Origin of the sequence: Arthrobacter sp. ISL-30 (assembly GCF_018613855.1) — a bacterium.
Taxonomy (GTDB): domain Bacteria; phylum Actinomycetota; class Actinomycetes; order Actinomycetales; family Micrococcaceae; genus Arthrobacter.
This window is the reverse complement of the sequence record NZ_JAGGPK010000022.1, coordinates 115,344-173,014: the sequence shown is the minus strand read 5'-3', so window position 1 is coordinate 173,014 and position 57,671 is coordinate 115,344. Positions and strand designations below refer to the sequence as shown.

Annotated in this window: 45 protein-coding genes and 1 pseudogene (2 of these 46 cut by a window edge); 18 read left to right on the top strand and 28 right to left on the bottom strand. The window is 62.7% G+C overall.

All coding sequences use genetic code 11. The features are described from left to right. Positions 1 to 1,088: the 5' portion of a fumarylacetoacetate hydrolase family protein gene (locus J7E82_RS09930; RefSeq protein ID WP_214862427.1), read on the bottom strand. The gene continues 400 nt to the left of window position 1, outside the view; 1,088 of the gene's 1,488 nt are visible here — the first part of the coding sequence; its start codon is at positions 1,086 to 1,088; its stop codon lies off the left edge, out of view. Between the two features lie 209 nt (positions 1,089 to 1,297). Between J7E82_RS09930 and J7E82_RS09925 the strand changes: the two genes are divergently transcribed. Beyond that, a complete protein-coding gene (locus tag J7E82_RS09925; RefSeq protein WP_214862426.1) occupies positions 1,298 to 2,002 on the top strand; it encodes an alpha/beta fold hydrolase in 705 nt (234 codons plus the stop codon). Positions 2,003 to 2,310: 308 nt separating this feature from the next. After that, complete coding sequence (locus J7E82_RS09920) at positions 2,311 to 3,246, top strand: SGNH/GDSL hydrolase family protein (protein WP_214862425.1); 936 nt, start codon at positions 2,311 to 2,313, stop codon at positions 3,244 to 3,246. Here the strand turns inward: J7E82_RS09920 and treS are convergent. From treS to J7E82_RS09900, 4 genes are all read right to left on the bottom strand, one after another. Next, positions 3,223 to 5,565 (bottom strand): maltose alpha-D-glucosyltransferase, encoded by a 2,343-nt coding sequence (gene treS / locus J7E82_RS09915; RefSeq protein ID WP_374223604.1) that lies wholly within the window; start codon positions 5,563 to 5,565, stop codon positions 3,223 to 3,225. The genes J7E82_RS09920 and treS overlap by 24 nt on opposite strands. A gap of 71 nt (positions 5,566 to 5,636) precedes the next feature. After that, positions 5,637 to 5,885, bottom strand: a complete 249-nt coding sequence (locus tag J7E82_RS09910) for a DUF6480 family protein (protein ID WP_214862424.1) — start codon at positions 5,883 to 5,885, stop codon at positions 5,637 to 5,639. 138 nt (positions 5,886 to 6,023) lie between these two features. Beyond that, on the bottom strand, positions 6,024 to 6,731 hold the full coding sequence (locus J7E82_RS09905; protein WP_308113738.1) for an alpha/beta hydrolase: 708 nt from the start codon (positions 6,729 to 6,731) through the stop codon (positions 6,024 to 6,026). A gap of 110 nt (positions 6,732 to 6,841) precedes the next feature. After that, positions 6,842 to 7,009, bottom strand: a complete 168-nt coding sequence (locus J7E82_RS09900) for a hypothetical protein (RefSeq protein WP_214862423.1) — start codon at positions 7,007 to 7,009, stop codon at positions 6,842 to 6,844. Between the two features lie 145 nt (positions 7,010 to 7,154). On the opposite strand from J7E82_RS09900, the gene J7E82_RS09895 reads away from it, so the two are divergent. Next, entirely contained in the window at positions 7,155 to 7,643 is a 489-nt protein-coding gene (locus J7E82_RS09895) for a hypothetical protein (protein ID WP_214862457.1), read from the top strand. 138 nt (positions 7,644 to 7,781) lie between these two features. Here the strand turns inward: J7E82_RS09895 and J7E82_RS09890 are convergent, their stop codons facing one another. Both J7E82_RS09890 and J7E82_RS09885 read right to left on the bottom strand, forming a co-directional pair. Beyond that, entirely contained in the window at positions 7,782 to 9,866 is a 2,085-nt protein-coding gene (locus J7E82_RS09890; protein ID WP_251041698.1) for a DUF2264 domain-containing protein, read from the bottom strand. Beyond that, a complete protein-coding gene (locus tag J7E82_RS09885) occupies positions 9,863 to 11,122 on the bottom strand; it encodes an ROK family protein (RefSeq protein WP_214862422.1) in 1,260 nt (419 codons plus the stop codon). The genes J7E82_RS09890 and J7E82_RS09885 overlap by 4 nt, the downstream gene beginning before the upstream one ends. Positions 11,123 to 11,369: 247 nt before the next feature. On the opposite strand from J7E82_RS09885, the gene J7E82_RS09880 reads away from it, so the two are divergent. Beyond that, complete coding sequence (locus J7E82_RS09880; RefSeq protein ID WP_214862421.1) at positions 11,370 to 11,606, top strand: hypothetical protein; 237 nt, start codon at positions 11,370 to 11,372, stop codon at positions 11,604 to 11,606. A 41-nt stretch (positions 11,607 to 11,647) separates the two neighbouring features. Here the strand turns inward: J7E82_RS09880 and J7E82_RS09875 are convergent, their stop codons facing one another. The 4 genes from J7E82_RS09875 to J7E82_RS09860 form a co-directional block, all read right to left on the bottom strand. Further along, positions 11,648 to 11,935: a MoaD/ThiS family protein gene (locus J7E82_RS09875; protein WP_214862452.1), complete on the bottom strand. Its 288-nt coding sequence runs from the start codon at positions 11,933 to 11,935 to the stop codon at positions 11,648 to 11,650. A 55-nt stretch (positions 11,936 to 11,990) separates the two neighbouring features. Beyond that, positions 11,991 to 13,109 (bottom strand): sialidase family protein, encoded by a 1,119-nt coding sequence (locus tag J7E82_RS09870; RefSeq protein ID WP_214862420.1) that lies wholly within the window; start codon positions 13,107 to 13,109, stop codon positions 11,991 to 11,993. A gap of 71 nt (positions 13,110 to 13,180) precedes the next feature. Beyond that, positions 13,181 to 13,921, bottom strand: coding sequence for a putative protein N(5)-glutamine methyltransferase (locus tag J7E82_RS09865; protein ID WP_308113737.1), 741 nt, complete (start codon positions 13,919 to 13,921; stop codon positions 13,181 to 13,183). 116 nt (positions 13,922 to 14,037) lie between these two features. After that, on the bottom strand, positions 14,038 to 14,238 hold the full coding sequence (locus J7E82_RS09860; protein WP_214862419.1) for a hypothetical protein: 201 nt from the start codon (positions 14,236 to 14,238) through the stop codon (positions 14,038 to 14,040). Positions 14,239 to 14,598: 360 nt separating this feature from the next. On the opposite strand from J7E82_RS09860, the gene J7E82_RS09855 reads away from it, so the two are divergent. From J7E82_RS09855 to J7E82_RS09830, 6 genes are all read left to right on the top strand, one after another. Next, entirely contained in the window at positions 14,599 to 16,818 is a 2,220-nt protein-coding gene (locus J7E82_RS09855; protein WP_251041722.1) for a glycoside hydrolase family 36 protein, read from the top strand. A 63-nt stretch (positions 16,819 to 16,881) separates the two neighbouring features. Continuing rightward, positions 16,882 to 20,361: a discoidin domain-containing protein gene (locus J7E82_RS09850; RefSeq protein WP_214862417.1), complete on the top strand. Its 3,480-nt coding sequence runs from the start codon at positions 16,882 to 16,884 to the stop codon at positions 20,359 to 20,361. A 248-nt stretch (positions 20,362 to 20,609) separates the two neighbouring features. Continuing rightward, positions 20,610 to 21,941 (top strand): ABC transporter substrate-binding protein, encoded by a 1,332-nt coding sequence (locus tag J7E82_RS09845; RefSeq protein ID WP_214862416.1) that lies wholly within the window; start codon positions 20,610 to 20,612, stop codon positions 21,939 to 21,941. Between the two features lie 31 nt (positions 21,942 to 21,972). After that, complete coding sequence (locus J7E82_RS09840; RefSeq protein ID WP_214862415.1) at positions 21,973 to 22,971, top strand: carbohydrate ABC transporter permease; 999 nt, start codon at positions 21,973 to 21,975, stop codon at positions 22,969 to 22,971. Further along, positions 22,968 to 23,933, top strand: coding sequence for a carbohydrate ABC transporter permease (locus tag J7E82_RS09835; RefSeq protein ID WP_214862414.1), 966 nt, complete (start codon positions 22,968 to 22,970; stop codon positions 23,931 to 23,933). Before J7E82_RS09840 ends, J7E82_RS09835 begins: the two co-directional genes overlap by 4 nt. 79 nt (positions 23,934 to 24,012) lie before the next feature. Beyond that, entirely contained in the window at positions 24,013 to 25,068 is a 1,056-nt protein-coding gene (locus tag J7E82_RS09830; RefSeq protein ID WP_214862413.1) for a LacI family DNA-binding transcriptional regulator, read from the top strand. Between the two features lie 3 nt (positions 25,069 to 25,071). Here J7E82_RS09830 and J7E82_RS09825 read toward each other — a convergent pair whose 3' ends face one another. The 6 genes from J7E82_RS09825 to J7E82_RS09800 form a co-directional block, all read right to left on the bottom strand. Beyond that, positions 25,072 to 26,616, bottom strand: a complete 1,545-nt coding sequence (locus J7E82_RS09825; protein ID WP_308113734.1) for an alpha-N-arabinofuranosidase — start codon at positions 26,614 to 26,616, stop codon at positions 25,072 to 25,074. A gap of 81 nt (positions 26,617 to 26,697) precedes the next feature. Then, positions 26,698 to 27,369, bottom strand: coding sequence for a YesL family protein (locus J7E82_RS09820; protein WP_214862412.1), 672 nt, complete (start codon positions 27,367 to 27,369; stop codon positions 26,698 to 26,700). A gap of 3 nt (positions 27,370 to 27,372) precedes the next feature. Continuing rightward, positions 27,373 to 28,650: a family 43 glycosylhydrolase gene (locus J7E82_RS09815; RefSeq protein ID WP_308113732.1), complete on the bottom strand. Its 1,278-nt coding sequence runs from the start codon at positions 28,648 to 28,650 to the stop codon at positions 27,373 to 27,375. A 3-nt stretch (positions 28,651 to 28,653) separates the two neighbouring features. Then, positions 28,654 to 29,604 carry a carbohydrate ABC transporter permease gene (locus J7E82_RS09810; RefSeq protein WP_214862411.1) on the bottom strand — a complete coding sequence of 317 codons (951 nt, stop codon included), beginning with the start codon at positions 29,602 to 29,604 and terminating at the stop codon, positions 28,654 to 28,656. Between the two features lie 12 nt (positions 29,605 to 29,616). Continuing rightward, positions 29,617 to 30,516, bottom strand: a complete 900-nt coding sequence (locus tag J7E82_RS09805) for a carbohydrate ABC transporter permease (RefSeq protein WP_214862410.1) — start codon at positions 30,514 to 30,516, stop codon at positions 29,617 to 29,619. Between the two features lie 128 nt (positions 30,517 to 30,644). Next, positions 30,645 to 31,976, bottom strand: coding sequence for a sugar ABC transporter substrate-binding protein (locus J7E82_RS09800; protein ID WP_214862409.1), 1,332 nt, complete (start codon positions 31,974 to 31,976; stop codon positions 30,645 to 30,647). Between the two features lie 305 nt (positions 31,977 to 32,281). On the opposite strand from J7E82_RS09800, the gene J7E82_RS09795 reads away from it, so the two are divergent. Next, positions 32,282 to 33,754 (top strand): glycoside hydrolase family 43 protein, encoded by a 1,473-nt coding sequence (locus J7E82_RS09795; RefSeq protein WP_251041697.1) that lies wholly within the window; start codon positions 32,282 to 32,284, stop codon positions 33,752 to 33,754. Positions 33,755 to 33,811: 57 nt separating this feature from the next. After that, positions 33,812 to 34,345: a universal stress protein gene (locus J7E82_RS09790; protein WP_214862408.1), complete on the top strand. Its 534-nt coding sequence runs from the start codon at positions 33,812 to 33,814 to the stop codon at positions 34,343 to 34,345. 219 nt (positions 34,346 to 34,564) lie between these two features. On the opposite strand, the gene J7E82_RS09785 is transcribed toward J7E82_RS09790, so the two are convergent. Together J7E82_RS09785 and J7E82_RS09780 are read right to left on the bottom strand one after the other, a co-directional pair. Next, complete coding sequence (locus J7E82_RS09785) at positions 34,565 to 35,917, bottom strand: MFS transporter (protein WP_214862407.1); 1,353 nt, start codon at positions 35,915 to 35,917, stop codon at positions 34,565 to 34,567. 173 nt (positions 35,918 to 36,090) lie between these two features. Beyond that, the gene (locus J7E82_RS09780; protein WP_214862406.1) at positions 36,091 to 38,331 is read right to left on the bottom strand and encodes an immunoglobulin-like domain-containing protein; all 2,241 of its coding nucleotides are present in this window, start codon (positions 38,329 to 38,331) and stop codon (positions 36,091 to 36,093) included. Positions 38,332 to 38,596: 265 nt separating this feature from the next. Between J7E82_RS09780 and J7E82_RS09775 the strand changes: the two genes are divergently transcribed. After that, entirely contained in the window at positions 38,597 to 39,664 is a 1,068-nt protein-coding gene (locus tag J7E82_RS09775; RefSeq protein WP_214862447.1) for a LacI family DNA-binding transcriptional regulator, read from the top strand. A 14-nt stretch (positions 39,665 to 39,678) separates the two neighbouring features. Here the strand turns inward: J7E82_RS09775 and J7E82_RS09770 are convergent, their stop codons facing one another. From J7E82_RS09770 to J7E82_RS09740, 7 genes and pseudogenes are all read right to left on the bottom strand, one after another. Then, the gene (locus J7E82_RS09770) at positions 39,679 to 40,659 is read right to left on the bottom strand and encodes a LacI family DNA-binding transcriptional regulator (RefSeq protein ID WP_214862446.1); all 981 of its coding nucleotides are present in this window, start codon (positions 40,657 to 40,659) and stop codon (positions 39,679 to 39,681) included. Between the two features lie 141 nt (positions 40,660 to 40,800). Continuing rightward, positions 40,801 to 41,817, bottom strand: a complete 1,017-nt coding sequence (yjfF, locus tag J7E82_RS09765) for a galactofuranose ABC transporter, permease protein YjfF (RefSeq protein ID WP_214862405.1) — start codon at positions 41,815 to 41,817, stop codon at positions 40,801 to 40,803. Further along, entirely contained in the window at positions 41,818 to 42,849 is a 1,032-nt protein-coding gene (locus J7E82_RS09760) for an ABC transporter permease (RefSeq protein ID WP_214862404.1), read from the bottom strand. Beyond that, entirely contained in the window at positions 42,846 to 44,372 is a 1,527-nt protein-coding gene (locus J7E82_RS09755; RefSeq protein ID WP_214862403.1) for a sugar ABC transporter ATP-binding protein, read from the bottom strand. Before J7E82_RS09755 ends, J7E82_RS09760 begins: the two co-directional genes overlap by 4 nt. 91 nt (positions 44,373 to 44,463) lie before the next feature. Further along, on the bottom strand, positions 44,464 to 45,444 hold the full coding sequence (locus tag J7E82_RS09750; protein WP_214862402.1) for an ABC transporter substrate-binding protein: 981 nt from the start codon (positions 45,442 to 45,444) through the stop codon (positions 44,464 to 44,466). A gap of 229 nt (positions 45,445 to 45,673) precedes the next feature. Further along, positions 45,674 to 47,131 carry a family 43 glycosylhydrolase gene (locus tag J7E82_RS09745; protein WP_214862401.1) on the bottom strand — a complete coding sequence of 486 codons (1,458 nt, stop codon included), beginning with the start codon at positions 47,129 to 47,131 and terminating at the stop codon, positions 45,674 to 45,676. An 80-nt stretch (positions 47,132 to 47,211) separates the two neighbouring features. Then, a pseudogene (locus J7E82_RS09740) lies at positions 47,212 to 48,599 on the bottom strand (IS3 family transposase). Between the two features lie 668 nt (positions 48,600 to 49,267). Between J7E82_RS09740 and J7E82_RS09735 the strand changes: the two are divergent. From J7E82_RS09735 to J7E82_RS09720, 4 genes are all read left to right on the top strand, one after another. Continuing rightward, positions 49,268 to 51,796, top strand: a complete 2,529-nt coding sequence (locus J7E82_RS09735; protein WP_214862400.1) for an alpha-L-arabinofuranosidase C-terminal domain-containing protein — start codon at positions 49,268 to 49,270, stop codon at positions 51,794 to 51,796. A 138-nt stretch (positions 51,797 to 51,934) separates the two neighbouring features. Beyond that, complete coding sequence (locus tag J7E82_RS09730) at positions 51,935 to 52,282, top strand: metal-sensitive transcriptional regulator (RefSeq protein WP_214862399.1); 348 nt, start codon at positions 51,935 to 51,937, stop codon at positions 52,280 to 52,282. A 49-nt stretch (positions 52,283 to 52,331) separates the two neighbouring features. Further along, positions 52,332 to 52,574 (top strand): heavy-metal-associated domain-containing protein, encoded by a 243-nt coding sequence (locus tag J7E82_RS09725; protein WP_251041696.1) that lies wholly within the window; start codon positions 52,332 to 52,334, stop codon positions 52,572 to 52,574. 9 nt (positions 52,575 to 52,583) lie between these two features. Then, entirely contained in the window at positions 52,584 to 54,983 is a 2,400-nt protein-coding gene (locus J7E82_RS09720) for a cation-translocating P-type ATPase (protein WP_214862397.1), read from the top strand. A 75-nt stretch (positions 54,984 to 55,058) separates the two neighbouring features. Here J7E82_RS09720 and J7E82_RS09715 read toward each other — a convergent pair whose 3' ends face one another. Further along, positions 55,059 to 55,331, bottom strand: a complete 273-nt coding sequence (locus tag J7E82_RS09715; RefSeq protein ID WP_214862396.1) for a DUF2277 domain-containing protein — start codon at positions 55,329 to 55,331, stop codon at positions 55,059 to 55,061. 324 nt (positions 55,332 to 55,655) lie between these two features. On the opposite strand from J7E82_RS09715, the gene J7E82_RS09710 reads away from it, so the two are divergent. Continuing rightward, positions 55,656 to 55,919 carry a WXG100 family type VII secretion target gene (locus tag J7E82_RS09710; RefSeq protein WP_214862395.1) on the top strand — a complete coding sequence of 88 codons (264 nt, stop codon included), beginning with the start codon at positions 55,656 to 55,658 and terminating at the stop codon, positions 55,917 to 55,919. A gap of 145 nt (positions 55,920 to 56,064) precedes the next feature. Here the strand turns inward: J7E82_RS09710 and J7E82_RS09705 are convergent, their stop codons facing one another. Continuing rightward, positions 56,065 to 57,671: the 3' portion of a chromosome segregation ATPase gene (locus J7E82_RS09705; RefSeq protein WP_214862394.1), read on the bottom strand. The gene runs 760 nt beyond the window's last position; the window shows 1,607 of its 2,367 coding nt (coding positions 761–2,367); its start codon lies beyond the right edge, outside the window; it ends in the stop codon at positions 56,065 to 56,067.

Genomic DNA, 57,671 nt, shown 5'->3' with positions numbered 1-57,671 from the left:
CGCAGGGCGAGGATGTCGCCGATAGTTCCGGTGCCCTTCTCACCACGAGCTTCCATGACCAGGACTTCGCCCTTGTTGACGGAGTCGATGGCCCGCTTCTGGGCGTTGTATCCGCCGCCGTGGGAGTTGAACAAATCTTCGCGATTGGGGACGTACCGCAGGGTGCGGGCCAGCCCGACGACGCGACGGTCCGGGCGGGTGGCCTGCAGGCCGTCGATGCTCACATTGTTGAGCCCGCGCCTGCGCAACTGGGAGGAGAGGGTGGCGGTGCAGACACTCTCGAGTTTGCGCTTAAGTTCATCGGACAGCACGGGGGCTGCGGGTCCCTCAGCAGGGGGCAGGCCGGCCGCTTCACGGGAGCCGTAGGCCTCCTCACGCTGGACGTCATCGGCCTTGGGCAGCGCGCCAAAGTCCGCGAACGGCGTCGAGCCTTGCTCAATCCGGATGACCAGGCGACCGGTGGACAGCTCACCATCGAGGGTTGCTACCTCAACCTCGACGACGTCGCCGGGCTGTGCAACGGAAGCCCCGGCCGGAGTGCCGGTGAGGATGATGTCGCCCTCTTCAAGGGTCAGCAGTTGCGAGAGGTCCGCGACGAGTCGCGCGAACGGGAAGAGCAGTCCCTCGGTGGTGTCTTCCTGGACGAGCTCACCGTTATGCCAGGTGCGGATTCGCAGCCCGGCGGGGTCCACGGCGTCGGCAGGAATAAGCGCTGGACCCACCGGTGTGAAGCCGTCGCCGCCCTTGGAGCGGAGGTTGGAGCCTTTGTCCGCGTACCGCAAGTCGTAGAGGCCGAGGTCATTACTGGCGGTGACCCATTCGACATGGCTCCAGGCATCCTCAAGGCCCACACGACGGGCCGGCTTTCCAATTACCAGCGCGATCTCACCCTCGTAGCCCAACAGTTCGCAGCCCACAGGGCGCTCTACCGCGGAACCGCTCATCGCCAGGGAGGATGCTGGCTTGAGGAAGTACGACGGCAGCTCCGGAGTCCGTCCACGCTGGGCAGCCCGGCTGGGGTAGTTCGTGTGGATCGCTATCACCTTGCGGGTGCGGGCCAGTCGGTCCTGGCTGAGCTGCTCCGTCACAGCGCCTCCTCTTATCTGGTATGTCGACAATCAAGTATGAAATCGTATACGAAAACTATGACCCGAGATGCTCCAAGCGTCAACCCCCCAACACGGGGTCAGATACGGCCCATCCTCAGAAACCAACACGGGCCAGGAGTGACCACGCCGTTGCTTTTCAGAGGAGTAGATGTGTGCCTGGCGGCGTCCCTGCGGCTAGGGTAACGGTCATGGACATCATCCTCGTGCCCGGATTCTGGTTGGACGCCTCCTCGTGGTCGGAGGTCACGCCTCCGCTTATCGAGGCAGGACATCGAGTCCACCCACTGACACTGCCCGGCCTCGGAGCTGTGGACGCCCCGCGGGCCGCGATCGGGCTGCGAGACCACATCGACGCTGTAGTGGCGACGATTGACGCCATCGATGATCCAGTGATCCTCGTAGGCCACTCCGGAGGTGGCGCAATCATCCACGGTGCGGTTGACGCACGTCCGGATCGCGTGGTCCGTGCCGTGTACGTGGACAGCGGTCCCTTGGGCGAGGGCGGCGCCATCAACGACGAACTGCCAAGCGAAGGCGATGACATTCCCCTCCCGGCATGGGACGACTTCGAGGCGGCCGACCTCGTGGACTTGGATGACGAACTCCGCGCCGCCTTCCGCGCGCGTGCCATCCCGGAGCCGCGAGGCGTAGCCCAGGACCGGCAGCATCTCCACGACCAGCGCCGCTACGAAGTCCCTGCCACAGTCATAGCGTGCGAGTTCCCATCTTCCCTGCTCACCGAATGGATCGATTCCGGTCACCCGTTCGTAGAGGAACTGGCGCGCATTCGCGACATAGAGTTCGTGGATCTTCCTACTGGGCACTGGCCCCAGTTCACCAAGCCGGCCGAGCTCGGCAAGGCCATTCTGGCCGCCGTCGACCACAAGTCCTGAGACCTCTAAGCCTGAACACCGAGCCTGAACACCGCGCGTTAGCCCGGCTATTCGATCAGGAATTTCGCGAGCGCGGAGGCCATCACCTGCGGTTCCCAAGTGTGGTTGGGCGCGGGAAGGACCTCTTTCCTGGCATTCGGCAGGTTGGCAACGACTGATCGGCAGCGCTGGGGCATATCGTCGGGGCTCCGACTTCACGAAAAGGCCTTGCAAACGATCTCCCCCGAGTGCTATAACTAATCTGTATCCACTGATACAGATCAGGTGCCAAACGCCTAACCTGTGCGTGCGGAAGGACTGGCTCAACGATGAGCGCCGAATTCGACTTGGCTACCGCCAGCTCGACCGGCAGGGGGAGCCTGGGGCAGCAGGCGCCTTGGGCTGCCCTTTTTGCCGTTTTAAGAAGGCTATGGACATGGCGCCACGCCCCACCCGTCCTGGCTCCGGGAAGCGGACCGCACCCCTGGAGGCGCTTCGTGGCGTTGGGAGATTCCTTCACAGAAGGCGTCGGGGACCCCGAATCGCGAAGCCCAGGAGGCCTTCGCGGATGGGCTGACCGCGTCGCCGAGGAGCTGAGTTCCAAGCAACCCGATTTTGCCTACGCCAACCTCGCCATTCGTGGAAGATTGCTGCAGCAGATTCTTGAGGAGCAGCTCGAACCCGCCCTTCAAATCAAACCCGACCTTGTCACCCTCTCCGCCGGAGGAAATGACCTAGTCTTCCGAAACGGTGATCCGGACCGCCTCGCTGAGAGGCTCGATCCCGCCGTGAGCCGCCTCCGTTCTGCAGGTGCCTCCGTCGTGCTGTTCACCGGTCCCGACTGGGGCGCTACGCCGGTGTTTGGGCTGATGCGGGGCAAAATTGCCATCTTCAATGAAAACCTGCGCGTGATCGCCGACCGCTACGGTTGTCTTGTCGCAGACTTGTGGGCACTGAGCGAGCTCCACGACCCCGCCATGTGGGACGCCGACCGCCTGCACTTTTCTCCGTTGGGGCACCACACCATCGCAGCGATGGTCCTGGAGACGTTGAGCGTGCCCCACACTCTGGAGCCCTATGACCCACGACCGCTCCCGCTCAGGAACTGGCGCGAAGCCAGACGCGATGACCTGGTCTGGGCGCGGGACTATTTTGCACCGTGGGTTATCAGGCGCCTACTGCACCAGTCCGAGGCCTACCAAGCAGCCAAGCGGCCTGCCGCCGGACCAGTTTTTGCGCCTTCACCCCTGTTGCGGAGAAGCTGACTCCTCGACCTCCAGAACCGGTTCGATGATTAGTGCGGCCCCCTCATAGGGCTGAAGCTGTATGAAGAAACTGTGAAGGTCATCCACCGTGCCGAGGCTTTCGTTGGTAAGCAGGTTCCGCACCGCGGCTCCACACTCCAGTTCCTCGGAATTGACGCTGCCGGCGATCTCCTGCCCGGAGAAGTTCAACACCGTGACCTGGACGGTGCCCGAGGCCAGCCGGTTGACCATCACCAGGAGTCCGCGGTTGGAGACTTCCGGGACGTCCAGGAGCATGCTCGTGGCGATCCCCCATTCTTCGCGGACTGCCAGGACTTTTTGAAGCCGGCGGGCGAAGGAGCCTTCGTCTACCAGCTGCTCCGGTAGCGAGCCGTAGAGGCTGCGGGCCCTGGGCATTCCCGACGACGAAGCGTCGGCTGTCGGGTCGCTGCCCGTAATGTCGTGGGCTCCCCGGTTAATCCACCGAGTGTCGCCTTTGGCTGTCAGCTCCTTCACCTGGGCCATTTCCAGTGTGGTCATCCCGCTGAGGTCCCACCCCGAGAGGGCGAAGACTCCGGGCTGCAGGGCGTTGTACATGGCCAGGAGCAGATGGACGTCCCGGACCTGCGCGATCTGCTCGGCTGTTATCACGGCCGTATCCTTGATGCCGAGGGCCGCCGTGATGAAGCTGACGGTGGTGCAGGCGATACCGTTGGTGGTAAAGACGGCGTTGTAGGGACCGTTCTCCCCCGTGATTTGCTCCCGCAGGGTCTGCTGGACGTGCTCGGCCAGTTCGGCGCCGGTGAGCTCCTCCCCGTTCAGTTCGAAGATGTCGTCCCTGTGTCGGGTGGCGAAGTGCACCAGTTCGTATGTCAGTTCGTCGTGGTTCTGCAGGGCGTGCACCAGAGAGGCCTGGTCCACACCGATCTCCATTGCCTCGCGCAAGGTGAGCCTCAGGAATTCAGTATCCGCCGTGACAAGTGCGTGATGGTACGCCGGTCGGGTCACGAAATCATAGGACAGGTCCGGACCGGTCTCGGAAGTTGCCTTGATGTCATCCATGCTGAGGTTCAACTCCTGGAAGGAGAACCCACCGACTTTCCGCACCATGCTGCCGATCAGCTGGTTGGCCGCCTCGGAGAGCGGGTGGCCTTCAGACCAGCCTGGCTGCTCTTCCGCACTCTTTTCGACGCCGAGGAAGCCATTCGCGTCAAGGCGCAGGGCCCCGGTACCAAGGTCAAGGAGCGAATGCAGCGCGTCCCCCGTCACCAGGCGCATTCCCGCATATGTTGGATCGAGCCAGTTGATGGAAGGCTGCCCCGCTTTGAAATAGTGCAGGTAGACCCAGCGGCGTGCCTCGCCATTGATGTCGATGACGGGGCGTGTGGCGCTCCAGTTGGTCTCCTTGACCCCTGGCTCATAGAAGATCACGCGCTGCAGCCGGCCGATAATGTAGCCCGCCTTCTGCAGCGCAAGCTCGGTGTCGGCGTCGATATTGACAGAATCCTCGCCGTTCGGGACGTCGGGCAGCAGGTGCCAGTCCGACTCCGGGATATCGATCATGTGGTAGATACCCGGGTAGTCCTTGTAGTTCATTTCCGCGAGCCGGAAGTCCGGCCCCTTCCCGGTGTGGCCGGGGACGATGTCATCGATAATGGTGCCGCCGTATTCGGCGGCCACCTCGCACATGTTGCGGAATTCATCCTCGGTGCCAAACAGGGGATCAATGGCCATCCCAATGCGGTCGAAATGTCCATCCACGCTGGGCGTCTGCGTCCAGCCATTCAGGCCTCCGGCCCGCTTGACCGGACCCGTGTGGATAGCTTTCACACCGATTTCCCGGAAGGACTTCCACAATTGGGGATCGCCCAAGGCGGACAGGAACGACTGTCCCGGCTTGGTGATGAAGGACAGCGGGTAGGCGGTGAACCAGACGGAGGCGCGTTCGACGGCGGCCCTCGCGTTGGGATGGGCGTAGGAGTTTTGCCACATGCTTGCCTGACCGGAAAGCTGGCGTGCAAGGACGTCGGCGTCGCCCAGCATGGACTGGTTGCGCAGCCATTCAACGTAGGCTTTGTTGCGCCCGTCGAGCTCGAAGGACGGGGCATGCGCCACATATTGGCGACGGCGGGCTACCGGCCTGAGGGACTTGGGGCGCGCGGGATAGAACTGTTCGTCATACGTTATCTCGGCTACTTGGGGTGCCGCCGAGGCCTCTGCGGCTTCGTCGGCCGAATTGGCCTCGGTAAAGTCCGCGGGCGCGGTATCCGCCTGCTGGCCGCCCCGAAGTTCCACCTGGCCGTCGCTCGTGTTCTTTCCCGTTACTGCCGAATCGTGCACGGATTTCTCCTTCGCTCAATGGTCCCTTCCACTCTGTCACTTCAGAAGCGACGTGTGGAGGACGTGCAGTTCTACTCCTCGTGTCCCTGATCCGCGCTCATCGAGTCCTCTGCGGGAGGCGTCTCCCCTGGAGGCACTCCACCTCCAGGCTCGAGCCCGGTGATATTCCCCTTGAGGGGATCCGGGTTGGCCGAGGCGGCGGGGTCATGCTCCCGGTCCCCGGTTTCCTCTTCAGTGGATTCGTCTTTGGCATCATCGGATTCCTCGACGCCGGCTGCACCGAACGTCTGCGGGTCGTCCTCGGGATCGTATCCGGTCATGGTTATCCCTCTTTCCCTAGGTCCCCGGGACTCTACAGTGACTGCCTTCCGGGGGCGGTAGTTTGCCAGCCTAGTCCGACAGACCGGCCTTAACAAGGCCATAGCGGCTACTCCGTGTCCCCTCGCTTGGATCGCGGCTCACCTCGTTGGATCGCGCGGCCGAGCGGTGGCGGCGACGAAGCTCCGGATAGCCCTGGCCACTGCCCTGGGGCGCAGATGTTGAGCCACATGCCCGCATTGGGGAATCTCGGCGAGCCGTCCCTCTGCGGCAGTACGGCTCAGTTGCAGCGCCCACTCCCGTCCGGCTACCGGGTCCCGGCTGCCGCGCAGGACCAGCACAGGCACCTTGGCATCCGCCAGCCGTTGTTCCGTCTTGTACTCCATCATGACCGGCAGCTCAGTGAGGTACCAGCGGATGCCGCAGCGAAGGTAATCGGTGAAGACCACCCAGTTGGACGACGGGCTCTCAAAGAACAGGGCGTCGCGAAACAGCGCAATTGACTGCCTCACCACCGTCCTCTGCCGGGAATCTACCACCGGTCCCATCAGCACCACTTGCCGGACAGGGTCGGGCCGCTGGAGCGCCGCCTCAATTGCAAACTGCACCCCCATGGAATGGCCCACCAGGACATACGATTCGACACCCCGGGACACCAGCACGGAGTTGATGAAGGATGCGTAGTCCTCGACCGAAAGTTGCCGCCCCGGCTTTGGGGTGCCGCCAAATCCGGGAAGGTCAATGGAATAGGTCCGGCTGGATTCAGCCAGCACCTGGTGCAACCTGGCGAGGTAGCGGTGGGAAACCCCAATACCGTGCAGAAGGACGTAGACAGGCTCCGGTGCCAGGCGTGAACTGCCTGGGTTCAGCGGGGTCTCACCGGGGCCGTCAATCGGACCGGAGGCCCGGAGTTTCCCCCGCAGGCCCTCGAACTCGACGTCCTCGGAATGAAGTGCGATCAGCTTTCCTCCACTTCGGGCTCCTCTGCGCTCCAGTCCCTGGCGGGCGCCAGCCCCTCGAGATCTTCGACGTCGGGTTCGATCTCGCTGTCAATGTCGCCCGCGAGGGACTCCCCGGCCGCGTCGTCGTCCCGAGGCTCGCCGTTGCCCGCTGGAGTCTCAGTCATGTGCCCAAGGTAATCCTCCGGTCAGGGTGTGTCGAGCGAAGCACTCGGTAAGGCTGGACTATTACTAAGCATGCTGATAAGTCTGGAATATCAGGTGCGGCCGGAGACGCCGGTCGCTTGGGCACGACCAGTGAGGAGCACTCCCATGGACGATCCTGCAGACAGGGGAAACGGCATCAAGAGGGCAGTCGAAAATGCCATGGAGGACCTCGCCGGCCTGTCCGAACCGGCTGACGACGCCCACGTTCCCGATCCTGGAAATCCCGACGACGACGTTCAGGTGCACTCCTCCATCAGTGAGGGTTCCAATGCCATGGACTCGGACGAGGCTAGGCTGGCCGGTGACGGCGGCCTTGGCAGCGCCGGCGCTACCGGCACCGACAGCGGAACTGACACTGGTACAGACAGCGAGCCGCGCACCGATCCGGACGAAAATCCCGCCGGCCACCCCACGGAGAGTCCGAGCGTCAATCCGCCACAGAATCCCGTTGCGGAGCCCGGCGATTTTCCACTGGACAACCCGCAGTCCGTACCCGGCCCTGGTGGCCTCCCGGAGACAGACGATCCCCGCTCTTTAGCGGGCGACCCGGGCGAAAGCCATGAGGATCCGTCAACCAACATGGGGCGCGGCTAGTCGCGGCGCTGGTGCACCAAGCGCATGTCTTTCTTGTTGAGGGAGGGCGTTCGCGATGCAAGGTAAACCTGCGGAACCTCCATTCGGGCCAGCTCCCAGCAGTCTCTCCATGCACGCCGCGCGGCCCGAAACGCTCCCCTACAGTCCCAGCCCTGGAAACTCCTCGCGCAGTCGCTTGAGCGTCACCGACCGCGACCGCCCGGACTCAAGAGTTTCCCCGCCATCCGGGCCGCCGAACACCAGGCGAGGCTCGCCGTCGTCGTCAATCCAGCGGACCGCGGCCCCGGCAGCCTCGGCCGCTGGCCCGCCGAAACTGACCACCGCCGCATAGACGCCGTCCTCAGCCGACGCAAGCGTGCCCACCCACGGAATCCGATGGCCTGGCCGGCTAGGGTGGTTGGTCATGGGGCCAGGTTGCTCGTCCAGGTGCTCGCCGCTGTCCTCAAGGGGATGGCCCCACCCGGCAAGGGGCTGGACGGAACTGTGCAAGCTTTCGACATCGCCCGCCTCGCCCTCCGCGGAATCCAGCGCCATGGAGCCCAGCGCCACGGGCCAGCCACCGATCCGCAGCCGCGCCGGCTGGCAACCGGCTGTTCCGGAAAGGATGACGATGCGGATTTCGACGGCAGCGCAGCTGACGGAGGCGACGCCGATGCGCGGACCCGGGGCGATGGTTCCGGACGTGCCGCTGCCATGATCCGGTCCCCGTTCGGGGTCCGGCATGATCCACTTCGCCTGCCCAACGGACGCGCCGAGCAGTATATCCCCGACGGCGGCCTGTCCAAGGAATTCGAAACCGGTCCGGTGCGTCAGCGAACCCTGTGCGTCCATCAGCACACAGGCGTTGTCCAGCGACTCCGGTTCAAGGTCCGGGAAGCTGTGCGTGGAGTAGCCGAGGCGGGCGTAAAGCGGAGAATCCGTAGTCGAATCGCCCGCCCTGGCATGATCGGTGCCATGGTTGTGGATCCTAACCACGCCGTCCGCCACGGTTCCGTTCACCTGCCAGCCCGGCGGCCCGATGAGCCTTTGGGTATCGCCCTTTTCCACCGGCAGCGGCTGTTCGACGTCGGTCCACACCGGATGGTCGGCCGGAAGCGCGAGCCCCATCATTCCCTTCGACGCCCAATAGGGGGAACCTGCTCCTGAATAGGACTGCTTCATGCCCGGAAACTCGCCGTGCCAGCCAATGGAGAGGAGCCCGTTGGAGTCAACGGCGCCGTGTCGGTCGAAGTAGCGCAGCATTCCCGAGGCTGCACGGCGGCTGAGGCCGGGAGAAAGCCTCGTGTTTCCGGCGAGTTCGCCGGCCCAGAAGGGGGCTGCAGCCGCGAAACGGTAGATGAGGCTGCGGCCCTGGATCAGCGGGGAGCCGTTCGCGCCCACGAGGCAAGCGGCGTCATCGAGGTAGGCGGCGAGCCGTTCCGCGTCCATGGACTTGCGGGCCTGGACCCGCGGACCGCTGGGCGCCATGATGGCCCACAGTTGCGGATACACATGGAACGCCCACCCAATATAGTGATCGTAGGAGCGCTCGGGACCGTCCGCGAACCAGCCTCCGCCCTTATAGAGGGACTCGTGGATTGCGAGGCCTGCGTCGATGTCCTCATCAGAGTAGCGGCCGCCCACAGAGGCCAGGAAGGATTCCACAACGATCTGGAACCACACCCAGTTGATTGGCGGATAGTCCCCGCCGATCACCGTTTCAAACCAGGCAACCAGCTGTTCCTGGACCCGCTGCGGCAGCTTGTCCCACAGGTGTTCCCGAGTCAGGGCAAGGCCCACGGCCAGGGAGGCGGCCTCAACCTTGGCCTGTCCCAGCTCGTCAGGGCGCGGCCAGCGCGCGGGCGAATGCGGGTCGCTGCCGGCGTCGAGGCCTTTGGCATACCAGTCGGTGAGCCAGCCTGTGCCCTGCGGGTCGCCCATGATCCGGAATGACGCCAGCAGGAATGACCTTGCGAAGGCCTCGAGGGAATCGCTGGCCTTTCCATAGGCGCTGACGGCACCCGGAAGGTAGATATTGCCGTGGTCCTCCGTCGCGTACTTGTGGACGGAGCGGAGAAGATAGTCCGCATACGCAGCCCAGTGCTCCCGGGTCAGTCCTGTGTACGGGGAGAGTTGATAATCCGGCTCGGGAAGCTGGATGCCCGGAACCTTCAGGACGGGCTGGCCGACTGGCCGTCCCAGTGGCTGTCCCATGAGGCGCGAGCCTGCGGAAGGGCGGCTCATGCGCCGGCCGCCAGGGATGAGGTGTTTCCGAAAGACGCGCGGGTTGAGGCTCCCCTGCTCGGCAGCCCCACCTGCTCCAGGAAACCTTCGAGCGCGAAGGTGGCCATCCCGAGCGTCACCGAGTTGCCCACGACGGAGGACAGGCTCACCCGCACCGCCGCGCGGGCACTCGGCAGCATTTCATTGGGCAGGTACTTATCTGTGACTTCGAGCAGTTCCGCTCCAAGGAGCCGGGCTGTCCAGCCGAGGATGCTGACGTGGTCCGGATTGATGAAGTTGACCAGGTTTCCCAGCGCCGCGGCGAAGTAGCGCGCGGTCACCTCGATCAGTTCCTTACAGTCAGGATCGTCATCGGCAAGGCCTTTCGCGACGTCGGCCACAAACTCACGCTGCCGGTCACCAGTCAGGAGATCGTGGGCCGCATTGATCTCGGCCATGGTGGCCTGCAGCCCTGGAACCCCCAAGTAGGCCTCGACGCAGCCTCGCCGGCCGCAGCGACAAAGCCGTCCGTTATAGACCAGCGTGGTGTGGCCCCATTCCCCCGCCGTGTTGCTGGAACCGCGGACCAGGTCGCCGTCGATTGCCAGGCCGGTGCCGACTCCCGTACCTAGATTTACCGTTGCCACGTTATTGACCAGGCGGCCTGCCCCAAACCACAGTTCCGCGATGGCGATGGCCCGCAGCGGGTTGTCGACATCCACGGGCAGGCCGAGGGCTTCGGACAGCAGCGACTGGATGTGGACCTCGTGCCAGTCCCAGTTCGGGGCGAAGACGGAGACCCCGCGCTGGGGGTCCACCTGGCCCGGGAGGCTGATCCCGACGCGCAGGAGCCGGTCCCTCGAAATGCCGGCGTCGGCCACTGCCTGGTCAAGGACCCCCGCGACATGCCGTACCAGGGCGGACGGCTCGTTTTCGTCGATGGCCGGTTCGCTTTCGGCCTGGCCGATCACTCCCAGGGCAAGGTCGTAGATGTCGACGTGGACGTAGGTTTCGGCGATATCGATGCCCACCAGCGCGCCGCGCTCCGGTGAAATCTTCAGCCGCGTCACGGGGCGGCCGCCGCCCGAGTCCTCGCGTCCTGCCTCCACCAGGACGCCGACGTCGATCAGCTCCCCCACGATGTTCGAAATCGTTGCGAAGCTCAATCCGGTAGCAGCTGTCAGTTCCTGGCGGGTGGCGGTGCGCAGCGAGTACAAACCGCGCAAGAGGGCAAAGCGGCTCTGGTTGCGTATGTCCTTGGACGTTCTCTTCGTCATCGTTCTGCTTCTAGGTCTGGGAGGTGGGTAAGACGGCGTCGGTCTTATTCTAACCCCTGTCAATAGTCGCCCGGTGATGTGGATTTCAGGCGCGACAGGGTTCGGGACATAGGTTTTGAGGAGTCGGAAACACGTGCTCCGGAAAGCTAACCCAGGCCTTACCCATGGGAAATAAGCCCGCAACAATGGGCCGACACACTAGGAACGTCGGCAGTCGCCGGCGCCAGATACGGACTCGGAGGTCATGATGCTAAAGGAAGTAAAGCCTCGAACCACACGAATACGTGCCATCGACCAGCTCCACCGGGGCGACCAGATCGAAGCCCGCCTTTCCGTTGGACCAGCCTACGATGACGTTGTCATCCGCCGTGGCAGGGTACAGGAAACGGCGCCGGGCATCGGCGTCGTCTGGATCATGGACCAGCTCAGCGGCATGCGCAAGGCAGTGAATACCGACGAATGCAGCGTTTGGCGCGTCGCCTGAAAACCGGCTTGACCCCAAACGCCCGTATAGAGAACGCCCGCTTAGCCGCCCGCCACCGACTGGATTATCAGGACCTCCTGGCCGGCAGCAACTTTAGTATCCAAACCATCGAGACGCCGGACCTCGTCGCGGCTCACGTAAATATTCACGTAGCGGCGGAGTGCGCCGGTTTCATCTCGCAAGCGACGGGCCAGGACCGGGTAATTCCCGGTAATGGCATCCAGCAACTGAGCAACGGTCATAGCCCCGTCGGCGGACGCAGTCAGGTAGGACTGTCCGCCGACGAGAGGCTGCAGGACGCTCGGCAGCATTACCGTTATGTCAGCCACAACGGGTCCTAAGCGGATACCGGCGAGCTGACGCTGCCACCGGAGGGCCACGCCGTCACCGTTGATCACCGTCACCGTTGATCACCGCAGCGCGGACGCAGAGAACATCCGGCAGGTGCGAAACAACTTCGGTAAAGGATTCGCCTTCGTCAGCACTGGCATAGACGAAACCACCGCGCGTTCCGAAGTACAAGCCCACAGGCTCTGCAGTATCCACCCCGGCGGCATCGCGGAGCACCGTGTTGTATTCGTGCTGTGGAAGCCCGGCATCCAGGCACCTCCAGGACCCTCCGGCGTCGTCCGTACGATGGACCGCAAGCTTGCCTTCCGGCGGGATCCGATTGCTTTCCGCCTTCATGGGAATCACCCACGCGGTCCCGCTTCGCCGAGGGTGCGCAAGGACCGTGAAACCGAAGTCCGCCGGCAGGCCCTCGGCGATAGATTCCCAGTTTCCGCCATCGTTATCAGTACGGTAGACGCCACCGTGGTTCTGGGCATAGAGCCTGCCTTCGACGCCGGCATCCGCGGCAATCTTGTGCACGCACTGGCCGAACTCGGGGTACTGGTCCGGAAGGAAGTCGGCCTGGATTCCCCTGTTACGGGGCTCCCACGATCCCCCGGCGTCCGTGGAGCGGTAAACGCCCCCGGTGCTCATGGCCACAAGGACGCGGTCCTTCTCCGGGTCCACCACAAGCGAATGCGCCGCGGGACCACCGAAGCCGGCCCCCCACTCGGTCCTGTGGGGGTGGTCCCAGAGTCCACGGTTCAGCTCGAAGTGCTCGCCGCCGTCCGTGGACTTCCAAACGGAAATAGGTTCGCAGCCTGCCCAGACAACACCCGGCCGTGACTCGGCATCCGGGTAGATCTGCCAGACGCGTTCCAGGGCGGCCTCAGTATCCTCGGGGAACTTGATTGCGCCCTGTTCGGGCTCGGTCCAGCTGGCGCCGAGGTCGTCCGAGTGCGCCACTGTGGGTCCCCAGTGTTCGGAGCGCACACCCACAAGGATCCTTGTCCGGCCGTTCCGGGTGTCGATACCGATGCTGGGAATCTCGCTCAGGAGGAAATGCGGGCCGGAGAGGGACCATTCCTTGCGGTCCCGGCTGGTTGCCAGCCACATCCCTTTTTTGGTCCCGATCGCCAAGATATAACTCTCTGCGGTAGCCATGCACCCCATCGAACCATCCGGGGCTGACAGCCGCAATGGTCAGTTTGCATCTGCCAACCGCACTGGCTTTGCAGGGCCGGTCATTGCGTGCCGATCACCACCGTGGCGTCCAGGTCCTCGCTGGATTCCACGGAGGCCGCAAAGCCGCAGAGTTCGAGGATCTCAGCGCTGGCCTCCGCTTGGTCTTCACTGGTTTCAACCAGCAGGCTCCCGCCTGGCATTAGCCAATAGGGGGCTTCGCTCGCAAGGCGTCGCTGGATGTCCAGGCCGTCGGCGCCGCCGTCGAGCGTCACATGGGGCTCGTAGAGCCGCGCTTCGGGCGGCATCAGGCCGATCGAGTCGGTTGGAACGTACGGTGCGTTGGCCACCAGCAGGTTCACGTTCCCTCGCAGTTCCGGCGGCAGGGCTGCAAAGAGGTCGCCCTGGTGAACGTTGCCGCCCAGCGGCTCGACGTTGCGGCGGGCGCAGCTCACTGCCGCCGGTTCGACGTCGGCCGCGTGCAGCTCCAGGGGTCCGCAGGCGTTGACGAGGGCGGTCCCGACGGCGCCGGAACCACAGCACATGTCCACGACGACGGCACCGGGAAAGGCACGGGCAGCCGCCAGCCGGACCAGGAATTCGGTACGCCGGCGGGGTACGAACACCCCCGGGGAAACCGAGATGCGCTGCCCGCAAAATGCAGCCCAGCCCACCACCTGCTCAAGCGGAAGCCCGGAAAGGCGCAGTGCCACCATCGAGCCGAGCTGGGATGCGTCGGCAGCCGCGGACAGGAGAAGCTGGGCCTCGTCCTCGGCATACACGCAACCTGCGGCACGGAGTATGGGAACGAGGGCCTCGGCACGCAGGCCAATATCATCCTGTCCAGAAGGGGACAGGCCAGAGCGGCTCAGGCCAGGACCGGCCAGGTCAGGACCATACAGGGAAGGATCCAGTGCAGTCAGTCGACAAACTCCGACTGCGTCTCGATGAAGTCCCAGTCCTGTGGCGTCAGGCCGCCGTCGGGACTGTCCGTATGGGGTCCGCCCGCCTCCGCGATGCCCTGCAGGACGCTCAAGGGCAGCTCCTCTGCACGCAGGTTCTCGCGCAGCCATTCCTTGCTCTCAAGATCCAGATCCAGCCACCACATGTAGATTTCCACAGCGGATCACCCCTTTCGTTGCCTTAACGCTAGGCCCCGGCCGGAGGCGGAACAAGACCTGTGCCCCGCGTGCCGCCGTCAGGATAACGTCTTCCTGAAAAAGATCAGATCCTCAGGAAATCGTTTGCCTGTAAGCGTCATCACAGCTAAAGTAACTGGAAAGCGGTTGCCGCGCGTTGTGGCAGTGAGGATCAAAGTGGCTCACTCCTGCACCTGCCGATACCAAGGCTGGAGCGGTGCACTGCAAGACATGCGCGCAGGAATGGACGGCCATAGAACCGAGTCCGGACTCTGCGCTTTCCCCAGACCTTAGCCCCGTAATCGCGACCACCTCGCGCAGGAAGGACCCCCGTGACCGTCATGACACCCGAGGTCGGCGAGGGCCTCCTCAGCACCTGGGGCAACCAGCACCTTAGCGTCCACGTTTCCATCAGCCCGGACGATGCACCCCGAATCGCGGGACTGACGCTTCCCGGTGACGCCGAACCTGCCCTGCGCCGCTCAGCCCTTCCCCTGGTTGACATTTCCCTGGTGGGAGAAGGCCGGGAGGGCACCTCCGGAAAGAGGCATGTGGACGGGGCGGCGGCCCACCGGCTGCGCCTGGCGTGGGACAAGCAGGGCAACGGCCTCATCCCCGGCGAGCGCGACGGACGCGGACACCCCTCCGGTCCCTGGTGGCAGCTCGCTATGCAGGATCCGGCCACTGGTCTCGAAGCGATCACCACCTTGTCCCTGCCCGGCGACGGCCACGTCCTCCGGATCACCACCACCATTAGGGCAACCCGGGAGCCGGTAGCGATCGAGCACGCCTCTTCGCTCTCGCTGGGTGGGCTGGCGGCGGGGGCCCGCTGGGAAGACGATACCGCCGTCTGGCACGCGGCCAACCCGTGGAGCGGCGAGTTCCGTTGGCTCCGCGCGACTCTCGCCGAGCGGGGGCTGGTGGACGTCGGCATGACCCGCTACAACCAGGTGGGCTCCAAGAACCGCGTTGCCTTGACAAGCACAGGCGCGTGGTCCACCTCCGAGCACCTCCCGATCGGGGTCCTGGAGGATGTGCGCACGGGCCGCCTGCTGGCATGGCAGATCGAGACCAACGGAGCATGGCACTGGGAGGTCGCGGACCGTTATGGCGACCTCTACGTCGCCGGTTCGGGCCCTACAGCCCTTGAGCATGGCTGGGCGGCAATCCTGGGTGCCGGAGAGTCCTTCGAGGCAGCCCCGGCGTCGGTGACCCTCGTCCAGTCGCCGCAACACGTCCCCGCGCCTGGGCGCGCACCGCACGTCGGGGACGACGGCGGCGCCTCCGCCCTGGGTGCCGCGCTGACAGCGTACCGGCGCGCCGTGCGCCGGGAACACCCGGACCATACCGAACTGCCCATCATCTACAACGACTTCCTCAACGGACTCATGTCGGACCCCACCACGCGGCGGGTATTGCCCCTCGTGGAAGCGGCCGCGGACCTCGGCGCCGACATTTACTGCATGGACGCGGGCTGGTACGACGACGAGCAAGGCGGCTGGTGGGACTCCGTGGGTGAGTGGAAGGCATCCACAAGCCGCTTTCCGGGAGGCGGGCTGGCCGCCGTCCTGCGCGCGGTTCACGACGCCGGGATGAAGCCGGGTCTCTGGCTGGAGCCCGAGGTGGTGGGCCGCCGAAGTCCCCTCGCGCAGGCGCTCCCGCCCGAGGCATTCTTCCGCCGCCATAACCAGCGAGTGGCCGAATGGGGCCGCTATCAGCTCGACTTCCGCCACCCCGCCGCCCGGACGCACCTCGACGAGGTCGTGGACCGGATCGTGGGAGAGTATGGCCTCGGGTACCTCAAGCTCGACTACAACGTGGACACTGGCGCGGGAACATCCGGGCCTTCCGGCGTGGAGCCGCACGGCGCCGGGCTGCTCGGACACGGCCGGGCGATGCTGGACTGGGCGGCCGGGCTAATGGATCGGCATCCGGGATTGATCGTGGAGGGCTGCGCCGCCGGCGGCTCCCGCACGGACGCTACATCCGGGGCCGTCTTCCCGATTCAATCTCTTACAGATCAGCAGGACATGCTCCTCCTGCCACCGATTTCGGCCGCCGCACCCCTGGCCATTGCCCCGGAGCAGGCCGGGATATGGGCGAGCATCGACGGTTCGATGAGCGACGAGATGATCGCCTTCGCCCTGGCGGCACCCCTCGCGGCGCGTTTCCACCTCGCCGGGCGCATCGAAACACTCTCGGCTGCTCAACGAAACATCGCCCGCGGCGCCCTCGCCGCCTACGCCGGGCTCCGGAAGACCATCACCGGCGGAATGCCGCTCTGGCCCCTTGGCCTGCCGGACTGGCGGGACGACTGGATCGTTCAGGGCACGGTCACGGGCTCGGAGACGCTCCTTGTTGTCCACCGGCGCGGCGGGGATCCTGCGCTGTCGATCCCCCTCCCTGGCGTCGGCGAAGGCGCGACACTCGAGGTCGTCTTCCCCCTGTGGGGAGCCGGCGACGCAACACTGCTCCGCCGCGACGGAACGCTGGTGCTTGAGGTCGCGCTCCCGGACGCACCGGCCGCTCGCGTCGTCCGCATCGTCGAGCCGCGGGCCTAGGCCCACCACCCCGAACCGCACGAGTCCCCAACCAAACAGGCACCAATCGATCAAGGAGGAACGATGAAACGTCCTTTGAAGGTGAGGCGAACGGCCCGAATGCTCGGGCTTGCCGCCGCGTTGGCCCTCGTGGCCCCGGCAGGTGGGCTACCCCTGCCGGGCAGCGTGGGACCGGCGACGGCGGACACCGGCCAGGAGGTGACCATCACCGAGACTGTGGGCGCGAACGGCTTCGCCCATCCGGGCATCGGCGTGAGCGCCGCCAACCTCCGCAACGCCCGGGACATGGTTAAGGCTGGCACCGAACCGTGGAAGAGCTATTACGATGCAATGGCGGAGACGCCATTCGCTGCAAAGAATTTCCGCTCGTCCAATGCCAGCAGTGTGCTCGACCAGCCAGCTTCCACTGCGTTCAATTCCCAGGGGATCCAGAGCAGGCTCATCCGGGACGCTTTTGGCGCCTATACGCAGGCCATCCTGTACACCGTTACGGGTGACCCGGTGTATCGGGAGAACGGAATGCGGGCCATCCGCATCTGGAGCAACATGGACCCGGCCAAGTACGCCTACTACCCGGACGCGCACATCCACTCCGGGGTCCCGCTGTATCGGCTGTTGGCTGCCGCGGAGATCTTCCGGTCCACAAGCGTTCCCGACGGCTACACGGCCTATGACCTGCGGTGGAACGAGCAGGACACGGCGAAGCTGAGCTCCAACCTCATCGTGCCCATGACGGAGACGTTCCTGCACACCAACTGGCGCTATCTGAACCAGCACGGATACCCGCTCACCGGCGCGATCGCCGGGTACATCTTCACGGAGAACCGTGAGCGGTACAACGAGGCAGTGGAGTGGTACACGGTTAACGCCTCGACCACCCGCCCGGAGCAGAACGGCTCGACGGCGGCCCTGTTCCCGCTCATCTCGGCCGATAACCCCCTCAATCCATACGGCAAGTCGTTTGTCCAGCACCAGGAGATGGGCCGCGACCAGGCCCACGCCTGGGACGGCGTTAACATCCTGGGAGCACTGGCCCGTTTCCTGACGGTCCAAGGCACCAAGATCGACCCCACGGCGGGCACGGTTTCCACCGCGGCCAACGCGGTCTCGCCATACAAGTTCCTCGATGACCGCCTGCTCAAGGGAGCCAACGCTTTCACCGGCTACATGCTCGGCTACGACACTCCCTGGATTGACACCACCGGCGGCCCGGGCGCACTCTCGGAGGCGTATCGCGGACGCATGTTCAACCCGATCGACGAGCTGTATAACGTCTACAAATACGATCTCGGCGTGGATGTCGAGCGCGAGGCACCCTACATCGCCGAGCTGCATGCAAAGGCGGATGGCCCCAAGTTCTACTGGGGCACGGGCCTGTACAACTCCTGGGAGAGCAACCCGGACTACAGCCCCGAATACTGGCTCTCCCTTCCAGCACAGGTAGCGGGGCAGAAACGGCCTGTGGCTACTGACGCAAAGATCCAGCTCGAGACCCGCAGCTCGGCCATGGACGACCGGTCAAAGGTCATGACGAAGGATGAGCGAACATTCGTCAGGGTCAACGCCGCCGAACAAGGCAGCACCATTGCCGTACGTACCCTGATGTACGTCAGCCGCACAGGCTTCAGCCCGGTGGGTGTCCAGGTTCGCACGAATGGGCCGGCAACCCTTGGCATCGGCAAGGATCCGGCCACCCGGCTCGAGGTGCCGCTGCCGAACACAAACAACCAGTGGCGATACGTCACCTTTGACATGGACGTCGAGAAGCTGACAGGCAAGAGCCTTGGCGGCGAGAATCTCGCATACTTCACGGTGCTCGGGGCCAACGGCGTCACCGCGGACTTCGACTACGTCAACCTTGAGGCGAAGACCCAGCTGACGGTGCCGCAGTTCCCGGCCGATGTGACCACACCGATCATCGGCGTGGCCGGCGCTGAGCTGAAGCGTTCCCTGTCCGCCACCGACGCCGCAGGCGAGGTGCTCGCTTACACGAGCGCCGGACTTCCCATTGGCGCCAGCCTCCACCCCGAGACGGCCCAGCTTAAGTGGAAGCCGACCAGCCGCGACGTAGGAAAGCGCATCTTCCAGGTCACGGCCAACGACGCCGCTACCCTCGCGACGCGTCCCGCTACCGTGCTCATCGCCGCCGACCGGCAGTCTGCCTTCAATGCCGCGCTGGAAGGCTACGATCCGAACGCGACGTACGAGTCGGCGTCGTTCGCTCCCTTCGATACGGTCAGGACCGAGGTCCGGGCTGCCATAGCCACGGCCGACGATGCCGGCTACTTGGAGCAGCTCGTTCGTCTCCAGCAAGCGGTCAAGGCGCTCAAGCTCCTGACCCCGAAGCTGGGCGACGACGGTTCAATCGACTATCGCGGGCTCGTCACCACGAACCCAACGAGTGTCCAACCGAGGAACCTCGTGGATGCAAACTTCAACACGACGACCGGTGACTTGCGGGCGCCGTTCACGATGGACTTCGGCCAGGGCTTCCAGGTTTCCGCGGAAGCCTTCGGACTCCAGGCGCGGTACAACTTCGCGAACCGTTCCCAGGGCGCCAACGTCTACGGCTCCCGTGACGGGCGCACCTGGACGCTGCTCACCGAACGGGAGACGACGAACACGACGGCGAACGGCTTCGCAATGGAGACCATCCCGGTTCGCGCCGAAGTTGCAGGGCAGACGTTCCGCTACCTGAAGGTCCAGGTGGACCACCCCGGTGTACCCACCGACCCTGCCTACCCCGGCATCTCGTCCTTCGGCGAGTTCCGCGTCCACGGCCAGCGGCATGAAATGGCCAACTCGGTCTCCTCACTGTCAATCTCCACGTCCAATACCGACAAGGGCCTGGCCCAAAACGGGGACACCGTGACCCTCGACATCGTGGCCACCGAGCCACTGTCGGAGGTAAATGCCGTCGTCGAGGGAGCAGCCGCCACAGCCACCTCCACGGACGGGATCCGCTGGACTGCCCGCGCCGTCCTGCCTTCCGACGTCGAGTTCGGCCGGGATGTCCAGTTCACCCTTGACTACAAGACCGTCTCGGGAAAGTCCGGCACTACCCTCACGAGCACCACGGACGGCAGCCGCCTTGCCTTGTGGAATAGCGCGATCCAGCGTGTTCCCGTGGTCCAGGGCTGGGTGAACGCCTCAACCTGGGCATGGCCGGGGACAGGCACCAGCCAGCAAAACGGGTGGCGTATGTTCGACCGTGACATCGCCACGGCCACGGACACGACGTCGTCCAACGGCTGGGTCACGGTGAAGCCCACCGACGGCTCGCGCATCATGGCCGACCTGGTCCGGGTCTACCCGCGCTCCACCCACGTAAGCCGAGGGAACGGAACCGTCATCCAGGGCTCCAACGACGGTGGAGTCACGTGGCAGACGTTCATGACCATCTCGGGCATGACCGGTGCCAACTGGTACACGTTCTCGCTCCCGCAGCGGGCAGATTACGCCCAGGTTCGGGTACTTGACGAGCACGGCGGCAACACCAACCTCGCAGAGGTCGAGTTCCTTCACGGACCGCCTAGGCCTTGACCATCCGAAGCGGGGGCGCCCGGTTCGATTTTCCGGCGCCCCCGTTTCGGGCTACCCTTCTTTACGTTGCTCCTCCCGTTTTAGCCACCGCTCCCCGGAGATGCGCTATTGTTACCGCTAACTCGTTGACAATGTGGTCCGCATCACGCATGCTGGATAACGATTTCCTGTTAGCCCGCCCCGGTGTTTCAGACACAACGGGATAACGATTTCCTCTACCCCTCCGTTACACCTCAAAGGAGAGAATTATGAAGTTCACAAACCGCAGGCGGCTCACTTTGAGCGCTGCCGTCCTCGCCTCAGCCGCCATGCTTTCCGCCTGCGCCGGCGGCGGATCCGTCGCCCCGGCAGCACAGGAGACCAAGTCAGGCCCCGTCACGATTGATGTGTGGGGCTGGAATGCCGAGACGGGCAAGCAGATAGTGGATGCGTTCAACGCCGCACAGAGCGACGTCAAGGTCAACTACGTCCTTCAGGCCTCCAACACCGCCACCCAGACGAACTTCCGCAACGCGATGGAAGCCAAGAGCGATGTGCCGTGCCTGGTCCAGGGCTTCGCGCCCCTGACCACCATGGTGGTCAACGGTTGGGCCCAAGACATCACCGATGCAGTCAAGCCGACCGAGGACACGTACAACGACGGCGCCAAGGCTGCCGCCAAGGTCAATGACCGGTACTACGGCCTTCCCTCCGGCGCCGACGGACAGTTCATGATCATCAACAAGGACACGTACGACAAGTTCGGCGTCAAGGTCCCCACCACATGGCAGGAGTTCGTGGAAGCCGGAAAGACCTTCAAGGCGCACGGCGTGGACGTCACCAACCTCGCCGGCGAGGACCCAAGCACCCTGATGAACCTCGCCCAGCAGGGCGGCGCAGAATGGTTCGCGATCGACGGTGACAAGTGGAAGGTCAACTTCACCGACAAGGCCACACTCGCTGCTGCGGACATCATTCAGCAGCTCATCGACAACGACCTCGTCTCTAACCAGACCTACAAGGACAGGCCGGCCCTGTACGCGTACTTCGACTCAGGGAAGATGGCATCCACCACCACCCAGTGGTGGTCGCTGACCGGTTACAAGACCAATTTCCCGGCCACTTCCGGTCATTGGGAAGCCGTCGAGATCCCGCAGTTCTCGGCCGACAAGAAAGCCACTCCGGGCCGCTCCACCCCGAGCTTTGTCCCCGTCGGCTGCGAAAACCCCGAGGCCGTAGTCAAGTACGCCGACTGGCTCGCCACCCCTGAGGGCATCCAGGCCGGCAAGAACCCGAAGACCGGTTCCGTAGGCCTCCCCTCCTCGCTGAAGGACCCGTCCCCCTACGTGAAGGACATCGTCCCCAAGGGCTTCTTCGTGGACGACACCAAGGCCGCAGAGGTCATGGTGGAGGCCCAGACAGCCACGGTAGGCAAGTTCGAGCTTGGCCCGAACTATGACGCATGGTTCCCGGAGCTGCAGGACCAGTGGGGCAAGGCCGTAGCCGGCCAGATCAAGCTCAGCGAGGCCCTGAAGAACGTCCAGAAGTTCGTGGCATCAGATCTGGAGAAGAAGGGCATCTCGTTCACCGCCGCCAGCTGACGGCTGGTTACCGGGAGAGCAGGAGGACTCCATGACAGCAATGACCGAAACGGCCGCCAAGCCAGGCCGTTCCCCGCGGGGAAGCAAAACACCTCGGGGAAACAGCGGCGCGACGGACGGTCCCGCGCTTCGACCGCGGGCAGGATGGCGCGTCAAGCAGGACCTGAAAGGCGCATCCCTGAGCCTGCCATTCCTCATCGGTTTCGGGGTGTTTACCCTGGTCCCGATCGCCATGGCCCTCAAGGAAAGCGTCTTTGCCACCAAGACGTCGGGACTCGGCTTCGGCAAGGCAACCTCCACGTTCGTGGGCTTTGAAAACTTCGCCGAGGCCCTCGCGGATACGTCCTTCTGGGCGGGCATGCTGCGCGTGTTCATCTACGCGATCGTCGTGGTGCCGCTTGGCCAGCTGCTCAGCCTTGCAATGGCCCTGGTGCTCGACGGCGTGCGGCGGCGGGTCGCCGCACGCTTCCGGATCGTCCTCCTGCTCCCCTACATGGTGCCCGGCCTCGTGGCGACCATGATCTGGATTTATCTCTACAGCCCCGTGGTGGGCCCACTCGGCGATTTCTTCCAGCTCTTCGGGCTGGACGTGAACTTCTTCTCGGGCAACACCGTTTGGTCGTCGATCGGCAACCTGGCCATCTGGGGCGGCATTGGCTTCAACATGCTCATCATGTACGGCTCCCTCCAGTCGATCCCCCACGAGATTTTCGAGGCCGCCAGGATCGACGGCGCCTCGGAACTTCGGATCGCATTGGACATCAAGGTACCGTTCCTGCGCGGCTCGCTGGTTCTGACAAGCCTGCTGGCGATTATCGGCACGCTTCAGATCTTCAGCGAACCGCTGCTGTTCCGGGCCGTTACGCCGGAAACCATCACCAAGGACTTCACCCCCGCCATGATGATCTTCAACCAGGCCTTCCAGGTGGGCAACGTCAACTACGCCACTGCCCTGTCGATCGTTCTCGGCGTTGTGGTGGGCATCGTTTCGGCCATCATTTACCGCTTCACGAACAGGATTGAGTCATGACCCAGGCATCGCTGCGGCCGAACGCCGTGCGCGGAACAGACCTGCCCGGCTCGGGCGCCCCCAAACCCGCGCGTTCGCGCCGGAAGTGGAGCCGAAATCCCAATGTGGAGCGCTCGGCGAACGAAGCCGAGGGCGTCTCCCGCTGGGTGATGCTCGGAATCCTCGCTTTCCTGGCCATTTACTCCGCCGGTCCCTTGTGGTGGCTCATCGTGGCCTCCACCAAGTCGAAGGAACAGCTCTACACAACCAACGGCATGTGGTTTGGGCAATTCAGCCTTTGGGACAACCTGGCCAACCTGTTCACCTACCAGGAGGGAATCTTCGCCCGCTGGCTCTGGAACACAGTGGTCTACTCGACGCTGGGCTCTGTCGGGCTGACGCTGGTGGCCCTGGCGGCAGGCTATGCCATCGCGAAGTACCAGTACCTGGGGCGCGGCTTCACGATGGGCCTCATCATTGCGTCGTTCCTCATTCCGGGCACCCTTATGATCGTCCCGTCGTTCGTGCTGTTCACCCAGATGGGGATCTACGACACGATCTGGGCCATGATCCTGCCTGGCATGTTCGGTTCGTTCTCGGTCTACCTGGCCAAGGTATATGCGGAGGGAGCCGTTCCGAGCGAGCTCATGGAGGCTGCCAGGATCGACGGCGCCGGCGAGTACAGGATCTTCTTCTCGCTGGGGCTTAGGCTCATGACGACGGCGGGCGCCACGATCTTCCTCCTGCACTTCGTAGGCTCGTGGAACACCTTCATGTGGCCGCTTGTCTTCCTGAAGGGCGCCGACAAATGGCCCGTCATGCTCGGACTGTACTCGTGGCTCGAACGCGGAACGGACAGCCAGTATGACCTGACCGGCCTGGTCATCACCGGATCCCTCATCTCCACCATTCCGATGGTCATCCTCATGATCGCCATGCAGCGGTACTGGCGTTCCGGCGTCACCATGGGAAGCGTCAAATAGTTCAAGCATTCAACGTTGTAAAATGGAGCCAGGCAGGGAAACCCCTGCCTGGCTCTTTTTATGGACGGGAGACACCTAAATGGCTGCGACTCTGCATGATGTGGCAAGGGTGGCCGGAGTTTCCTTCAAGACCGTGTCCAACGTGATCAACAACCACCCGCATGTGCGCGACTCAACCCGTGCCAAGGTGGAGGAGGCCATTGCGGCGCTTGGATACCGGCCGAACCTCACCGCACGCAGCCTGCGTTCCGGCCACACCGGTGCCGTTACCTTGGCGGTCCCGCAGCTCCGCCTCCCCTACTTCGCTGAGCTGGCGGACGCCGTCATTGACGCAGCAGCCAAACACGGCCTCGTGGTCCTGATCGAACAAACGGGGGGCGAACGCGAGAGGGAGCTCGAAGTCATGTCCAGCCCCCGGCTCAAGATGTCCGACGGCCTGATCTTCAGCCCCCTGGGGATGGGCCAGGAGGACGCTGAGCTAGTGAAGGCCGACGTCCCCGTTGTCCTGCTCGGCGAGCGCATCTTCTCCAGCGGCTGCGACCACATAACAATGCAGAACGTCGCTGCCGCCCGCGCGGCAACCGAGCACCTCCTTGACCTGGGCCGGCAGCGGATCGCCGTCATTGGCGCCCATGAGGGCGAAGTCATCGGCTCTGCCGGACTGCGCATGCGCGGCTACCGCGAGGCGCTGGAAGCGCGAAACATCCCCTACGACGACGCCATAGTGGGATACATGTGGTCCTGGCACCGCGCGAACGGCGCAGCGGCGATGCGGGAGCTGCTGGAAAGGGGAGTGGAGTTCGACGCCGTCTTCGGCCTGAATGACACACTGGCCCAGGGCGCGATGCGGGTTCTTCAGGAAGCCGGTTACCGGGTCCCTGACGACCTCGCAGTGATTGGCTTCGACGACCTCGACGAGACCCGGTACTCCTTGCCCACCCTTTCCACAGTGGACCCCGGCCGGGATGAAATCGCAGAGACCGCCATCAGGGTCCTCATGGAGCGGATCAAGAACCCCGACGGCGGTGCACCGCGCGAAATTGAGACTGCCTTCCGTGTAGTGGGAAGGGAGTCGACGCTCGGCCGGAACAACTCAGGTGCTAACGAACCAGGCCCTAGCGACCCAAACCGTTAGGAATCACCCCAAGGCCAGGGCAGACCACGACACGGGCGGCAGGCTGACGGTCAGGATGCCGCCTTCGAGGACAACGCCTTCAAGCGGCTTGAGCCCGACGCGGTCCTGGTCCTGGAGTGTGTTCCTGGCATAGGCGTCCTCATCGTGCAGGGTGAGGGCTTCCTCGACCACGGTCGCCTCGAGCTCAGCGACATTGATGGTCACTTCCAACCACTCGGACAGGCTGCGGTTTACGAGGAACAGCGCCGATTTCCCGGAGGCGGTATCGGCTGTGGCCACCGCATCGACCAGCGGAGCCTCGCCATGTACAGCGGTGTTGTAGGTGCCGACGTCGATCCGTGGCCGCAGCACTTCACCGCGAGCCAGGCGGGACGTCACCGAGAACGGGAAGAATGTTGCCTGCCGCCAGGCCGGCCCTCCCGGCTCAGTCATGATGGGGGCGATAACGTTCACCAGCTGGGCGAGCGACGCCGCCGCCACGCGGTCATGGTTCTTCAGCAGCGTGATGAGCAGGTTGCCGAAGACGACGGCGTCCGCAACTGAGTAGACGTCCTCAAGGAGCCGCGGGGCGTGCTCCCACTCAACCTGGGATACCTGCGAGGCCTGGAATTCGTCCAAATACCAGATGTTCCATTCATCGAAGGAAAGCTGCATGGTCTTCTTGCTGCGCAATTTGTGCTTGACGTGGTCGGCCGTGGCCACGACGGTCTCAATGAAGAACTGCATGTCCAGGGACGAGGCCAGGTACGATCCCAGGTCGCCGTTCCTCTCCTGGTAATACGCATGGCAGGAGATATAGTCCACGTCCTCGTAGCACTGTTCGAGGACAACGCGCTCCCACTCCCCGAAGGTCGGCATTGCCGAGCTTGAGGAGCCGCAGACCACAAGTTCGAGGTCCTTGTCCGCAGTCTTCATGGCCGACGCGGTGCGCGCGGCGATCCGGCCATAGTTTTCAGCGGACATGTGCCCGATCTGCCATGGCCCGTCCATCTCATTGCCCAGGCACCACATGCGGATGTTGTAGGGTTCCCGGGCTCCATTGGCGATGCGTTGCTCACTGAGGGTGGTTCCGGATGGGTGGTTGGTATATTCGAGCAGGTCAAGGGCCGCTTCGATGCCGCGGGTGCCCAGGTTGACGGCCATCATCAGTTCGGAGTTGGTCAGCGCGCACCAGCGGGCAAACTCATCGACGCCCACTTGGTTGGACTCGAGGGAATGCCAGGCGAGGTCCCGCCGCACGGGTCGCTGCTCGCGCGGCCCCACGCCGTCTTCCCAGCGGTAGCCGGAAACGAAGTTGCCGCCCGGGTAGCGGATCGTGGTGGAGCCGAGTTCCTTGACGAGTTCGACCACGTCCAGCCGAAAGCCGTCTTCATTGGCCGTGGGGTGTTCCGGTTCGTAGATCCCGTCATAGACGCAACGTCCCAGATGCTCAACAAAGGACCCGAAGATCCGCCGGTTCACAGGCGCGACGACGGCCGAACGGTCGACCACTACGGTTGCGGTCGCTGTGGTGACGAGGTCCTCGGCGGGGATTGATGTGATGGTCACGGGTTTTCCTTTTGATAGTTTGTCTAACGTTGTAGAAATTGGGTGCGCTTTAGTCTCCGCAGAAATTCCCCATTGGAGGTGTCACGCGAAAGAGGAGCGCTCCGCTGCTGACTTGCGGGCAAGGACTGCCATCCGATGCTCGACGAGCCAATCCGCAACGAACAGTGGCAGGGACGCCCCAAACAGCGGAATGAGGACGTCGAATTCAGCGAAGAGAACGGACGCCGCGCCCAGGCTCGCAAGCAGGGCCAGGCTCATGACCGGCGAGGCCAGGGGCAGCACGAAGGCGTAGCGCCACGTCTGCATCACGGTGTCCCGGTACCTGGCGCAGGCGGTGACAGCACAGGCCGCAGCGAGCACCGTCCACAAACCGACCACAGACACCAAGGCAGGGATGGCCGCAGCCAGGGGTGAGTCCGCAGCCGGGGAAGCTCCGCCGGCCATGGGCATGAGGGACGTCAGGTTCAGCGCCCAAACAATACCGGCAGCCCAGAACAGGCCACCAACGGCATTTGCATGCAGGAACCGGGCCCGGTAAGCAGCCACGAAATCCTGGACTAGCTGCTCCCCTCCGCCGCCTGCTCGGAGTCGGGCTAGCACAGTGGAGGCCGCAACGGCCGCTGGAAACAGCCCGAAAACCACAGCCCCCGCGAGCGCTCCTGCCACAAACAGCAGGTTGACGAGGATCAGGTGCGTTCCAAAACGAAGCCACTGCATGAGCCTGTCCGCCCAGCCGGTTCCATTCACGTCCACGGGTCAATCCCCCTTCGTGCCGAACCAGGCAATGCCGTCGGCGGAGAATCCGCTGAACGACAGGACGGAGCGCTCCCGGGACCAATCCCAGGAGGCAAAGACGACCGCATCGAGCTCTGTCCCCGCGACGTCCAGGCGCACTGGAACCGGCGCGCCGTCGTACTCTTTACCCGCCACCACCTCCGCGGGGGCGGTGACCTCCATCGGGATGGCGTGCGCCACTGCGGCAGAGGACGGCTCCAGTTTCACCACCCGCCACATGCCGGCAAGCGATTCAGGGGCATCAAGTGCCTCGGCCTCATGTCCGGCGAAGGGCTGGGGCGACACCACAGGCCAGCCGGCTTCCGTGAAGAACAGGCGGCGCAGCTGGGCCATGTGCTGCTGCGGGTCCTCCGCGAAACGCACATGGTGCACCATGTAGTAGTCGGACTGTTCCCCTTCGCCGTCCACCAGGACCGAGTTGTGGCCGGGAGCGGACCAGGCGGTATCGCCGTCGAAGCCATAACTTCCAAGGATTTTGGTACCCACAGAGGTGGGCTGGGCTTCCAGGTCCGTCATCAGCGTTCCGTTGAGGTCCCGATAGGGACCCTCTATGTGCTCGGCAACGGCCACCCGGATGTTGTACGTGCTGAAGAGCGAATCGTAGGAAGTGAAGAGGACGTAGCGGTCTTCCTCACGTCGGTAGAGAATGAATGCTCCCTCGATGGCCCCTTCAACCGACGGGTGCCTGCGGGCGATCAAGGCGCCGGCGTCCCCCTCCTTTGCCGGTCGTCCGCTAGCGGGATCCAGGCGGAGGGTGTAGATGCCGGAAAAGAAGGATCCATAGGTGAGCCAGGGTTCGCCGTCGCGGTCAAAGGTGACGGCGGCGTCGATAGCGTTCTGGGTGGACTCTCCTGAGCTAGTGGCCAGAATGACGCCTCGGTCCTCCCATGGTCCGGCAGGACGGGGAGCGACGGCGAGGCCGATGGCTGAGGTGTTGGAGCCGAACGTCGAGGCGGAGTAGTACATGTGCCACTGTCCTCCTGGCCAGCGGACCACCTCGGGAGCCCACAGGCCCTTGGCGCCGCTCCACTCCCTCGCGGGGCGCGGCACGCCGTCGACCGCGGTTCCCAGGAAGCGCCAGGTGACGAGGTCCTCGGATGTACGGATGTGCACTCCGGACGGAATATGTTCCTGCACGGCCGCGGCATCAGTGGAAAACATGTAGTACGTGCCGTCATCGCCGCGAACCACCGTTGGGTCATGGGCGTGCCTGAGGCCCCAGCTTTCCGTGCCCTCCACGGCCTAGCCCTTGGCTCCGGTGAGGGCTATCGATTCGATGATCTGGCGCTGGAAGACAATGAAGACGATCAGCACGGGCAGCAAGGCGATGAACGACGCCGCCATGATCAACGGGTAGTCCGTCTGAATGGCGTACTGGGCGTTGAAGTTGCCAATCACCAGTTGCAGCGTCTGTTTGCCCGGCGAGTTCAAGTAGATGATCGGTGCCAGGTAGTCGTTCCACACCGCCATGAACCAGAGGATGAACTGCGCCGCCAGGGCGGGGCGGATGACAGGCAGGATGAGCCTGAAGAAGATCTGGAGGAACGAGGCGCCGTCGATCCTCGCCGCTTCAATGATCGAATCGGGAACGCTGGAAAGGTACTGCCGCAGGAAGAAGATCATGATGATGTTGCCGAACAGTCCCGGCACGATGAGGGGCAGGAGCGTGTCCACCCAGCCGATGCCGGCAAAGACGGTGAACTGCGGAATCATGAGCGTCGGGAAGGGAATCATGAGGCCGGACAGGAGGCCCAGGAACAAGACATTCTTGAAGGGCATGCGCATCTTCGCGAACGCGAAGGCGGCGAGGGCCGAGGTGAGCGAGCCGACAATAGTCACTGAACATGCCACGATCAGGCTGTTCTGGATGCCACTGAGGAGCGGGCCCGCAGTCCAGACACGAAGGTAGTTCTCCCAGACGAAGGGGTCCGGAATCCACTGCGGGGGCAGTTCGAAAACGCCCTCGCGCGTCTTAAGGGAAGTGGAGAACGTCCACGCCAGCGGGGCGATCATGATTATTGCCCCGAGGGAGAGGACCAGCGTGACGAGGACGTTGCCCAGGCGGTCCTTGCTGGTCCGCCGGTGCTTGCCAGGTAGCGCAGGAAGTGATGGGCGGGATCCGTAAGAGGCCTCGTTGCCTGAATCTTCGGTCTTTTGTGCTGACTGGGAGATGAGTGTGGGTTGTGGCGACATGGCTGGCGGCCCTCAATCGATAGAGAACTGGTTGCGGCGGTTCAGCCGGAACTGGATAAACGTGATGACGAAGACGAGGAGTCCGAGCACCACCGACATGGCCGAGGCATAGCCCATCTGCAGGTTGTCGAAGGCTTTTTGCCAGATGTACCAAACGATTGACGCCGATTCGAATTCCGGACCTCCAGTGGGCGTCATTATGTTGATCTCGACGAAGATCTGCGAGCCGCCGATGATGCTCGTGACTACAAGGAAGAAAGTGACGGGCCGGACCATGGGGACCGTGACGTGGCGGAACTGCTGCCAGACGCCGGCGCCGTCCAGGGCGGCTGCCTCGTAAAGGTGCCGCGGGACCGATTGCAGGGCCGCCAGGTATAGCAGCATGGAATACCCCAGGCCTTTCCAGATGGCCATGATGATGAGGGCCGGCTTGACGGTTGCCGTGTCCTGCAGCCAGTTTGGACCCTCAATTCCCAGGAGTCCCAGCCCCTGGTTGATGAGGCCGAAGTCTCCGTTGAAGGCCCACTGCCAAAGGATGGCGACGGCGGCGATGGAGGAAATCACCGGGAGGTAGTAGACCGTGCGGAAGAACGTGGTGCCGCGCATCTTGCGGTTCAGGGCCAGGGCAAGGCCAAGGGAAATGACGAGTCCGATCGGGATCCCGATCATCATGAACAGCGTGTTCCACATCGACTTCAGGAAGTACCGGTCCCCGAACATCTTTACGTAGTTGTCGAAGCCCTTGAAGACGGGGGCGGAAATGCCGTTCCAGTTGGTGAACGACGCATAGACCGAGAACAACAGCGGGAAGAGCGTGAACAGCAGGAATCCGATCACCGGGATGGCAACGAAGGCGAGTGCTGCCCGATGCTCCCTTCGGTGAAGCCTTGAGCGGCGCATGGTCATGGACATCGGCGGATCCTCTTCGATTCGTTTCGGCAGTGCGGTGTAGCAGGGGTTGATCTGCTGGTGGTTGGTCAGGTGCCGCGGCCGCAATCGGGCTGCAGCCGCGGCACCGGTCTTTGATGCTCGGCTGGCGGTTAGTTGCCGGCCTGCTGGTTCGCGGAGTCGAGGAACTCCTGCATGCGGGGCTGGGCTTCCTTCAGGTAGTCCTTGGCGCTCTGCTTTCCGTCCAGCACCGGCTGGATGTTGGTGAACAGCTCGTCATACCACTCGGCATTGAAGGTGTTGCCTCCCGGCAGGGCGCGTCCGTAGTCCTTGACGATCTGGAGGAACTCCTGCTTGTTGGCCGGAGGTGCGCTGGTGTCTGCGGCCCAGGTTTCGGCCATGTCCTTCAAATTGGGGATCTGGATGCTGGCATCCACCAGGGTCTGCTGTGCTTCCTTGTTGGCGGTCAGGTATTCGACCAGCTTCACGGCCTCGGCCGGGTACTTGGTGCCCTCGGAAACGGCGATTCCCAAGGTGCCGGTCCATGTCGCAGTCTTGCCCGTCTTGCCGGCGGGATAGGGAATGACATCCCATTCAAAGCCGAGCTTCTTGTAGGTGGACAGGTCCCAGGGAGCGATGGGGAAGAAGCCGATTTCGCCCTTCATCCAGCGCTGGTAGGTGTCAAGAGTCTGGGCTTCTGCCACCGAGGGTGTCACCTTGTGGACGTTCTGAAGGTCAGCGAACCACTGGAGGGCTTCGGCGAATTCCGGAGTGTCCACGGTGACCTTTTTCCGGTCCTCGCTCAGCCAGTCGCCGCCGTTGGACCAGACGAAGGGCTGCAGGTTCCACTGCACATTCAGGCCGGTTCCCCACTGGTCAAGCTGGCCGTCGCCATTGGTGTCCGCCGTGAGCTTCTTGGTAGCGGCTACAAACTCGTCGAACGTGTACGGCCTGTCCTTGTCTGGCAGGGGCACGCCGGCTTTCTCAAGCATTGTCTTGTTGTAGCCGAAGGAGAACGGCCCAACATCCTTCGGAAGTGCGTAGATTGCACCCTCGCCTACGCGCTTGCCGTCAAACCGGTAGCTGTCAATGCCGTACTCCCAGATGTTGTCCAGGTCGATAGTGTCCGACTTTTCAACGAACTCGGTGATGTCCTTGACGATGCCGTTTTGCACATAGGCCTGGACGTCGCCGGGCCCGATATAGAACACGTCGGGAACCTGCTTGCCGGCGATGGCCGCCTTGAGCTTGGTGGCGTACTGGTCCGCCGTGGTAACAATAATGTCGACGTCGACGCTGTTGTCCTTCTCGAACTGGGCGACGGCCTTCTCATACGCCTTCTTCTCGTCCTCTCCCCCACGGAACATGAAGGTGAGCTTCTTCTCACCGGATTCACTGGCAGCGGGAGCTGAACAGCCGCCAAGCATGAGTCCGGCGGCGACCACCATTCCCAAGGTTGCGGCAATTGACCGTGACTTCATCATCACGTAGTCCTTCCGAGTAGCTGTAGCTGTGAGGGCTGGGCTTCAAGAAGTCCGTACCCGAGTTGTTGATTTGCAACGTTGTAAGAAATATCACACGCCCCGCCGGACCCCGTCAAGAGTACGACGCCAAAATTGTTTGCGCTAACACTACGGCGCTCCCGCTGATAAAGCGAGACCTTGACCAGAGGGCAAAGGCATGCCATATTCGCTTGTTACAACGTTGTATAGATTTTGCCTCGCCTCCAAACAAGGCTCTACCCATCTCAACGCTTCCCCCTCCCCTCCAAATGCCGAAGGGCCATGCAATGAAGCCTCGCCACCTACGCCTGTCCACCAGAACGTTCTCAATGGTCGGCGCCGCCCTCGCCGTGGGAGCACTCGTCCTGACGGCCTCGGTTCTTCCCTCCGATCCACTGGCCGGCTCGCTTGCTGCGACCTTCGGGCCAGCCACCAGCCAGGTATCGTACCAGCTGACTGCAAAAACGCAGGAGGATCTTCCCGGCGGCAAAACAGTGGTCGGTCAGACATCCCCCATCCACGACCCCGCCCTCATCATTGCCGACGACGGCACTTGGTACGTGTATTCCACCGGTCTCTTGAACCGTGAGAATGGCGGAACCATCCAGGTCTGGTCCTCGCACGACCAAGGAACAACCTGGGAATACAAGGGGACCGTCTGGGACAAGATCCCCGCCTGGATCGACGCCCACTTTGCCGGCGGCGAGCTCCCCGGCAATCTTTGGGCACCCGAGATCTACGAGAACGACGGTACGTACTACCTCTACTACTCGGCGTCACGATTCGGCGGTAACTATTCGCTGACGGCCCTGGCTACCAACACCACCCTTGACCCTTCGGACCCGGCCTACGAGTGGGTGGACCAGGGCCTCGTGGTGTCCTCCCCCGTCACGGGATTGGATCCAAACAACCCCAACAAGACCTTCAACGCGATCGACGCCGGTATTGTCGAGGATGCTGACGGCAAGCCCTACATGGCCATCGGGTCATTTTGGTACGGGATCTTCCTGGTTCCCCTTGAGTGGCCAAGCGGAAAGCCCGTCGCGGACTGGCAGTCCCGGACCGTGAATATCGCGGATCGCTTCAAGGCAGGCAACCCCATCGAAGCCCCCTACATCACAAAACACCGCGACTATTACTACCTGTTCGTGTCCTTTGACTCCTGCTGTCGGGGCGCCGACTCCACCTACAAGGTGGCCGTGGGGCGTTCGAAGTCCGTGAAGGGACCCTACCTCGACAAGGACGGCCGCGACATGTTCGGTGGAGGTGGTTCTGTAGTCCTGGACTCGCACGGGGCCATCACGGGCCCTGGGGGACAGTCGGTATTCGGCGATTACCTGGCCTTCCATTATTACGACGGATCCAACGAGGAGATCCCCTACTTCCCCACCCTTGGCCTGCAGAAGATCAACTGGGTGGATGGCTGGCCCTCCTTCAACCAGTCGGTGGAACACCCCCGGATCCTGAAGCAGCCAAAGGCGACCACTACCGGCGTCGGGAAGACGGCGAGCTTCAGCGTGACAGCGAGCGGTACGCCGTCGCCCGTCGCCGTGTGGGAATCGTCGCGCGACGGTGGCGCCACCTGGCAGAAGGTCCAAAGCCAGCCCGTCACCAGGAGCACCGACGAGGCGACCAGGGCCTCCGTACTGGAACTGGCCGACGTCGAAAGCGGCATGGACGGCATGCTGGTACGCGCCGTCTTCCACAATGCCCATGGCAAGACCACCACTGACAGCGCGACATTGACTGTGCGCCCCTGACCTTCGAAGGGGGTGCCTGCGCCTGTTCAAGCACCCCCTGCAGGGCGACAATTGAGTATGTCCTCGGAGAGTTTCAGCGGCCGTGTACCCATAGTGGTCGGGGTCCTTCCGGACCAGCATCCCGAGGTGCTGCAGACGGCAAGAGACCTCGCGATCAAGATGAACGCACCCCTGGTCTGCGCCTACGTAGACGAGGCCAGCTACCTCGTGGAATGGGATCCGGCCAAGGAGACGCACCGCGCGTCGTTGCATCCCGAGAAGGACGACGCCGATATCGCCGCCGTCCGCATGGAATTGAAGGAGCTGGTCGCTTCGCAGACGGATGGACGCTCCGTGGACTGGACGCTGAGGCTGCTGGCTGGCGATCCCGCCCGCGCTTTGGGGCGTCTCGCCCACGACGTCCATGCTTCGATGATTGTGGTGGGCACCCCTGAGCCGGGGCTGGGCCACCGGATCTCGGAGGCGTTGAACGGCTCCGTCGCATCCTGGCTCAGCCATCACCAGAGCAGGCCGGTGCTGATCGTCCCCGCCCGCCACGCCGCCCATGCGGCGATTGGGCCCGACGACGGCGCCTCCGCAGCGGGCACCTGAACCCTCTGAACGGCCGGGGAAGCGGAGGCAAAGAAGCGAAATGTGAGCGCTAAAGAAACTAAAGCGAAAGTACTTATTCAGGGTGCTGGCGATCGCCGTTAAGGCCAAGTATGCTCATTAGCAGCAGACCGAAAGGGACTGCCAAGAGACCGCTCCGGAGTGCGTATCCCCCAATAACGCACTCCGGAGCTTCTTTGTTTTCCGAACTGAACTCCCGGCCTACTTTGAACCGTGCACGGGGTTGCCCAGTTCGTGTATGGGCGTCTTGTGTGTCTCCCGGGCCCACATGGCGCCGATCACCGCAAGCACTGTGGATCCGGCCACGATCCAGGCTGCAGGGCCCCAGTTGGCCGCTACCCCTCCCACAAGGGCAGTGCCAAGCAGAGGCGTGAAGCCCGCGCAGAGAATGCCGACCTGAAGGCCGATGGCCATGCCGGAGTAGCGGACACGGACGTTGAACAGTTCCGAGAACCATGCCGGGTAGATGGCGTTGGACATCGAGTAGGTGCCGGCCGTGATGAGGGTGCTGACGACGAAAATGAGCGGGATATTCGCAGTGGAGATTGCCCAGAAGTAGACGAAGATCAGGGCCGTAGATCCGAGCACGCCGCTGATGAAAATGGGCCTGCGGCCAAACTTGTCTGAGAGGAAAGCGAACAGGGGCTGCGTTCCGATGGCGATGACATTGCCCAGGATGCTGACAAAGAGCATGGTCTGCGCCGGGATGCCCACAGAGACGGCGTAGGCCAGGCCGAACGATTGCATGAACGTGTTCGTGACGGTCTCGAAGGACATTAGCGCAACCTGGAAGAACTGGGCCGGGTGCGTCTTGAGCATGTCCATAAACGGCAGCTTCACAAGGTCGTGGTGCTCCGCCTTCTCCTCGAAGACCTCAGGCTCCTCAAGGGAACGCCGCACCAGGTAGGCAACCACGAGGACCAGAAGGGATGACCAGAAGGGAATACGCCAGCCCCAGGAAAGGCGGTCGGCCTCGCTCATGGCGGCCACCGGAAGGAACACCAGGGAGGCGAGCACAATGCCGGCCGAAATCCCGCTCATGGCGAAGCTCGGGAAGAAGCCTCGACGTCCGATTGGTGATTCCTCCATGGTCAGGGCCGAAGCTCCCGCTGTTTCGGCCCCGGCGGACAGGCCCTGGAGAAGCCTGAGCACCACCAGCAGAATGGGCGCCAGGTAGCCGACCGTCCGGAAGTCGGGCAGCAGGCCGATCAGGAACGTGGCGGCCCCCATCAGGACGAGGGTCATCACCAGGGTGTTCTTGCGGCCAATGCGATCGCCGAGGTGACCGAAGAAGATTGCACCGAATGGACGCGCCACATAGGCGACGCCGAAGGTGGCGAAGGAAGCGATCGTGGCCACGGTAGGATCACCGCTCGGGAAGAAGATCCTGGAGAACACCAACGACGCTGCCGTGGCGTATACGAAGAAGTCGTAGTATTCGAGTGCCCCGCCCAGGAACGAAGCAAGCGCGGCCTTCTTGGCGCGGCGCAAGCGCCTTTCCTGCTCCTCAACAGTTGTGATGTCTGGATCCGAAATTGCTGGGAGCTTCGTCATTGAGCCAGCCTTTCATTGTTCGTATCGCGAACCGATGTTCGCATCTAAAACATTTTAGGATGTGTGGCACGTCACGGTCAATGTGTGTTGCATCTGGCAGAAAAAAGCAGGGGCTCCTTTGCCGGGAGCCCCTGCTGGTTTGGGATGAGCTATCGGATGCTAGCGGGGAAGATTCAGCCGACTGCGCTGTGCAGCCGCTCCAGCTCGGTCTTGGTGACGGGTACAACAGTCCCGTGCCTGGGAGCCCGAGGGAGTTCATAATTGGTGGACAGTTTCCAGTCCGGGTTTTCCAGGCTGGTGCTTTCGAGCGGGATGTAACCCCGGCCGCCGAATTCATCGACGAACAGGTAGTACTTCTGTTCAGTGTTGGACTTGAAGATGGTCGGTCCTTCCACTGCACCCGTGCCGGCGTTCTTGCCGATGCAGTTGGCCATCAGTGACCAGTTACGCGGGTTCGTAGTGGGGAGGTCGACGGCCAGCAAGTCCGTGGACTTCTCCTGCATGATGTCCAGGCAGCCGGAGACGCGCCCCTCGTCCTTAGTGAACCGGTAGTACGTGTCACCTTCCTTGATGACGGTGGAGTCGATCACGGAGTTGCCGGGATCGTTCCACACCTTGGCCTCCGTGAAGGTCCGGAAGTCGCGGGTGGTGGAGTACATCATCTTGTTATGGGTTCCGCCGGAGTGGCTGGGGTCGGTATCCGCGTAAATTTTCGAGGCCCAGTAGACCACGTAGGCACCGATCTTCTCGTCATAGTGGGCTTCCGGTGCCCACGTATTTCCCGCTGTATCCGGGGAAACCTTGACGTGCCGCTGTTCTGACCAGTTCACAAGGTCCGTCGATTCCCAGACTTCCAGGTGCTGGCTGCCCTGCCTTTGGGAAGAATCCCACGACGTTCCGCTGCCAATAGAGAGGTCGGTGGCGATCATGTAGAACTTATCGCCCTCAGGCGAGCGGATGATGAAAGGGTCGCGAAGGCCCTTCGTTCCAAGGGTGGAATTCAGGATCGGCTTTCCACCGTTGAGCTCGTCCCATTTGAGCGCATCGTTTCCGCGGCTCGCTGCCATGTAAATGTTCTCTCCAGCGAGGTCATTGCCAGTGAAATAAGCGAAGGCGTAGCCCTCTTTGGCTTCGACTTGAGGCAGCGGCAGGACGGTTACCCGGAACGTCCACTTCGATTTGGCTTTTCCGTAACTGACCGCGGCATCCAGTTTGACCTCGAGGGGTTGGGAGCCGTTAGCAGGGCGCGCTACTTCGCCGCTTGCAGTAATGACGGAGAAATTGCTCGATTCCCAAGCCACCTTTGCGCCATGCAGTCCGGTTGTGGGCAGGGTGATGTTGCCCCGGATTCCCTGAGCATCCCAGACGTTGAGGGCAGCAGAGGCTTCCTCGACCTTTTGCTTGTCACTGATGTCTTCGGGGACTGTCACGGTGAAGGTCTTCACGGCGGAAGCTTCTCCAAACGTCGCGGTCGCGGTCAGCACGACGTCGGCGTTCCCGGTTTTGTAGGCGGGACGCTTGATTGTCCCGCCAGCCGACACAACAGCCTCATTCGATGATGCCCAGGTATAAGCCGAGCCATTGGGACCCGTCAGGGGCAGCTTAAGGTCGGTCGTTACGTTGGTGGTATCACCGAGCACCAACGTCTCCAGGTCGCGGGCTACCCGCTCCTCCAGGCTCACAAAGCCGAGGTCGTGCACTTCCGCGGCGGACAGGGCACGGTTGTAGACCCTAAAGTTCCTTACCTGTCCCTTGAGGTACTTGTCGCCACTGTAGGTCGACCGCCCGAGGTAGTTAGCCGTGGTGATCCCTCCGCCAATGTCGGATGGTTTGATGGTCACGTCGCTCTTACGGCCAACCTCGATGCCGTCCTCGTACAGCACGGCAGTGCCTCCGCTCAACGTATAGGTAACGGTCTTCCAGGCGCCCCTGGCGAGGTCCCTTCCTGCGTTCACGGTCTGTTCAGTGGACCAGTTGCCGGTAGCGATGGATGCCCTGTACGAGTTGCCTGTTGTGAAGAGGTAGCCGTTCCCCACACCATTGGTCGTATTGCCCAGGCCCCAGATGAAATAAGGGGTGCCCTGGTCCGCGGCGATTTTTACTTCGGTGGAGACCGTAATCGAGTCGAGACCGCGCATGATGTCGTTGGGGAGCCGGACATGTGCGTTCGTGCCGCCAAGCTTGAGGCCCTCGCCGGCGAGCTGTGTGGCGTCCCCGCTAATGGCGCCGTCGCGGCCGTTTCCGGAACTGTCCACTGCAACGGAACCGGACGATTCGGTCAGCTTGTAGTCCAGGACGAGTCCGTCGTCGACGGCTGCCTGGGCGGGCGCGGTGACGCACAGTCCCCCCAGCGCGAGGGCCGCGGCGGTTAAAAGGGCAGGCCCAGACCGGGCCTTTGGAATGGTTGGAGACATGAAGGAGGCTCTCTTTAGGGCGGCGTCGGCGCCGCGTTGATGAACACCTGCTAGTTACTCTTCCGGAAAGTGCCAGGTCCCGGCCCTGAAATGTTAGCGCAAACAATTGTGACGGCAAGCACATTAGAAGGGATTCGCGGGAAGGTTGATTCGGCAGCGCGCGTGAAAGACAATTGGGGGTGGTAGCGCTAACAAACTCTGGAATACCTTTAGCGCGAGGGAGCAGGCACAAATGGCGGGGACGGAATTCAACAGACCGCCTGTGATGAAGGACGTGGCCCGAGTGGCCGGGGTGTCCCACCAGACCGTGTCGCGTGTGATCAATGACCACCCGAATGTGAGTGCGAAGGCCCGCCAACAGGTGGAAGCGGCCATCACCGAACTTGGATATCGGCGGAATGTCATTGCCCGCTCCCTGGCTACGCGACGATCCCAGACAATAGGAGTCCTCACTTCCGACCTCTCGCAATTCGGTCCCGCGCGCACCCTGCTCGGTATCGAACGGGCCGCCCGGGAAGCCGGACACTTCGTCAGCATCGCAACGCTGCGGGAGATCACCTTCGCGTCGGTGGCCCATGCGCTGGATCACTTCTGGAATCAAGGAGTGGAGGGGATAGTAGTGGTGGTCCCCCATCCAGGATTGCTGGAAGCCCTGGACCGGATAGCGCCCCGCGTGGCCGTCGTTGCGGCCACCTCCGATACCCGCAGATCCAGCCTTGGAGCGGCAGTGGATCAGCGGGCGGGCGCGCGGCTGGCGGTGCAGCACTTGATTGAGCTGGGGCACACCCGGATCGGCCACATCTCCGGCCCCATGGACTGGTTCGACGCCGTGGAACGCCTTGAAGGGTGGCTCGAAGCATTGACCGAGGCCAGCCTTCCCCCCGGCCCGCTGCTCTATGGGGACTGGAGTGCCAATAGCGGGTACGCGGCGGGCCTCGCCCTTGGTCGTGAACCCGCGGCTACTGCAATGTTCGTATCCAATGACCAAATGGCGCTTGGGTTGCTCCGGGCACTTCATGAGCAGCCGCTCCGAATCCCCCAGGACCTGAGCGTCGTGGGCTACGACGACCAGCCGGAGGCCGCCTACTTCTACCCACCGCTCACCACCATAAGGCTGGATTTCGAAGAGCTGGGCAGGCAATGCATCGCTGCCCTCATGGAGTCCCAGCACTTGGAGGGAGCGGACAGCAAACGATTCGTTGAGCCTGTTGAGCCCCGTCTCATTCTTCGGGCTACAACAGCACAACCCCGAAGGGAAGAAGGGAGATGGAGGCGGAGGTTGTCACCACCCGGGCCGCAGCTTCAGCCACCAGCCCTAAGCGCCAACCGCTAGCCGGGCGGCTGGCTTCACCTCCGGAGCGGTCCACTGCTCGCGCGGACCACGATCGCCGGATCGATCATTTGTTTCGGCGGGATGGTGCCGCTGTCCAACTGCTCAAGGAGTGCTTTGATACTCCGGCGGCCAAGCTCTTCGAAATCCTGCTTGACCGTGGTGAGCGGAGGATAAAAGAAGCCCGCGTCCGGCTGGTCGTCATACCCAACGATGCTGACGTCGTCGGGAACCCTTAATCCACACTCCTGCACTCCCCTCAGGAAGCCCAGCGCCATTTGGTCATTGGCGATGAAGAATGCGGACGCGTCAGAGGATCCAAGGGATAGCCCTGCCTCATAGCCCCGTTCGGCGGTCCAGTCTCCCTGAATCAGGATGTCGGCCTGCAGCCCGGCCTCAGTCAGGGCCTCGCGCCAGCCCTCGACACGTTCAACGGCGTCGAACCAGTTCATGGGCCCGGACACGTGGCCAATGCGCGTGTGCCCCAGCTCAATCAGGTGCTGAACTGCCATGCGCGCCCCGAGTCGCTGGTTTACTGCCGCGCTTCCCAGCGGTCCTCCCGTAGCCGAGGTGGCTGTGACAACCGGAAAGGAGTGCTCGATCAGGCTCAGCGCCTCCAGGATCCCCGGATGCGGCACCACCACCACAATTCCATCGACAGACTGGTCCCCAAGGTGGTTCAGCGCCTCCCTCACGCTCTTAATACTGACGTCCCGGACCGTCGCAATGCTCACGAAATAGTCCGCATCCCGGGCCGCGCTCTCAAGCCCCAAGAGAGTACGCGAGGGTCCATATTGCACCAGTTCGGTCGCGAGAACCCCGACTGTCCTTGACCGTCGCGTGACAAGGCTGCGGGCAGCAACGTTACGGCGGTAGCCCAACTCCTCGATGACAGTTTCTACGCGTTCCCGGACGCTTGCGCTGACACTGGGATGGCCGTTGAGCACCCGTGACACCGTCTGATGCGACACGCCCGCGATCCTGGCCACGTCCTTCATCACGGGCGGCCGTTGTGGCAATAATGCGTCCGTCACTTGCCCCCCTATCGCGAGCTGTCAGCCAAAATTGAATCTTTTCAAAGTGTGAACGCTAACAGGGCTTCCGTCAAGAGTTTGCCCGCTGGCAGCCACCACCAGGGCCTAATATGTCTTTCTCGAGAAGAGCCGCTGAAGCAGGATGAAGACCAGCAGCAGGCCGCCGATGACAATCTTCGTCCACCACGAACTCAGCGTGCCGTCGTAGGCAATGAAGGTCTGGACGATGCCCAGCACCAGGACGCCGACAACAGAGCCAAGCACATAGCCAGTGCCTCCGGTCAACAGGGTTCCGCCGATCACTACTGCGGCGATCGCATCGAGTTCCATTCCCTGGGCGGCAAGACTATAGCCCGAGAGGCTGTAGAAGGAGAACAACAAGCCCGCGACTGCGGAGCAGAGCCCGCTGACGGCATAAACGGCCACCTTGGTTCCCTTCACATTCAAACCCATCAGCATCGCGGAGTGCTCATTGCCGCCAAGGGCGTAAACCGTGCGTCCGAACCTGGTGTGGTGCAGGATGAAGAAGGCCACCGCTACTACTGCCACTGCGATGAGCACGCCCGGGGAGATGAAGAGGTCCCCCGCGAGAGGGATCCTGGCCTGTGCCATGGACGTAAAGAACGGATCGGTCACGGGGATGGAGTCCAGGCTGATCACGTAGCACAAGCCCCTGGCCAGGAACATGCCGGCAAGGGTGACAATGAACGGCTGGATGTCGAAGTACTGGATCACGAGCCCCATGAGGGTGCCCAGCCCGCCGCCGATGAGAATTACCAGCGGAATCACCATGGACGGGTTCCAGCCAGCTTGCAACAGCGAGGCGCAGACCATCATGGAAAGCGCGACGACGGCGCCTACCGAAAGGTCGATTCCGCCAGTCAGGATCACGAACGTCATACCGACGGCGAGGACAGTCAGGAACGTGTTGTCGATGAACAGGTTCAGGAGGACTTGGCCCGAAAGGAAGCTCGGGTACATACCCGCACCGACGGCGAACATGGCAAGGAAAAGACCGAGCGTGGCGAGGGTTGGGGCATACCTGGCTCCCCCACGCAACCTGCCATAGCCAATCGCGGAGGACTTCTTCAGCGGAGGAGTCAAGGTTGAGAGGGGAGACATTTAGATCGCGACCTTTTCCTTGGCCGGGAGTTTGGGAGCTGGCCTGAAGCGCCTCAGGGCGTTCCGGGCTGCGGGAGCCTGCAGCAGGCATACGCTGAGGACAACCAGTGCCTTGAACACGAGAGTGACCTCCGGCGGAATGCCCAGGGTGTAGACAGTGGTGGTGAGCGTCTGGATGATGAAAGCGCCGATGACCGTACCGACCAGGCTGTAACGGCCCCCTGCCAGTGATGTTCCGCCAATGACCACTGCCAGGATGGCGTCCATCTCGATGTAAAGACCCGCGTTGTTCGCATCGGCCGCCGTGACATTTGAACTGATCATTAGGCCGGCAATGGCGGCGCATAATGCACTGAAGACGTACACAATCCAGATGATATTTCGGGCGCGGATTCCAGCCAGGCGGGACGCCACGGGGTTGATGCCGACGGCTTCGATCAGGGTTCCCAGGGCAGTGCGTCGCGTCAACACGGCAGCGAGTACGAAGACAGCCGCGGTGATGAGGATCGAGATGGGGAGGGTGAAGGCGTAGCCCGCCCCAATGGATTTGTAATGATCGTTACTGACGCTCACGATCTGGCCTCCGGTGACCAGTTGTGCCACGCCCCGTCCCGCCGTCATAAGCACGAGCGTCGCGATAATCGGTTGGACCCCGATGACCGATACCAGGAAGCCGTTCCAGACTCCCAGGGCAAGACCGGCGACGACGGCGATGGCCGCGGCGGTGCCCGCGGTGGCCAGCGACGAGGGATCAGAGGAAGAAGCAATATAGCTGCAGGAAATCGCTCCGGCAATTGCAACGATGGCACCAACGGAAAGGTCGATTCCCCGGGTCGCCACAACGAGGGTCATCCCCAAGGCGATGAGTACTGTCGGTGCCCCATTGCGCAGGATATCGATCAGGCTGCCGTAGAGGTGGCCGTCCTGCATTCGCAACGCCAGGAAGTCGGCCCGGAAGACCTGGTTGAGGGCGAGCAGGGCAAGCAGCGCTACCAGGGGCCAGGTGAGCCGGTTCTTAAGCAGGGATTTCATTCGGGGCCTCCGGCGATGACCGCCATGACGTCGTGTTCGGAAATGTCGTCGTTGATGACCTCTGCCACCATCTCGCGGTCCTTGATGACTGCAACGCGGTCACTGACCCGCAGGACTTCGTCGATCTCTGACGAGACAAACAGGACGGCCATTCCCTTGGAGGCGAGCTTTGCCACCAGCTTCTGGATCTGGGTTTTGGCACCGATGTCAATGCCGCGGGTAGGTTCATCAAGGATCAGGAGTTCGGGGTTGGTAACCAGCCATCGGGCCAGGAGGACCTTTTGCTGGTTGCCGCCACTGAGGTTCCGAATGAGTGCATCGGGATTGGCGGGCCGGATGTCCAGGGTTGTGATGAACTCGTCCACAAGCTGGTCCTGCACCCGGCGTGGTATCCGGCGGGCCCAGCCTTTGCTCGCCTGCATGGCAAGGACGAGGTTGTCCCGCACGGTCAGGTCTCCGATCAGCCCTTCCTCTTTGCGGTCTTCTGAGCAAAAGCCGATGTTCGCATCAATGGCGGAACGGGGAGACCGGAGCTTCTGCGGCTTGCCTTTGATTTTGATCGATCCCTGGTCGGACTTGTCGGCTCCAAAGAGGAGCCGGGCGATCTCAGTACGTCCGGCTCCAAGCAGCCCGGCAAGGCCGACTACTTCACCGGGGTAGATGGACAGGTTGACCTTGGAGACAGATCCCTTGCGGCCTAGCCCCTCTGTTTCGATGAAGGGAACCACGCTTGCATTGCTGGTGGACTTGATCCGGACAGGCGCTTGGTCAAGCTCGGCCAGCACGTCCATCTCCTTGCCCATCATTTTTGAGATGAGGCTGATCCTGGACAGGTCCCGCGTCATGAACTCTCCCACGAGGCAGCCGTTGCGGAGGACCGTCATCCGATCAGATATTTCGTAGACCTGCTCGAGGAAGTGGGAGACGAAGAGGATCGCGACGCCCCGATCCCGGAGTTCGCGAATGACGTCGAAAAGTTGAGCGACTTCGCCGGCATCAAGGCTGGATGTTGGCTCATCGAGAATCAGGACCTTGGCATTGACTTCGACGGAGCGGGCTATGGCGATGAGCTGCTGGATGGCAATGGAGTGCTCCGAGAGGAGCGATCCCGGATCTACGTGCTCCAGGTGCAGCTGGGCAAGAACTTCCTTCCCCCGTGCCCTTACTCCCCGCCAGTCGATCGAACCCCGGCGTCGCGGTTCCCGGCCAAGAAGGATGTTCTCCTCGACTGAGAGGTTGGGACAGAGGTTGACCTCCTGGTAGACCGTGCTGATTCCTGCAGCCTGCGACTCCGCGGGCGTGGAGAACCGCTTGGATTCACCCAGCACAACAATCGTCCCGGCATCGATGGAGTAGACACCGGTGAGCGCCTTGATCAGGGTCGATTTTCCGGCCCCGTTCTCGCCCATCAGGGCATGGACTTCGCCTTGGAACAGGCGGAAGCTGACACGGTCAAGGGCTTTGACGCCCGGGAATCCGATTTCGATGTCGTCCATTTGCACGACCGGAACGATTTTGTTCATTTCCTGTCTTTCCCCTTGCTGGTGGTGCCGTGCGGCAGCCCCGTTGGACTGCCGCACGGCTTGCCCATGCAGGCGGCTTAGTACTGGTGGCTTAGTACTGGCGGCTGGAAAGGACCTGCTTGGCCTGCTCCATGGTGAAGGTGGTCTCTTCCGTGACAACACGCTGCGGCACATCCTGGCCGGCCACGACCTTCTTGGCGAGGTCCATGAGCTGGTCGCCGAGGAGGGGGTTGCACTCGACGATGAAGTTGATCTTGCCGTTGCTGAGGGCGGTCATGCCGTCCTTGACCGCGTCAATGGTGATGATCTTGATGTCCTTGCCCGGAACCTTGCCTGCGGCCTCGATGGCCTCGATGGCACCCAGCCCTTCGTCGTCGTTGTGTGCGAAGACGACATCAATGTCGGGGTTGTTCTTAAGGAACGCCTCCATGACCTGCTTGCCGCCGCTGCGGGTGAAGTCTCCGCTCTGGGAGGCCACAATCTTCAGGTCCGGATCGTCCTTTATGGCGTCCTCGAAGCCCTGCTTACGGTCATTGGCAGGGGCTGAACCAGTGGTTCCCTGGATTTCCACGATGTTGACCGGTTCGCTGGACTTTGACTGCTCCACGAGCCACTCTCCGGCCTTCTTGCCTTCGGCCACGAAGTCGGAGCCGAGGAACGTCTTGTACAGCGAGGTGTCCTTGGAGTCCACGGCCCGGTCGGTGAGGATCACCGGAATCTTCGCATCCTTTGCCTCTTTCAGGACCGTGTCCCAACCGGACTCGACCACCGGCGAGAAGGCGATGACGTCCACCTTCTGCTGGACGAAGGAGCGGATCGCCTTGATCTGGTTCTCCTGCTTCTGCTGGGCGTCGGAGAACTTGAGGTCTACGCCAGCCTCCTTGGCCGACTCCTGCACGGACTTGGTGTTCGCAGTTCGCCATCCGCTCTCCGCACCCACCTGGGCAAAGCCCATGGTGATCTTGTCCCCACCCGAACCGTTGGCGGCGCCGGCAGAAGCTCCTCCACCTCCACACGCAGTCAGGGCGAGGCCGGTAGCGGCAAGGACAGCAAACATGGATTTCTTGATCATCGAATACTCCCGGGTTATGCAGGCATGCAGGCCGGAGAAACTAGCACCGCCGTTGCTGCTGATTGTTGAGCTTCTGAAAGCTCTGTCTCGATTGTGAGCGCTAACACTACTGTTGGTCAAGTAGCTTTAGGTCACAGTTGGATCGCGATGGAAATCGCGGCGTTGTCAGCGCGGGTCAACCGCACTGATCAGGACGAAGGGCTTGAACAGCGCGCCTCAGGGGGCACGCTCAGCCCTCCGGATAGAAGGTGGCGGAGGCTTTTTGAGCTGAGTCGACCTTCGAGAGGCCCAGGACACCGTCGACGACTCGCAGGAAGGATCCTGGGAAGTCTATGGATTCAAAGGACCAGCCTGAGCTGTCGGAAAGACCCTTGCGTCGATTAAAGGCGGAGGAAGAATTTGGGGTGGCGGCCACTACAACCTTGTCCCCCTCGACGCGCAGGTACCGACCCTTGGTAAGGATTGGCTCAATGACGATCGAGCCCTTCTTGCCATAGCCCGGAGCCACCCTGAACTGCGACGTCGGTAGTTCCGTGGTCGAGTTGGCGGATGCGCTGACGGTCAGGTTCAAACCGTCGTGAACGATGAACTGATCGGCAGCTGACGCCGGGCGCAACCGGACCGGAAGTTCGCCGTCACCAACGGGCACTCCGAAGTTGGGGGTCCCGTCCGCATTCCAGTAGAGGCGCTGCACGCGCGCATGGCGATTGGGGTCATACAGGGGGTCGCCGACGATATTCCAGTATGAGCGGGCATGGTAGACGAGGATGTCGTTGCCTTCTTCATCGGTGGAGAAGGAGTTGTGACCGGGCCCGTATTGCTTTGTCCCTTCATTAGTCGTGAACACCGGGGTGGGGGACTTGGTCCAGGATGCGGCGTTCAGGAGGTCTGCGTTTTCGTCCGCCGTCAGAAGCCCCATGCAGTAATTCGCATCCGTGGCGCTGGCTGAATAGCTGATGAAGATCCGGCCGTTGCGCCTGATGACGGCCGCGCCCTCATTGACGCGGTAGCCGCGTGTCTCCCACTCGTAGCTCGGGGTTGCAATGCGGGTTACGGCACTGGACAGCGTCGACGAGCCGGACATAATCGCAATGAACAGGCTTGAATTCACCCCTGCCTCGGTTTGCGCCCAGACCAGGTAGCGCAGTCCGTTGTGCTCGAATGTGGTGGCATCGAGGGAGAAGCTGTCTTCATGGGTGAAAACGCGGGCCGGCGCACTCCATGTTCCGGCCAAAGGATCAGCGGACCAATTGGAAATGACGTAAATCCGGACCGCAAAAACATTGTCGCTATTTCCAGCGGCGAAATAGATGTGCCATTGGCCGTCGAAATGGTGAAGCTCCGGCGCCCAAATGTGCCCGCCCATAACGCCCGAGGACGGGCGGGTCCAGACGACAGTTTCCGTGGCATCTTCCAGCCCGGCAATTGTCGACGACGAACGCAGCACGATCCTGTCGTATTCCGGCACGGACCCAGTGAAGTAATACCTTCCGTCACTGTGCTTGATAAGCCATGGGTCGGCCCGCTCTCGGACCACGGGATTAATCGTGGCCGCGGTCTCCGGCGCCGCTCCTGCCGCAGTAGCCAAAACCAGGTTTCCCGCCCCTCCTACAACGGCGGCTGCGGCGACGCTGCCTCCGAGGAAAAGGCGGCGGGACAGCGATTGAGGGGGTGGTTGGTTGATCATTGGAGCTTCCTTTCGGTACCGGAACCAGGGCAGCAGCGCCCCGTGCCGGAATTTTTCAAGCTGAGTGAGTCCAGTGGGAGTTAGGCGGCTTGGTTTTCGGCTGGGGGTTCGTTGATCCAGGCGGTTTCCGGGAGTGCCAGGATCTTGGGTGGGCTGGTTGTGCTGAACCGTTCAGGATGCGCGGATCTGGCGGCTGCCAGGGTCGCGGCGCGTTGGGCGGCTTTGGCGGTGGCATGTCCGTAGTGCACGTCGGCGGGCGTGTGCAGTCCGATCCCGGTATGCCGGTGCTCGTGGTTGTACCAGTCAACGAAGTCACCCACGAACGTCCTCGCGTGGGTCAGGGAGCCGAACCGGGCCGGGAACACGGGCGCGTATTTCATGGTCTTGAACCAGGCCTCGGAGTAGGGGTTGTCGTTGCTGACCTTGGGCCGGGAGTGGGACTTGGTGACGTTCAGGTCCGCGAGCAGGGCGGTGACGGTTTTGGAGGTCATGGAGGTGCCTCGGTCGGCGTGGACGACCTGCGGGATGCCATGGATGCCGAAAATCTCCCGCATCATCTCCACCGCCAGCGGCCCGGATTCGGTGGCGTGCACGTGTGCGCCGATGATGTAGCGGGAGTAGATGTCGATCATCACGTACGCGTCGTACCAGGTCCCCTTGACCGGGCCGGCGAGTTTGGTGATGTCCCACGTGTAGACCTGCCCGGGTCCCGTGGCGACCAGCTCGGGCCTGGCCCTGGGCCGGTGGCGGGCCTGCCGGCGGCGTTCCTTGACCTGCTGGTTCTCTCCCAGGACCCGGTACATTGTGGAGACCGACCCGAGATAGCGGCCCTGGTCCAGCAGGTCGGCATAGATCTGCAGGGGCGGCCGGTCCACATACTCGGGCGAGTTCATCAGCTCCAGCAGTGAGCTCCGCTCCGCCGCCGGGATCTTGTTCGCCGGGGCCCGCCTGGCCGGTAGCCGTGGCGGCGTCGGGCGCCGGTTCGCCCGGCGGTGCATCGTGGCCCGGGACAGCCCGGTCAGTGCCGCGGCCTGCCGGGTCGGAACCCCCGAGGCGGTCAGATCCAGATACGCGGTGCTCAAGGCTTCTTCCGCGGCTTCTCGGCCGCGCTCTCGGACAGATCCTCCAAGAGCGCGTGTGCTTTTCCCATGATTTCCAGGGCGGTCTCGGTCGTGGACAGCCTCTTGCGGGCGGCCTCCAGCTCCTGCTTCAGCCTCGCGATCTCGGCCTGTTCGGGCGACGGGCGACCGATGGCCTGCCCGGCCTGTTTGCCCTCAAGGACACCGGCATCACGCAGGCGGCGCCATTCGGTGATCTGGGAGGAGTACAGGCCCTCACTGCGAAGATAGGCGCCACCGGCCGCAGAGGCGCAAGCGTCCTCGTATGCGTTCACATGCGCGAGCTTCTGCGCCGGGGTAAACGAACGGCGACGGCCCGCTGGGACCGGATCCTGATGACTACTGCCCATGGGCCCATCATGACCCACGGACGACAAAACAACGGCAGACAAAGTGACGATTTCCTGATTCTCGCCCCGCGTGAGGCTGAACTTACTTGCTATGAACCACTGGACTCACCCAAGCCTGACACGCAGGGTGCCGGCCCTTTCGCCAGTGAGTTCTGAGACATAGGGCAAGATCAGCAGTCAGTGCTGGAAATCAGTAAAGGGACACTTCCCGCGTCACGCCGCTGGGCACCGAGCTACAGACAGCAACTGTGTAGCGGTTTGGATCACGGCGCGTGACGAGTATTCCCGCGCGCTCCCTAATGGCATGTTCACGAAGGGACAATTCAGCAGCTGACAGCATTTCGTCACGACGAGCAGGAATTGTGACGATGACGTCCAATGGGCTGTTGGGATGAGACATAACAGACTTTCTTGAAGAAGTGCCGGCGGTGGAAGAAACCGGATTGTGATCGCTAACACCCCTATCCAGAAAGAAGTATGGATCACATTTGAAAGCGACGCAACCGTCAGTTCGGCCCGGCGCGCCGCTTTACAAGTGAGAGTCAGGTACGGATACTGAGAGCGGATTGTGACCGCTAACACCCCGAATCGCAATGGTCCGGCACTAGGACCTTCGGGCGAGTCCCCATGCACTCGAGCCCCTTCAACGGAGAAAGGTCCTTCCTTTCATGCACACCAAATCCCGACAACTACCGGCCCGGCGCGCCGGCACCCTGGCACTTGCTGGCTGTGTGGCTGCGGCAACATTGACGCTCCAGCCACTCAACGCGTCAGCGGCACCCTTGGATCGAACCATCACCGTGAACCTGGACCAGAAGGGCCCGGACATTGCATCAACGATGTACGGAGGCTTCTACGAAGACATCAATCAGGGTGCTGACGGGGGCATCTACGCTGAGCTCATCCAGAACCGTTCCTTCGAATTCAACTCCGGCGACAATCGGAGTTTCACGCCCCTGACGGCGTGGGAGGTTCTTCAACGAGGAAGCACGGGAACGGCACGAGTCGTCAATGACGATGAGCGGCTCAATGAAAACAACCGCAACTACCTTCAGGTGGACGCCACTGCGGCAGGCGTCGGAGCCGGCGTCGGAGTCCGCAACAGCGGCTGGAATGGAGGGCAGAACCTGGAAAAGGGCAGGAAGTACGACTATTCCGTCTGGGCGCGCACTTCCAACCCCGGTGGCACCACCCTCGCGGTCTCACTGGAAACCGCGGAGGGAAGTACTCTCGACTCGACCTCCATCAAGGTCAAAAGTGACACCTGGACCAAATACACGGTCACGCTCAGCCCCAAGTCCTCAGCACAGTTGGGCCGGGTAGTGACCCTCGCCCAAGGCACGGGAACCGCCCGAATGGACATGATCTCCCTCTTCCCGCAGGACACCTGGAACGGCCGTCCCAACGGACTCCGTAGGGACATCGCCGAGAAAGTCGCAGACCTCAACCCGGGCTTCCTCCGCTTCCCCGGGGGCTGCATCGTCAATACCGGAAGCTACGACTCCTACTCGGCGCCGAATTACACGCGGGCCCGCACCTACCAATGGAAAGAGACCATCGGACCCGTTGAACAGCGTCCGGCCAACAGGAACTTCTGGGGCTACAACCAGACGTACGGCCTGGGCTACATGGAGTATTTCCAGTGGGCCGAGGATCTTGGCGCCGTCCCCGTGCCGGTCGTCCCGGTCGGGGTCACGGGCTGCGGCGACAACAAGATGACTCCGGACCAGGCGACGCTGGACCGTTACATCCAGGACACCCTTGACCTCATCGAGTTTGCCAACGGTGACGGCAGCACCGAGTGGGGCGCCAAGCGCATCGAGTACGGCCATCCCGCCCCCTACAACCTCACCAGGATCGGCCTCGGAAACGAGGAGTACAAGCCGGAGTTCAAGGCGTACTTCACCCAGTTCTACAACGCTGTCCGCGCTGCCCATCCCGAGATCGAAATCATCGGGAACACCGGGCCGTTCAGCCAGGGGCCCGAATTCGAAGACCTCTCCCGCTTCAACGCCGCCGTCGGCGTCGACTACGTCGACGAGCACTACTACAACGATCCTTCGTGGTTCCTGAACAACAACCACCGCTACGATTCCTACGACCGTAACAGCTACAAGATGTTCCTCGGGGAGTACGCTTCGCGTGGCAACAAGCCCGCAAACGCCCTGGCCGAAGCCTCCTACATGACTGGTCTTGAGCGAAACGCAGACGTCGTACAAATGGCTTCCTATGCGCCGCTGATCGCGAATGAGGCCAACGTCCAATGGCGGCCCGACATGATCTTCTTCAACGGAAATTCCGTCAGCACAACGCCCAACTATGAAGTACAGAAGCTGTTCATGAACAACGTGGGCAACTCCGTTGTTCCTACCACTCAAACCAACCCGGTCCAGGTCGCTCCCATTTCGGGCAGCATCGGCCTGTCCACTTGGGCGACCGCGGCAAAGTACGACGACGTCCAGGTCACCGGAGCAGACGGCACTGGCTTGTTCGCTGACGATTTCTCAGGCACGGCCGGTGCATGGACGGGAAACGGAACCGGCAGCTGGTCCATTCACGATGGCGCGTACGTCCAGTCCAGCTCCACGGCTCTCAACACCCTGGTTACGGCAGGAAACCCGGAGTGGAGCAACTACACCTTCCAGACCAAGGCAACCAAGCTCTCCGGCTCTGAGGGCTTCCTCATCGCTTTCGGCGTCAAGGACACCGGAAACTACTACTGGTGGAACCTCGGCGGCTGGAACAACACCCGCTCCGCTGTTGAAAAGGCCGTTAACGGAGCCAAGTCCAATCTGCTCGAGAAGGCCGGGAGGATCGAAACCGGCAAGCAGTACGACATTCGCATCGAGGTCAGCGGGCGCACCGTCAAGCTCTATCTCGACGGCACGCTGTGGGGCTCATTCACCGACGAGAAGTCGGACCCCGCCTACTCCGTGGCCACGAAGGACGCAAAGACGGGCGAGACCGTTGTCAAGGTGGTCAACGCCCAGGCCGAGCCGGCCGACGTCGGAATTAATGTCAACGGTGCAGCCGTTAGCCCGAATGCCGCGGTGACTACCCTCACGCCTACAGCAGACGGACAGAATATGACGTCCACAGCCTCTACCTTTGGTGGAGCCGGCACCAGCTTTAACTACAGATTCGAACCCAATTCAGTGACGTTCATCCGCCTTGCTCCTGCCGGAGACAAGCACTGAAAATAGCGTCTACTAATTCATAGGCTCCACCAAAATCTGGAGCTTCGGGCGCCCGGCCTTCCCGTCGGGCGCCCTTTTTTGGCCAATACCCCTAGGGGGTACTTGACTGATACCCCTAGGGGGTATTACTTTAGGTTCATGAACGGAATGGAAGACGCACTTCTGGCGCATCACACGCCCGCTGCTGACGCGAGCCATGGATACACCTCAAACAAGGACGCCTACCTGCGCAGGCTCAAGCGGATCGAAGGGCAGGTCCGCGGCATCGCCCGCATGGTGGAGGAGGACAAGTACTGCATCGACATCCTCACCCAAGTGGCCGCAGTGAACAAGGCCCTGCACGCCGTGAGCCTTGGCCTTATGGAGGAACACATTGGCCACTGCGTCATTGGGGCGGCGTCCGAGCCGGATGCCGTTGTCCGCGCCGAACAGCTCGACTTCAAGGTCAAGGAGGCCACCGATGCCATCGGCAGACTGCTGCGGTAACACCGCCGGATCCCACCACTTCATCAGACTCACCACAAAGGAGCACATCATGGGCCAGAACACTTCCACCATCAAGACCAACGTCAGCGTTGCCGGTATGACCTGCGGACACTGCGTGTCTTCGGTGAGCGAGGAACTCGAGGCCCTTACCGGCGTGGAGAACGTCGACGTCGACCTCAACTCAGGTGGAGTCTCCACCGTGACCATCACGTCCACGAAGGAACTGTCTCCCGCGGAAATCGGCGAAGCCGTCGCCGAAGCCGGCTACCTGGTTGTTGCCAACGAAGCCTAGGAGGCCAGGGTGAGCAGCAGCGAAACGCTCCACCAGCCAGATACCAGGATCATCGAGCTCGACATCGAGGGCATGACCTGCGCCTCCTGCGTGAACAGGGTCGAAAGAAAGCTCGGCAAACTGGAGGGAGTTGAGGCCACAGTAAACCTCCCCCTCGAATCCGCCCACGTCACAGTCCCGGCAGACATCACAGACCAACAAATAGTAGACACGGTAAACGGAACGGGCTACAAGGCCCGCGTCCGCGAGTCCACCAACAAGCACCCCCACCCGGTCCCGACAATCTCGCCCACCGAAGCAGACGCCCACCACCAGGTCTCGACAAGCTCGACCAGCGGAACCTCGGTGGCCGACGTGTCCGACGACGCCGGTGAGGAGCGGACGGAACCAGACGCCCCGGAACACGAGGACCACGTCGCCCATGGTCCAGCCGCCAGGCTCCTGCTCCCCCGGCTGATTGTCGCCGCGATCCTCACGGTTCCGGTCTTCGCGATGTCGATGGTCCCGGCGTTCCAGTTCGCGCACTGGGGCTGGGTTGCGGCACTGCTGGCGCTACCCGTGGTGAGCTGGGCTGCGTGGCCCTTCCACAGGGCCGCGGCCATCAACGCCCGTCACTTGGCGTCCACCATGGACACTTTGGTGTCCCTTGGAGTTCTCGCGGCTTACGCCTTCTCCGCCTGGCAGCTGATCGCCGATCCCCTCATGACGGAACATCCCGGCATGGAGGGCATGGATGGAATGGGCGGGGGACTCTACTTCGAAGTGGCCGCCGTCGTCACCACGTTCCTGCTGCTGGGGCGGTACCTTGAGGCCAACGCCAAGCAGAAGGCGGGCAACGCCCTCAAAGCACTCCTAAGCCTCGGAGCCAAGGATGCGACCATCCTGCGTGACGGCGTCGAGCACAAGATTCCGGCAGGCCTGCTTGAAGTGGGCGACGTCTTCGTGGTCCGGCCCGGCGAGAAGATCGCCACCGATGGCGTGGTCCTTCACGGCGCGTCCGCCGTCGATGCCTCCCTCATAACGGGTGAGTCCGTGCCCGTGGAAGTTGGACCGGACAGCCCGGTCACGGGCGCAACCATCAACACTTCGGGCCGGCTGCTGGTGCGCGCAACGCGGGTCGGTTCGGACACCACACTGGCTCAAATCGGACGGCTGGTCAGCCAGGCACAGACAGGGAAGGCTCCCATCGCTAGGCTCGCCGACCGCATCAGTGCCGTCTTCGTGCCCGTGGTGCTGGTCATCGCGCTCCTCACCTTCGTCACCTGGCTGGTCGTTACCGGCGACCTCAACGCATCCTTCACCGCCGGTGTTGCCGTGCTGGTGATCGCCTGCCCCTGCGCCCTTGGCCTGGCCACCCCCGTAGGGTTGCTCACCGGGACCGGTCGCGGAGCCCAGCTGGGCATCCTGATCAAGGGCCCTCAGGTCCTCGAGGATACCCGCACCGTGGACACCATCCTGCTGGACAAGACCGGCACAGTGACTACTGGGAAGCTTGCCGTGACACGTCCCGTCTCTGTCTCTGAGCTGTCGGAAGACATCCTGTTGGTGCTGGCGGGGTCCGTCGAATCGGCGTCAGAACATCCGATTGCGCACGCAATCGCCGCCGCAGCCAAGGGCGTAATGCCCGACGCCGGCGCGCTGCCCGCCGTCGAGGACTTCCGTTCCGCTCCCGGAGGCGGAGTTCGCGGCAAGGTTGCGTTGGACGGCGCTGTGCGCACTGTTGTGGTCGGGCGGCAGGGTTGGCTTGAAGAAAACGGAATCATGCCGGCTGCCGACCAGCAGAAGGCTTTCGACTCAGAGGAAGCGGCCGGCGCCACCGCTATCTGGGTAGCCGTGGACGGCGAAGCAGCGGGGATCGTGAGCCTCCGGGATACCCTCAAACCTGATTCCGCCGCCGCCATCGCCGCACTCAAGGAGCTTGGCATTCGTCCCATGCTGCTGACTGGCGATAATGCCGCCGTTGCCGCCCAAGTAGCGGCCGCCGTCGGAATTCCTGCAGGCGACGTGTTCGCGGGAGTCCTGCCGGAAGGGAAAGTGGAAGCGGTTCGGAAGCTCCAGGCTCAAGGTGCCACCGTGGCCATGGCGGGCGACGGCGTCAATGATGCTGCCGCCCTGGCCCAGGCGGATCTGGGGATCGCGATGGGCTCGGGCACGGACGTGGCTATAGAGGCGTCGGATCTGACCGTCATGGGCAGCGAACTCCGGCAATTGGTGCAAGCCATCCGGCTGTCACGGAAGACCCTAGCCACCATCAAGATGAACCTGTTCTGGGCCTTCTTCTACAACGCAATCGGCATCCCCATCGCAGCCCTGGGCCTGCTCAACCCCATGATTGCAGGCGCGGCGATGGCGGCGAGCTCGGTGCTGGTAGTCGCAAACTCGCTGCGGCTGCGGGCGTTCGGGAAGTGAATCCCCCACCCAACTGAATCGCACTTGTTGTCGTTATCCGGCCTGAAAACGACAACAACTGCCAGTTACTTGGGCCTACGCGGTACCAAACCGGACAGCCGCCCGGGCCTTGGCCTTGGCGGCTTCTTCGTCCCTGTTTCGGGCAGGTGCGTGGGAGGTCAGGTGGTCCAGGAGGTGCTGGGTGATGTGGGCTATCTCGTGGACAGCCTCCTCGAAGATCTCCTCGTTCGCCTTCGAGGGCTTGGTGCTGCCGCTGATCTTGCGCACGTATTGCAGGGCGGCAGCCTCCACCTCAGCGGACGTGGCGCGCGGCTCGAAATTATGCAAGGTTCGGATATTGCGGCACATGTTAATCACTCTAGGACGAGCGCCCCTACCCGTCGACGGTATAGGGCCGGCCTGGGCGTCGGATTCTGCCGGATCATTCGCCTTCGCACACGAGCCCGGTCCGGAACGGCGGGACCAGACCGGGCCATGGAAGGTTTAATCGAGCAGAATCAGGCGCCCGTCCGGAAGGCGGACAGCGGATGGGGAGTCCTGCATGGGGAGGCGTGCCCATCGACGGTCTGTCGATCGCAGGGATAGCTTGGTGTCACTGGAACTTCCGGATGAGCCGGAGGCCGCTGGGGATGCCGAAGGGTTCGGGTCCGTGACAATCGAAGGAGTTATCTGATGGCTATTTGGGGTGCAGACATTGCGCAGCTGAAGAACCTGGGCACCAAGCTGCAGGCCGGTTCGAACGAGATCGAGAACCAGCGCAACACGCTGAACAAAGTCCTGGCCGCCACGGACTGGAAGGGTCCGGACGCTGACAAGTTCCGCAACGAGTGGCAGGGCCAGCACATGACGGCGCTGAACAAGGTGGCCCAGGCCCTCCAGGAAGCCGGAAAGCGCGCCACGCAGAACGCTGCCGAGCAGGAGCAGGCCTCCCGCTAAAGCGAGTGACTCAAACAGGACGAGGGACCGGGCGCATGCGCCCGGTCCCTTCCTTATGTCCCCCGCGAGACACTTATGCCCCAAAAAGCCGGCCCAGTCCGGCTTGCGAGAGGTATGGCAGCCCGATCCGAGGATCGGGCCCACGTCACGCCACACACCCACCCAGGGCGATAGTGCCGTCGATGGCTTGGATCTGCTTCTGGACCGTTCCGAGCTGCTCCTGAAGGGTCAGGACTGTGGCTTTCTGCGCAGTGATGGCATCCTTGTTGGCATTCTTCTGCCCCCCAAGGCCGCGTAGAGTGATTTGTGCCGCTGTGAGCTGCGCATCCAGTGAGGCTACCTGCGCCTGCAGGCTGCTCAAGGCGGCTTCCGCTGCGCTGATATCGCCATTCAGCTTATCCAGTTGATCCTTCAGCGGGGCAACCCTGCCCTGGAGGGAAAGGACCTCGGCTTCCTTGGCCGCAATTTGGGCGTTGAGCCCCGTTAGCGTGGCCACGAGGGAGTCCATCTCCGCGTTCAAGGCGACTATCTCAGCCTTCTTGGTGGCCACTGCATTATCTGCCGCGGCCAGTGCATCCTGGAGGGCAGGGAGTTCGGCCTTGAACGCCGCGATCTCCGCCTTCTTGGCCTCAACGTCCTGATTGGCTCCGGCCAGCTTCGCTTCCGCGCCAACCAATTCGCTGCGCAACCCGTCCAGTGCCAGCTTCTGGGCGGAGATGGCGGCTTCAGCTTCAGCAACTCCTTGGGTGAGGCCAGGAAGGGCTGCTTCAAGATCCGCGACCACCTTTGCCTGTGCCGAGACGGCATCCTGCGCGGAAACGACATTGGCCTGCAGTCCGGGAAGCTGACTGTGGAGGTCCGACAACTCGCCTTGCTTCGCCGTAACAGCGGCGTTCGCGTCAGCCACCGCAGATTGGAGCGCTGGAAGTTGCCCCTGCAGGCCTATGATTTCGCTTTCTTTGGTGGCGACGGCGGCATTGGCCTCTGTCAGTGCAGCTTGCAGCGGCGCGGCCTGCTGTTGCAGGGCGCTGCTTTGCTGCTGCTTGGCAAGGAGTTGGGAGTTGAGGGTATTAACTTGGCCTTGGAGCGTCGTCAGTTGACCAGAGAGCCCTTCGATTTGAGCGTTCTTGTCCGTGATCTGCGTGTTCACTCCATTAAGTACAAGCTGCTTGGCGTCCCGCTCCTCGATTAGGTCCCGCTTCTTGTTCGAATTGCCCTTAATTCCGTCAATGCTTGTGGTCAATGCGTCAATCTGGGCCACCAGCATTGCCTTTTGCCTTTCCAACGCCGCGAGTTCTGTCTGCGCCGTCTGAAGCTGTTCCTGCTTCACCCTAATCTTCGAGTTCAAACCAGAGATCGTGGATTCCAGTCCGGCGATGCCCCGAGCAAGTTCATCAATCGCCGCCGCATTTGCAGCAACGGCGTCGGCTGCCTTCGCGGCGGCGGCTTGAAGTACCAGGAGCTCTGCCTGGGCTTGCGTGACCTGCGAGGTCTTGGCGGCCAAGGCTCCCGCCGCATCGTCCGCGGCGATCTGCAGGGCGGCCAGCTCGCCCTGGGCCTTAGCTACCTCGCCTTCCTTGGCAGTCAGGTCAGCAACCGCCTGATCAGCCGCGCCCTCCAGTCTGGCAAGAGTGGCCTTTGCATTACGTACGGCTGCCACCTGGGCATCGAGCACCGCTTTCGCCGTGTTCCCTTCGGCAGTGAGGCGCACAAGCTCCGTCTCCGCGTCATTCACGGCCTTTGTGGCAGCGA

What these genes read in the sequence shown, in the direction of transcription:
- J7E82_RS09780 (WP_214862406.1), bottom strand. Translation starts at nt 38,331, where the DNA reads ATGTCTCCAACCATTCCAAAGGCCCGGTCTGGGCCTGCCCTTTTAACC.
- J7E82_RS09750 (WP_214862402.1), bottom strand. Translation starts at nt 45,444, where the DNA reads ATGATCAAGAAATCCATGTTTGCTGTCCTTGCCGCTACCGGCCTCGCC.
- J7E82_RS09845 (WP_214862416.1), top strand. Translation starts at nt 20,610, where the DNA reads ATGAAGTTCACAAACCGCAGGCGGCTCACTTTGAGCGCTGCCGTCCTC.
- yjfF (WP_214862405.1), bottom strand. Translation starts at nt 41,817, where the DNA reads ATGTCTCCCCTCTCAACCTTGACTCCTCCGCTGAAGAAGTCCTCCGCG.
- J7E82_RS09745 (WP_214862401.1), bottom strand. Translation starts at nt 47,131, where the DNA reads ATGATCAACCAACCACCCCCTCAATCGCTGTCCCGCCGCCTTTTCCTC.
- J7E82_RS09710 (WP_214862395.1), top strand. Translation starts at nt 55,656, where the DNA reads ATGGCTATTTGGGGTGCAGACATTGCGCAGCTGAAGAACCTGGGCACC.
- J7E82_RS09835 (WP_214862414.1), top strand. Translation starts at nt 22,968, where the DNA reads ATGACCCAGGCATCGCTGCGGCCGAACGCCGTGCGCGGAACAGACCTG.
- J7E82_RS09910 (WP_214862424.1), bottom strand. Translation starts at nt 5,885, where the DNA reads ATGACCGGATACGATCCCGAGGACGACCCGCAGACGTTCGGTGCAGCC.
- J7E82_RS09925 (WP_214862426.1), top strand. Translation starts at nt 1,298, where the DNA reads ATGGACATCATCCTCGTGCCCGGATTCTGGTTGGACGCCTCCTCGTGG.
- J7E82_RS09920 (WP_214862425.1), top strand. Translation starts at nt 2,311, where the DNA reads ATGAGCGCCGAATTCGACTTGGCTACCGCCAGCTCGACCGGCAGGGGG.
- J7E82_RS09715 (WP_214862396.1), bottom strand. Translation starts at nt 55,331, where the DNA reads ATGTGCCGCAATATCCGAACCTTGCATAATTTCGAGCCGCGCGCCACG.
- J7E82_RS09785 (WP_214862407.1), bottom strand. Translation starts at nt 35,917, where the DNA reads ATGACGAAGCTCCCAGCAATTTCGGATCCAGACATCACAACTGTTGAG.
- J7E82_RS09775 (WP_214862447.1), top strand. Translation starts at nt 38,597, where the DNA reads ATGAAGGACGTGGCCCGAGTGGCCGGGGTGTCCCACCAGACCGTGTCG.
- J7E82_RS09900 (WP_214862423.1), bottom strand. Translation starts at nt 7,009, where the DNA reads ATGACTGAGACTCCAGCGGGCAACGGCGAGCCTCGGGACGACGACGCG.
- J7E82_RS09850 (WP_214862417.1), top strand. Translation starts at nt 16,882, where the DNA reads ATGAAACGTCCTTTGAAGGTGAGGCGAACGGCCCGAATGCTCGGGCTT.
- J7E82_RS09730 (WP_214862399.1), top strand. Translation starts at nt 51,935, where the DNA reads ATGAACGGAATGGAAGACGCACTTCTGGCGCATCACACGCCCGCTGCT.
- J7E82_RS09760 (WP_214862404.1), bottom strand. Translation starts at nt 42,849, where the DNA reads ATGAAATCCCTGCTTAAGAACCGGCTCACCTGGCCCCTGGTAGCGCTG.
- J7E82_RS09880 (WP_214862421.1), top strand. Translation starts at nt 11,370, where the DNA reads ATGCTAAAGGAAGTAAAGCCTCGAACCACACGAATACGTGCCATCGAC.
- J7E82_RS09890 (WP_251041698.1), bottom strand. Translation starts at nt 9,866, where the DNA reads ATGAGCCGCCCTTCCGCAGGCTCGCGCCTCATGGGACAGCCACTGGGA.
- J7E82_RS09795 (WP_251041697.1), top strand. Translation starts at nt 32,282, where the DNA reads ATGAAGCCTCGCCACCTACGCCTGTCCACCAGAACGTTCTCAATGGTC.
- J7E82_RS09855 (WP_251041722.1), top strand. Translation starts at nt 14,599, where the DNA reads ATGACACCCGAGGTCGGCGAGGGCCTCCTCAGCACCTGGGGCAACCAG.
- J7E82_RS09805 (WP_214862410.1), bottom strand. Translation starts at nt 30,516, where the DNA reads ATGTCCATGACCATGCGCCGCTCAAGGCTTCACCGAAGGGAGCATCGG.
- J7E82_RS09735 (WP_214862400.1), top strand. Translation starts at nt 49,268, where the DNA reads ATGCACACCAAATCCCGACAACTACCGGCCCGGCGCGCCGGCACCCTG.
- J7E82_RS09895 (WP_214862457.1), top strand. Translation starts at nt 7,155, where the DNA reads ATGGACGATCCTGCAGACAGGGGAAACGGCATCAAGAGGGCAGTCGAA.
- J7E82_RS09840 (WP_214862415.1), top strand. Translation starts at nt 21,973, where the DNA reads ATGACAGCAATGACCGAAACGGCCGCCAAGCCAGGCCGTTCCCCGCGG.
- J7E82_RS09755 (WP_214862403.1), bottom strand. Translation starts at nt 44,372, where the DNA reads ATGAACAAAATCGTTCCGGTCGTGCAAATGGACGACATCGAAATCGGA.
- J7E82_RS09770 (WP_214862446.1), bottom strand. Translation starts at nt 40,659, where the DNA reads ATGAAGGACGTGGCCAGGATCGCGGGCGTGTCGCATCAGACGGTGTCA.
- J7E82_RS09725 (WP_251041696.1), top strand. Translation starts at nt 52,332, where the DNA reads ATGGGCCAGAACACTTCCACCATCAAGACCAACGTCAGCGTTGCCGGT.
- J7E82_RS09800 (WP_214862409.1), bottom strand. Translation starts at nt 31,976, where the DNA reads ATGATGAAGTCACGGTCAATTGCCGCAACCTTGGGAATGGTGGTCGCC.
- J7E82_RS09790 (WP_214862408.1), top strand. Translation starts at nt 33,812, where the DNA reads ATGTCCTCGGAGAGTTTCAGCGGCCGTGTACCCATAGTGGTCGGGGTC.
- J7E82_RS09885 (WP_214862422.1), bottom strand. Translation starts at nt 11,122, where the DNA reads ATGACGAAGAGAACGTCCAAGGACATACGCAACCAGAGCCGCTTTGCC.
- J7E82_RS09870 (WP_214862420.1), bottom strand. Translation starts at nt 13,109, where the DNA reads ATGGGGTGCATGGCTACCGCAGAGAGTTATATCTTGGCGATCGGGACC.
- J7E82_RS09830 (WP_214862413.1), top strand. Translation starts at nt 24,013, where the DNA reads ATGGCTGCGACTCTGCATGATGTGGCAAGGGTGGCCGGAGTTTCCTTC.
- J7E82_RS09810 (WP_214862411.1), bottom strand. Translation starts at nt 29,604, where the DNA reads ATGTCGCCACAACCCACACTCATCTCCCAGTCAGCACAAAAGACCGAA.